55 protein-coding genes and 2 tRNA genes (2 of these 57 running past the window's edge) are annotated in these 57,671 nt (G+C 58.1%); 28 read left to right on the forward strand and 29 right to left on the reverse strand.

Annotated features, from left to right (window positions below; all coding sequences use genetic code 11):
• The 7 genes from HNR62_RS00510 to HNR62_RS00540 all read left to right on the forward strand — a co-directional run.
• Positions 1–843 carry the 3' portion of an ABC transporter ATP-binding protein gene (locus HNR62_RS00510; protein WP_204794139.1) on the forward strand. Its footprint begins 174 nt before the window's first position, so 843 of the gene's 1,017 nt are visible here — the last part of the coding sequence; its start codon lies beyond the left edge, outside the window; its stop codon occupies positions 841–843.
• Positions 843–1,496 (forward strand): HAD family hydrolase, encoded by a 654-nt coding sequence (locus HNR62_RS00515; protein ID WP_204794140.1) that lies wholly within the window; start codon positions 843–845, stop codon positions 1,494–1,496. The genes HNR62_RS00510 and HNR62_RS00515 overlap by 1 nt, the downstream gene beginning before the upstream one ends.
• A gap of 485 nt (positions 1,497–1,981) precedes the next feature.
• Entirely contained in the window at positions 1,982–3,724 is a 1,743-nt protein-coding gene (locus HNR62_RS00520; protein ID WP_204794141.1) for a GGDEF domain-containing protein, read from the forward strand.
• 216 nt (positions 3,725–3,940) lie between these two features.
• A complete protein-coding gene (locus HNR62_RS00525) occupies positions 3,941–4,960 on the forward strand; it encodes an amino acid ABC transporter substrate-binding protein (protein ID WP_239552502.1) in 1,020 nt (339 codons plus the stop codon).
• Between the two features lie 124 nt (positions 4,961–5,084).
• Entirely contained in the window at positions 5,085–6,260 is a 1,176-nt protein-coding gene (locus HNR62_RS00530) for an amino acid ABC transporter permease (protein WP_204794142.1), read from the forward strand.
• Between the two features lies 1 nt (position 6,261).
• Positions 6,262–7,362 carry an amino acid ABC transporter permease gene (locus tag HNR62_RS00535; RefSeq protein ID WP_204794143.1) on the forward strand — a complete coding sequence of 367 codons (1,101 nt, stop codon included), beginning with the start codon at positions 6,262–6,264 and terminating at the stop codon, positions 7,360–7,362.
• A gap of 28 nt (positions 7,363–7,390) precedes the next feature.
• The gene (locus HNR62_RS00540) at positions 7,391–8,143 is read left to right on the forward strand and encodes an amino acid ABC transporter ATP-binding protein (RefSeq protein WP_476703914.1); all 753 of its coding nucleotides are present in this window, start codon (positions 7,391–7,393) and stop codon (positions 8,141–8,143) included.
• 312 nt (positions 8,144–8,455) lie between these two features.
• Here HNR62_RS00540 and HNR62_RS00545 read toward each other — a convergent pair whose 3' ends face one another.
• Both HNR62_RS00545 and HNR62_RS00550 read right to left on the reverse strand, forming a co-directional pair.
• Positions 8,456–8,743, reverse strand: coding sequence for an encapsulin-associated ferritin-like protein (locus tag HNR62_RS00545; protein ID WP_204794144.1), 288 nt, complete (start codon positions 8,741–8,743; stop codon positions 8,456–8,458).
• A 142-nt stretch (positions 8,744–8,885) separates the two neighbouring features.
• Positions 8,886–9,533 (reverse strand): L,D-transpeptidase family protein, encoded by a 648-nt coding sequence (locus HNR62_RS00550; RefSeq protein WP_338044057.1) that lies wholly within the window; start codon positions 9,531–9,533, stop codon positions 8,886–8,888.
• 261 nt (positions 9,534–9,794) lie between these two features.
• Here HNR62_RS00550 and HNR62_RS00555 point away from each other — a divergent pair, with 261 nt between their 5' ends.
• The 5 genes from HNR62_RS00555 to HNR62_RS00575 all read left to right on the forward strand — a co-directional run bounded on the left by HNR62_RS00555 (position 9,795) and on the right by HNR62_RS00575 (position 12,471).
• Positions 9,795–10,340, forward strand: coding sequence for a hypothetical protein (locus HNR62_RS00555; protein WP_204794145.1), 546 nt, complete (start codon positions 9,795–9,797; stop codon positions 10,338–10,340).
• Positions 10,341–10,464: 124 nt separating this feature from the next.
• Complete coding sequence (locus HNR62_RS00560; RefSeq protein WP_204794146.1) at positions 10,465–10,746, forward strand: hypothetical protein; 282 nt, start codon at positions 10,465–10,467, stop codon at positions 10,744–10,746.
• Positions 10,747–10,761: 15 nt separating this feature from the next.
• Positions 10,762–11,121, forward strand: a complete 360-nt coding sequence (locus HNR62_RS00565; protein WP_204794147.1) for a hypothetical protein — start codon at positions 10,762–10,764, stop codon at positions 11,119–11,121.
• 259 nt (positions 11,122–11,380) lie between these two features.
• Complete coding sequence (locus HNR62_RS00570) at positions 11,381–11,785, forward strand: MbcA/ParS/Xre antitoxin family protein (RefSeq protein ID WP_204794148.1); 405 nt, start codon at positions 11,381–11,383, stop codon at positions 11,783–11,785.
• Positions 11,782–12,471, forward strand: a complete 690-nt coding sequence (locus HNR62_RS00575; protein ID WP_204794149.1) for an RES family NAD+ phosphorylase — start codon at positions 11,782–11,784, stop codon at positions 12,469–12,471. Before HNR62_RS00570 ends, HNR62_RS00575 begins: the two co-directional genes overlap by 4 nt.
• Before the next feature lie 106 nt (positions 12,472–12,577).
• Here HNR62_RS00575 and HNR62_RS00580 read toward each other — a convergent pair whose 3' ends face one another.
• The 15 genes from HNR62_RS00580 to HNR62_RS00650 all read right to left on the reverse strand — a co-directional run bounded on the left by HNR62_RS00580 (position 12,578) and on the right by HNR62_RS00650 (position 29,101).
• Complete coding sequence (locus tag HNR62_RS00580) at positions 12,578–13,018, reverse strand: type II toxin-antitoxin system HicB family antitoxin (RefSeq protein WP_204794150.1); 441 nt, start codon at positions 13,016–13,018, stop codon at positions 12,578–12,580.
• A gap of 43 nt (positions 13,019–13,061) precedes the next feature.
• Positions 13,062–13,244 carry a type II toxin-antitoxin system HicA family toxin gene (locus HNR62_RS00585; RefSeq protein ID WP_204794151.1) on the reverse strand — a complete coding sequence of 61 codons (183 nt, stop codon included), beginning with the start codon at positions 13,242–13,244 and terminating at the stop codon, positions 13,062–13,064.
• A 461-nt stretch (positions 13,245–13,705) separates the two neighbouring features.
• Positions 13,706–13,792, reverse strand: a tRNA-Leu gene (locus HNR62_RS00590).
• Between the two features lie 24 nt (positions 13,793–13,816).
• Positions 13,817–13,890, reverse strand: a tRNA-Cys gene (locus tag HNR62_RS00595).
• 178 nt (positions 13,891–14,068) lie between these two features.
• Entirely contained in the window at positions 14,069–14,617 is a 549-nt protein-coding gene (pgsA, locus tag HNR62_RS00600) for a CDP-diacylglycerol--glycerol-3-phosphate 3-phosphatidyltransferase (protein WP_204794152.1), read from the reverse strand.
• A 47-nt stretch (positions 14,618–14,664) separates the two neighbouring features.
• A complete protein-coding gene (gene uvrC / locus HNR62_RS00605) occupies positions 14,665–16,494 on the reverse strand; it encodes an excinuclease ABC subunit UvrC (RefSeq protein ID WP_204794153.1) in 1,830 nt (609 codons plus the stop codon).
• A gap of 6 nt (positions 16,495–16,500) precedes the next feature.
• On the reverse strand, positions 16,501–17,142 hold the full coding sequence (gene uvrY, locus HNR62_RS00610) for a UvrY/SirA/GacA family response regulator transcription factor (protein WP_204794154.1): 642 nt from the start codon (positions 17,140–17,142) through the stop codon (positions 16,501–16,503).
• 275 nt (positions 17,143–17,417) lie between these two features.
• Positions 17,418–19,313 (reverse strand): SurA N-terminal domain-containing protein, encoded by a 1,896-nt coding sequence (locus tag HNR62_RS00615; RefSeq protein WP_204794155.1) that lies wholly within the window; start codon positions 19,311–19,313, stop codon positions 17,418–17,420.
• 119 nt (positions 19,314–19,432) lie between these two features.
• A complete protein-coding gene (gene hupB, locus HNR62_RS00620) occupies positions 19,433–19,759 on the reverse strand; it encodes a nucleoid-associated protein HU-beta (protein ID WP_338044058.1) in 327 nt (108 codons plus the stop codon).
• A gap of 174 nt (positions 19,760–19,933) precedes the next feature.
• Entirely contained in the window at positions 19,934–22,285 is a 2,352-nt protein-coding gene (gene lon, locus HNR62_RS00625) for an endopeptidase La (RefSeq protein WP_204794157.1), read from the reverse strand.
• A gap of 137 nt (positions 22,286–22,422) precedes the next feature.
• Complete coding sequence (gene clpX, locus HNR62_RS00630; protein WP_204794158.1) at positions 22,423–23,703, reverse strand: ATP-dependent protease ATP-binding subunit ClpX; 1,281 nt, start codon at positions 23,701–23,703, stop codon at positions 22,423–22,425.
• Between the two features lie 83 nt (positions 23,704–23,786).
• Positions 23,787–24,410: an ATP-dependent Clp endopeptidase proteolytic subunit ClpP gene (clpP, locus tag HNR62_RS00635; RefSeq protein WP_204794159.1), complete on the reverse strand. Its 624-nt coding sequence runs from the start codon at positions 24,408–24,410 to the stop codon at positions 23,787–23,789.
• An 88-nt stretch (positions 24,411–24,498) separates the two neighbouring features.
• Positions 24,499–25,809 carry a trigger factor gene (gene tig, locus HNR62_RS00640; RefSeq protein ID WP_204794160.1) on the reverse strand — a complete coding sequence of 437 codons (1,311 nt, stop codon included), beginning with the start codon at positions 25,807–25,809 and terminating at the stop codon, positions 24,499–24,501.
• Positions 25,810–26,184: 375 nt separating this feature from the next.
• The gene (locus HNR62_RS00645; RefSeq protein WP_204794254.1) at positions 26,185–27,882 is read right to left on the reverse strand and encodes an NAD-dependent malic enzyme; all 1,698 of its coding nucleotides are present in this window, start codon (positions 27,880–27,882) and stop codon (positions 26,185–26,187) included.
• 133 nt (positions 27,883–28,015) lie between these two features.
• Entirely contained in the window at positions 28,016–29,101 is a 1,086-nt protein-coding gene (locus HNR62_RS00650) for a GGDEF domain-containing protein (RefSeq protein ID WP_204794161.1), read from the reverse strand.
• Positions 29,102–29,370: 269 nt separating this feature from the next.
• On the opposite strand from HNR62_RS00650, the gene HNR62_RS00655 reads away from it, so the two are divergent.
• The 4 genes from HNR62_RS00655 to HNR62_RS00670 are packed head-to-tail and all read left to right on the forward strand — an operon-like array spanning position 29,371 to position 31,816.
• Positions 29,371–29,721, forward strand: a complete 351-nt coding sequence (locus HNR62_RS00655; protein WP_204794162.1) for an ArsC family reductase — start codon at positions 29,371–29,373, stop codon at positions 29,719–29,721.
• A 56-nt stretch (positions 29,722–29,777) separates the two neighbouring features.
• The gene (gene dapE / locus HNR62_RS00660; protein ID WP_204794163.1) at positions 29,778–30,911 is read left to right on the forward strand and encodes a succinyl-diaminopimelate desuccinylase; all 1,134 of its coding nucleotides are present in this window, start codon (positions 29,778–29,780) and stop codon (positions 30,909–30,911) included.
• Positions 30,908–31,582 carry a M15 family metallopeptidase gene (locus HNR62_RS00665; RefSeq protein ID WP_204794164.1) on the forward strand — a complete coding sequence of 225 codons (675 nt, stop codon included), beginning with the start codon at positions 30,908–30,910 and terminating at the stop codon, positions 31,580–31,582. Before dapE ends, HNR62_RS00665 begins: the two co-directional genes overlap by 4 nt.
• Before the next feature lie 3 nt (positions 31,583–31,585).
• Positions 31,586–31,816, forward strand: coding sequence for a hypothetical protein (locus tag HNR62_RS00670; RefSeq protein ID WP_204794165.1), 231 nt, complete (start codon positions 31,586–31,588; stop codon positions 31,814–31,816).
• Positions 31,817–32,086: 270 nt separating this feature from the next.
• On the opposite strand, the gene HNR62_RS00675 is transcribed toward HNR62_RS00670, so the two are convergent.
• The 3 genes from HNR62_RS00675 to HNR62_RS16415 all read right to left on the reverse strand — a co-directional run bounded on the left by HNR62_RS00675 (position 32,087) and on the right by HNR62_RS16415 (position 35,709).
• Positions 32,087–34,462 (reverse strand): DNA polymerase II, encoded by a 2,376-nt coding sequence (locus tag HNR62_RS00675; protein ID WP_204794166.1) that lies wholly within the window; start codon positions 34,460–34,462, stop codon positions 32,087–32,089.
• Between the two features lie 67 nt (positions 34,463–34,529).
• On the reverse strand, positions 34,530–35,525 hold the full coding sequence (bamC, locus tag HNR62_RS00680) for an outer membrane protein assembly factor BamC (protein WP_239552503.1): 996 nt from the start codon (positions 35,523–35,525) through the stop codon (positions 34,530–34,532).
• A 4-nt stretch (positions 35,526–35,529) separates the two neighbouring features.
• Positions 35,530–35,709 (reverse strand): dihydrodipicolinate synthase family protein, encoded by a 180-nt coding sequence (locus HNR62_RS16415; protein WP_420827131.1) that lies wholly within the window; start codon positions 35,707–35,709, stop codon positions 35,530–35,532.
• A gap of 261 nt (positions 35,710–35,970) precedes the next feature.
• Here HNR62_RS16415 and HNR62_RS00690 point away from each other — a divergent pair, with 261 nt between their 5' ends.
• Together HNR62_RS00690 and bcp are read left to right on the forward strand one after the other, a co-directional pair.
• Positions 35,971–36,498, forward strand: a complete 528-nt coding sequence (locus HNR62_RS00690) for a glycine cleavage system transcriptional repressor (RefSeq protein WP_204794168.1) — start codon at positions 35,971–35,973, stop codon at positions 36,496–36,498.
• A gap of 17 nt (positions 36,499–36,515) precedes the next feature.
• Positions 36,516–36,980, forward strand: a complete 465-nt coding sequence (gene bcp / locus HNR62_RS00695; RefSeq protein ID WP_204794169.1) for a thioredoxin-dependent thiol peroxidase — start codon at positions 36,516–36,518, stop codon at positions 36,978–36,980.
• 364 nt (positions 36,981–37,344) lie between these two features.
• On the opposite strand, the gene HNR62_RS00700 is transcribed toward bcp, so the two are convergent.
• Together HNR62_RS00700 and HNR62_RS00705 are read right to left on the reverse strand one after the other, a co-directional pair.
• Positions 37,345–37,779, reverse strand: coding sequence for a DUF6691 family protein (locus tag HNR62_RS00700; protein ID WP_204794170.1), 435 nt, complete (start codon positions 37,777–37,779; stop codon positions 37,345–37,347).
• A 2-nt stretch (positions 37,780–37,781) separates the two neighbouring features.
• On the reverse strand, positions 37,782–38,198 hold the full coding sequence (locus HNR62_RS00705; protein ID WP_204794171.1) for a YeeE/YedE family protein: 417 nt from the start codon (positions 38,196–38,198) through the stop codon (positions 37,782–37,784).
• A 169-nt stretch (positions 38,199–38,367) separates the two neighbouring features.
• Between HNR62_RS00705 and HNR62_RS00710 the strand changes: the two genes are divergently transcribed.
• Positions 38,368–41,322: a sensor domain-containing phosphodiesterase gene (locus HNR62_RS00710; RefSeq protein WP_204794172.1), complete on the forward strand. Its 2,955-nt coding sequence runs from the start codon at positions 38,368–38,370 to the stop codon at positions 41,320–41,322.
• A gap of 73 nt (positions 41,323–41,395) precedes the next feature.
• On the opposite strand, the gene HNR62_RS00715 is transcribed toward HNR62_RS00710, so the two are convergent.
• Complete coding sequence (locus tag HNR62_RS00715; RefSeq protein WP_204794173.1) at positions 41,396–41,866, reverse strand: GlcG/HbpS family heme-binding protein; 471 nt, start codon at positions 41,864–41,866, stop codon at positions 41,396–41,398.
• Positions 41,867–42,174: 308 nt separating this feature from the next.
• On the opposite strand from HNR62_RS00715, the gene HNR62_RS00720 reads away from it, so the two are divergent.
• Positions 42,175–42,645: a BamJ family beta-barrel-assembly machinery protein gene (locus HNR62_RS00720; protein WP_204794174.1), complete on the forward strand. Its 471-nt coding sequence runs from the start codon at positions 42,175–42,177 to the stop codon at positions 42,643–42,645.
• A 272-nt stretch (positions 42,646–42,917) separates the two neighbouring features.
• On the opposite strand, the gene HNR62_RS00725 is transcribed toward HNR62_RS00720, so the two are convergent.
• Positions 42,918–43,451, reverse strand: a complete 534-nt coding sequence (locus HNR62_RS00725) for a hypothetical protein (protein ID WP_204794175.1) — start codon at positions 43,449–43,451, stop codon at positions 42,918–42,920.
• A 650-nt stretch (positions 43,452–44,101) separates the two neighbouring features.
• A complete protein-coding gene (gene tkt / locus HNR62_RS00730; protein WP_204794176.1) occupies positions 44,102–46,099 on the reverse strand; it encodes a transketolase in 1,998 nt (665 codons plus the stop codon).
• Between the two features lie 235 nt (positions 46,100–46,334).
• Here tkt and metK point away from each other — a divergent pair, with 235 nt between their 5' ends.
• The 8 genes from metK (at position 46,335) to ruvX (ending at position 52,217) form a co-directional block, all read left to right on the forward strand.
• Positions 46,335–47,495 carry a methionine adenosyltransferase gene (metK, locus tag HNR62_RS00735; RefSeq protein WP_204794177.1) on the forward strand — a complete coding sequence of 387 codons (1,161 nt, stop codon included), beginning with the start codon at positions 46,335–46,337 and terminating at the stop codon, positions 47,493–47,495.
• A gap of 177 nt (positions 47,496–47,672) precedes the next feature.
• Positions 47,673–48,188, forward strand: a complete 516-nt coding sequence (locus HNR62_RS00740; RefSeq protein ID WP_204794178.1) for a SprT family zinc-dependent metalloprotease — start codon at positions 47,673–47,675, stop codon at positions 48,186–48,188.
• Positions 48,185–48,655: a peroxiredoxin gene (locus HNR62_RS00745; RefSeq protein ID WP_204794179.1), complete on the forward strand. Its 471-nt coding sequence runs from the start codon at positions 48,185–48,187 to the stop codon at positions 48,653–48,655. The genes HNR62_RS00740 and HNR62_RS00745 overlap by 4 nt, the downstream gene beginning before the upstream one ends.
• A 158-nt stretch (positions 48,656–48,813) precedes the next feature.
• Positions 48,814–49,518, forward strand: coding sequence for an endonuclease (locus HNR62_RS00750; protein WP_204794180.1), 705 nt, complete (start codon positions 48,814–48,816; stop codon positions 49,516–49,518).
• Positions 49,496–50,227, forward strand: a complete 732-nt coding sequence (rsmE, locus tag HNR62_RS00755) for a 16S rRNA (uracil(1498)-N(3))-methyltransferase (RefSeq protein WP_204794181.1) — start codon at positions 49,496–49,498, stop codon at positions 50,225–50,227. The genes HNR62_RS00750 and rsmE overlap by 23 nt, the downstream gene beginning before the upstream one ends.
• The gene (gene gshB, locus HNR62_RS00760) at positions 50,224–51,171 is read left to right on the forward strand and encodes a glutathione synthase (protein ID WP_204794182.1); all 948 of its coding nucleotides are present in this window, start codon (positions 50,224–50,226) and stop codon (positions 51,169–51,171) included. The genes rsmE and gshB overlap by 4 nt, the downstream gene beginning before the upstream one ends.
• Positions 51,172–51,243: 72 nt before the next feature.
• Complete coding sequence (locus HNR62_RS00765) at positions 51,244–51,798, forward strand: YqgE/AlgH family protein (protein ID WP_204794183.1); 555 nt, start codon at positions 51,244–51,246, stop codon at positions 51,796–51,798.
• Positions 51,795–52,217 carry a Holliday junction resolvase RuvX gene (ruvX, locus tag HNR62_RS00770; RefSeq protein ID WP_204794184.1) on the forward strand — a complete coding sequence of 141 codons (423 nt, stop codon included), beginning with the start codon at positions 51,795–51,797 and terminating at the stop codon, positions 52,215–52,217. Before HNR62_RS00765 ends, ruvX begins: the two co-directional genes overlap by 4 nt.
• Before the next feature lie 106 nt (positions 52,218–52,323).
• On the opposite strand, the gene HNR62_RS00775 is transcribed toward ruvX, so the two are convergent.
• From HNR62_RS00775 to dapB, 4 genes are all read right to left on the reverse strand, one after another.
• Complete coding sequence (locus HNR62_RS00775) at positions 52,324–52,527, reverse strand: cold-shock protein (protein WP_071473096.1); 204 nt, start codon at positions 52,525–52,527, stop codon at positions 52,324–52,326.
• A 284-nt stretch (positions 52,528–52,811) separates the two neighbouring features.
• Complete coding sequence (gene carB, locus HNR62_RS00780; RefSeq protein ID WP_204794185.1) at positions 52,812–56,039, reverse strand: carbamoyl-phosphate synthase large subunit; 3,228 nt, start codon at positions 56,037–56,039, stop codon at positions 52,812–52,814.
• 16 nt (positions 56,040–56,055) lie between these two features.
• On the reverse strand, positions 56,056–57,192 hold the full coding sequence (gene carA, locus HNR62_RS00785; protein ID WP_204794186.1) for a glutamine-hydrolyzing carbamoyl-phosphate synthase small subunit: 1,137 nt from the start codon (positions 57,190–57,192) through the stop codon (positions 56,056–56,058).
• 415 nt (positions 57,193–57,607) lie between these two features.
• Positions 57,608–57,671, reverse strand: the final stretch of a protein-coding gene (dapB, locus tag HNR62_RS00790; protein WP_204794187.1) for a 4-hydroxy-tetrahydrodipicolinate reductase. It continues 749 nt past the right edge of the window; only the last 64 of its 813 coding nucleotides appear in the window; the start codon falls outside the window, past its right edge — the gene reads right to left on this strand; it ends in the stop codon at positions 57,608–57,610.

Below are 57,671 nucleotides of genomic sequence, written 5' to 3' on the forward strand. Positions count from 1 at the left end.
CAGATACGGGTGGCCGGGGAAGACATCACCTGGCTCAAGCCACAACAGCGGGGCATCGGCATGGTGTTTCAGAGCTATGCGCTGTTTCCCAACCTGACGGTGGCCGGCAACATCGCCTTCGGCCTCAAGATGCAACGGCTCGATCGGGGCGACATCCGCCGCCGGGTGGCCGAGGCGATGGCGCTGGTCGGCCTGGAAGGGCGCGAAGGCTATTACCCCGCCAGCCTGTCCGGCGGTCAGCGCCAGCGGGTCGCCCTGGCCCGGGCGCTGGTGGTACGGCCGCGCATCCTGCTGCTGGACGAGCCGCTGTCGGCACTGGATGCGCCCATCCGCAAGCATCTGCGCGAGCAAATTCGTGCCATACAACAGCAGTTGAAGCTAACCACCGTGTTCGTGACCCACGATCAGGAAGAAGCGCTGACCCTGTCGGATCGGGTGTTCGTGATGAACAAAGGGCAGATAGTGCAGGCCGGTACCGCCGAGGCGGTCTATACCCGCCCGGCCAACGACTTTGCCGCCGGCTTTATGGGCAACTACAATCTGCTCACGCCCGAGCAGGCAAAACAGCTGCTCGGGCTCGACATCCAGGGCCGGCTGGCGGTTCGCCCCGAGTCCATTTATATTCGCGAGCCCGGCCGGGACTACGGCCCCGCCATGAGTGCCCCGCTCAAGGCCATCGTCGCCAGTCACCAATTGCTGGGCAATGTGATCCGCTACCGCATTCAGGCCGCCGACTGCCTGCTGACGGTGGATCGGCTGAACCGGGGCGCCGACGCCCTGTTGCCGGCCGGCAGCCCGCTGGAACTGGTATTCAACCGCACCGAACTGAAGGAAGTCGCCTGATGCAACTGGCTATTTTTGATCTGGATGAAACCCTGATCGCCGGCGATTCCGCCAGCCTGTGGCTGGCGTTTATGGTGCAACGCAAGCTGGCCCCGGCCGACATACTGGAGCAGGAGCGCCAGCTGATGGCCGCCTATTATCAGGGCCGGATGGACATGGACGCCTACATGGCGCTGACCCTGGCGCCCATCCGGCACTGGCAAGCTCGGGATCTGGCCCCCCTGGTTGACGAGTTTATCGAGCAGGAGATACTGCCGCTGGTGTATCCCGAGGCCCGGGCGCGGCTGGCCTGGCATCGGTCCCAGAACCACGAAATCGTGATTATTTCCGCCACCGGCGAGCACCTGGTCAAGCCCATAGCACGGGCCCTGGGGGTCAATCATGCCATCGGCATCATGCTGGAGCACGACGACGGCGTCTATACCGGCCGCCCCCGTGGCGTATACAGCTACCGGCAAGGCAAGCTGATCCGGCTGCAGGAATGGCTGGAGCAGCAATCATTGAGCCCAACCCATAGCTATGGCTACAGCGACTCGCCGAACGATCTGCCGCTGCTGGAGTTTGTCGATACCCCCTTCGCCATCAATCCGGGCGAGCATCTGGCCCGTATTGCCCGGGAGCGCCACTGGTGCTGCCTGGATTGGGAGCTGTAAGGCTTAGTCACAAGTCTGTCAGCCCGTAAAATAGGCTCAGAGGCAACTGAGTAGCCTCTTCCGACACGCTAAACCGCATCCCTGCGGCGCTCAGCACATGACGTCCGACCGCCAAGGATGGCGGGAGTGTCAGCATTGCAGGAGCCTTTGTTGACCTGTCATGTGATGGTCGGCTGAGGCTATCCCAGCCGCCTCTTTTTAGGCACCAAGTCGTCGGTGACCACCACTGACAGACCACTCCGCTGCCAACGGGAGGACAAAGGGGGGAGCTCAGCCGACCATCCGCGCCACGGATGGCGCGGCTGAGCCCCCATGGATGGGTTTACGGCGTGTCGGAGGAGTTGCGCCCTTTGTCCGATTTTCTGCTGCAACCTGTCAGCGGAAGTCAATAAAAACTTGTGACTAAGAGACAGGCTGTAAGGCTGTCACAATATCTTCATGGGGTGGGCATAGACTCAAAGCTGTCTTGATGAAAGTGGTGACTTATGACGGCCTTTGCCTACCTGACCGACTCGCTCGCGTCCTTGATTGTCCAGGGACGGCTGCGCCCGCTGTTCCAGCCCATTGTCGACACACGCCAGGGCAAGGTGATCGGTCATGAGGCACTGATCCGCGGCCCCGCCGGCCACCCGCTGGAGTTTCCCGCCGATCTGTTCGCCGAGGCCAAGCGCGTCGGCATGCTGTCGGAGCTGGATCTGGCCTGCCGCGAAGCCGCCATGCGCGCCTACCGCCAGATGGAAATGGACGGTTACCTGTTTCTCAATGTCAACCCCAATGTGCTGCTGGACCGGCAGCATCCCCGGGGTTGCACCCTGCGCCTGGCCGAGAAGCTGGATATTTCCCCCCGAAATATCGTGATCGAGCTGTCCGAGCAGTATCCGATACACAATCCGGCAGACCTGCAACAGGCGGTGCAGCGCTATCGGGAAGGCGGCTTCCTGATCGCCATCGACGATCTCGGGGCCGGCTATTCCGGGCTCAAGCTGTGGTCGGAAGTGCGGCCCGACTTCGTGAAGATAGACCGTTATTTTATCGACAAGCTTGATCAGGACCCCATCAAACGGGAGTTCGTGCAGAGCATTATCACCCTGGCGCGGGGCATGCAGTCCCGGCTGATTGCCGAGGGCATCGAAACCGGTGAAGAAATGAACCAGCTGCAGAGCATGGGTATTCACAACTGCCAGGGCTATTACCTGGGGCGACCACAGGCTACTCCGCTCACCGAAACGACCCCTTTGCCCGACCGCACGCCCCGGTTGCTCCGCCACAAGGACACCATCGCCACCCTGGCCCGCCCCGGTCACACCGTCGATGTCCATACGTCGGTGCACCGGGTATTTGAAATGCTGCGTGCCAACGACAAGCTGCATTCCCTGCCGGTACTCAAGCACGGGCAGCCGGTAGGCATGGTGCGCCGCGAGCGGATCATGGAGCTGTATTCAGGCTCCTATGGCCGGGCCCTGTATGCCAACAAGGCCGTCAGGCAGGCCATGGATACCCACCCTTTGGTAGTCGACTGGCAGACCGCCCTGGAGCGGGCCAGCAACCTGCTCACCGATGATGACGACATGTCGGGGCAGCAGCACTTTATTATCACCCGCCAGGGCCGTTATCACGGCATGGCGTCGGTGCGCAGCCTGCTGCGTGCCGTGACCGAGCTGCGCCTGTTGCACGCCCGCTATGCCAATCCGCTGACCCTGCTGCCGGGTAATGTGCCCATCTACCGGGAGATCGACGAGGCACTGCAACAAGAGCGGGACTTTTATGTGGCCTATTTCGATCTCAACAACTTCAAACCCTATAACGATGTCTACGGCTATGCCCAGGGCGACAAGGTCATACAGTGGGTGGCCCGGCTGTTGCAGGAGGTGCTGGTCGATGCCGGCCAGTTTATCGGCCATGTGGGCGGCGATGATTTTGTTGCCGTGCTGGACGCCCGCATTGACTGGCAGGCCCAGTGCGAGACCATTATCCGGCGTTTCGATGCGGGTATCCTCGACTTTTACTCGGATGAAGACCGGCAGAGACAAGGTATCGAGACCGGATCCCGCCAGGGCGAGCAGACCTTTTATCCCCTGCTGGGGCTGGCTATCGGGGTAGTGGCACCGGATCATCGACGCTGCCAGTCCCATCATGATGTGGCGGCGCTGGCCAGCGATGCCAAGCATCAGGCCAAACAGCACCCACACAGCCATTGCCTGCTGAGCGCCCGCCGCTCGATGGTTTAAGCCCCGCAACTCGACTCCCACTATCATCCGCATCAACAGGTTGCTTTATATACAAAGCAACCTGTTTCATCGTATCAAACCAGCCTCATCAATATATTTCACATTTTATCAACAAAACATTTTCTTCTTTGTGCTAATACTCTAAGGAGGCATGGGTGTTTTATGCCTTTAGCGAATAACGCTATCAGCCCGACAAGACACAAGAGGAAGTGACATATGACAGGCAAAGGAAAAACGGCGCTTATGGTGGCGGCGGCGCTGGCTGCAGGACTGACCCAGGCCCAGGCGGCGACTCTGGATTCGGTCAAGGAGCGGGGCGTCCTGAAATGCGGAGTCAATAGCGGCCTGGCCGGTTTCTCAATCCCCGATGACAAGGGCGTATGGAAGGGCCTGGATGTAGACCTGTGCCGAGGACTTTCTGCCGCCATTTTCAACGACCCGAACAAGGTGCAATATATCCCGCTCAACGCCAAGGAACGACTCACCGCCCTGCAGTCGGGCGAAATCGATGTGCTGCCCCGCAACACCACCTGGACCTCGAGCCGGGACACCGATTTGGGCGTCAATTTCACCGCGGTCAACTACTACGACGGCCAGGGCTTCCTGATCAACAAGAACCTGGGGGTCACCAGCGCCAAAGAGCTGGATGGCGCGGCGCTCTGCATCCAGGCGGGTACCACCACCGAGCTGAACGCGGCCGATTATTTCCGCAAGAATGGCATCAGTTATACCGCCGTGGTATTCGACACCTCGGATCAGACCATACAGGGGTTGGAAGCCGGCCGTTGTGATGTGCTGACTTCGGACTTGTCGCAGCTGTATGCCCTGCGTATCAAGCTGTCCAACCCCGCTGACGCCGTGGCCCTGCCGGAAGTGATCTCCAAGGAGCCACTGGCTCCCGCGGTTCGTCAGGGCGACGATCAGTGGTTCAACGTGGTCAAGTGGACCCACTTTGCCATGGTCAACGCCGAAGAGCTGGGTGTCACCAAGGCCAACGTGGACAGCATGAAAGGCAGCGAAAACCCGGATATCCGTCGTCTGCTCGGTGAAGATGCCGACTTCGGCAAGGGCATGGGCCTGCCGAAAGACTGGGCCTATCGCATCATCAAGCACGTGGGCAACTACGGTGAAATATTCGAGACCAACGTGGGCCAGGGCTCGCCACTGAAAGTCGACCGTGGCCTGAACAAGCTATGGACCGAAGGCGGCCTGCAGTACGCACCTCCAATACGCTAGCCAGGCCCCATCGCCGGCAGGCACACCTTGCCGGCGATGGTTTTCTTGCTTATGCACCTTGTTGGAAAATGGGGGCGGCGCCAGGGCGTCGCCCACCTTGCTCACCTATTCGAGGATTGGGCTTATGTCCTCACCGGCGAATCATGATGTTAAATTCTGGCGGGATCCGGCCAAACGCGCCCTGCTGTTCCAGATTATATTGCTCGCCATTGTGGCCGGCTTTCTCTGGTTTATAGTCAACAATACCCTTTCCAACCTCAGTACTCGCGGCATTACCACCGGCTTCGGTTTTCTCGATGATCCGGCCGGTTTCGCCATCGCCCAGTCGCTCATTCCCTACAGCGAAGTCGATACCTACGGTCGTACCTTCGTGGTGGGTCTGCTCAACACCCTGCTGGTGTCCTTTCTCGGTATTATCGGCGCCACCCTGCTGGGCTTTATTATCGGGGTGGCCCGGCTGTCACCCAACTGGTTGATCTCCCGGCTGGCTTCCACCTATGTCGAGCTGTTTCGCAACATACCGCTGCTGCTGCAGATGTTTTTCTGGTACTTCGCGGTGCTGCGCACCCTGCCCAGCCCGCGCGACAGCCTCAATATCGGCGACAGCGTCTTTCTTAACGTCCGTGGCCTTTATCTGCCCGAGCCGCTACCGAGCAACGGTTTTCACTGGGTCTGGGTCGCACTATTGCTGGCCATCGCCCTGGCCACCTGGCTTGTGCGTTTCAACCATCGCCGTCAGGAAGCCACCGGTCTTCGCTTTCCCGCCGGCTGGATTTCATTGGGGCTGATTATCGGCCTGCCCCTGCTGACCTTCGTGCTGCTCGGCGCGCCGCTGGACTGGGGCTACCCGGAACTGCGCGGCTTCAACTTTCGTGGTGGCATGACCATTATTCCCGAGTTTCTGGCACTGTGGCTGTCGCTGACCGTTTATACCGCCGCCTTTATCGCCGAAATAGTCCGCTCCGGCATTCAGGCCGTCTCCCATGGCCAGACCGAAGCCGCCCACGCCCTCGGCATCAAGGACACGCTGACACTGCGCCTGGTGGTCATTCCCCAGGCGATGCGGGTGATTATTCCGCCGCTGACCAGCCAGTACCTCAACCTGACCAAGAACTCGTCGCTGGCCACCGCCATCGGTTATCCGGATCTGGTTTCGGTGTTTGCCGGTACCACGCTGAATCAGACCGGTCAGGCCATCGAGGTCATCGCCATCACCATGCTGGTCTACCTGACCATCAGCCTGACGGTGTCCTTCTTCATGAACTGGTTCAACAGCCGCATGGCACTGGTGGAGAGATAACATGTTCAAAGATACCCTCACCCCGCAACGTGCGGCGCCATTGGCCAGCAGCGGCCTGGTCGGTTGGCTGCGCACCAACCTGTTTTCCGGCCCGCTCAACAGCATTGCCACCCTGGTTGGACTCTATGTGTTGTATCTGCTGCTGGTGCCCACCCTCGACTGGGCCCTGCTCAAGGCCGACTGGATAGGCTCCAGCCGCGAGGCCTGTGTCAGCGGCGGCGCCTGCTGGGTGTTCATCGGCAACCGCTTGCAGCAGTTCACCTACGGTTTTTATCCTGCGGATGAAATCTGGCGCATCAACCTGACCTTCGTGCTGTTCGTGCTGCAGTTGCTGTGGTTGGCACTGCCCAGAATGCCCGCCAAGATGTGGCTGGCACCCTTCCTGGTACTGGTATTCCCCTTTATTGCCTACCTGCTGCTTTACGGCGGCTGGTTCGGGCTGACCCTGGTGCCCACTCATCAGTGGGGCGGCCTGACCCTGACCTTGATCATCGCCATCGTCGGCATTATCGCTGCCCTGCCCATCGGCACCCTGCTGGCGCTGGGGCGCCGCTCGCAGATGCCGATAGTACGCAGCCTGTCGGTGGTATTCATCGAGTTCTGGCGCGGGGTGCCGCTGATCACGGTGCTGTTCATGTCGTCGGTGATGCTGCCGCTGTTCGTGCCCGAAGAGCTGTCGCTGGACAAGCTGATCCGGGCCATGATCGGCATCATCTTCTTTCAGTCGGCCTACATGGCGGAAGTGGTGCGCGGTGGCCTGCAGGCCATTCCCAAGGGGCAGAGCGAGGCGGCCTCGGCGCTGGGGCTGAACTACGGCAAGACCATGCTGCTGATCGTGCTGCCCCAGGCGCTGAAGATGATGATTCCCGGCATCGTCAACACCTTTATCGCCCTGTTCAAGGACACCAGCCTGGTGCTGATCATCGGCCTGTTCGACCTGCTGGCCATAGTGCAGGCCGGTCTGGCCGATCCCAACTGGCTGGGTTACGCCACCGAAGGGTATGTTTTTGCCGCCCTGGTGTTCTGGGTATTCTGCTATGGCATGTCCAAGTACAGCCAGTATCTGGAGCGCAAGCTGCACACCGGCCACAAGAAACGCTAGCCATACAACCGGCATTTGGAGCTGAAGAATGGAAACACAAAACAAGGAAGCCATGGTCACCCTGCGCGGCGTCAACAAGTGGTACGGCGACTTTCATGTACTGCGCGATATCGACCTGACCGTGACCAAGGGGGAACGCATCGTGATTTGCGGCCCCTCGGGCTCGGGTAAATCGACCCTGATCCGCTGCATCAACCGGCTGGAAGAGCATCAGCAGGGCGACATCATAGTGCGGGACACCCCGCTCACCAACGACGTCAAGAATATCGAAACCATCCGCCGGGAAGTGGGCATGGTGTTCCAGCACTTCAACCTGTTTCCGCACCTGACGGTGCTGGAAAACTGCACCCTGGCGCAGATATGGGTACGCAAGACGCCGCGCAGGGAAGCGGAAGAGGTCGCCATGAAACTGCTGACCCGGGTCAAGATTCAGGACCAGGCCAAGAAGTATCCGGGGCAACTGTCCGGCGGCCAGCAGCAACGGGTCGCCATCGCCCGCAGCCTGTGCATGAATCCGGAAATCATGCTGTTTGACGAACCCACCTCGGCGCTGGACCCGGAGATGATCAAGGAAGTACTGGACGTGATGATCGAACTGGCGGAAGAAGGCATGACCATGATGTGCGTGACCCACGAAATGGGCTTTGCCCGCACCGTGGCGGATCGGGTGATTTTTATGGATGAAGGACAAATCATCGAAGAAAACGATCCCGAGACCTTCTTCCACCATCCGGAGTCGGAACGGACCAAGCTGTTTTTAAGCCAGATACTGGGGCATTGAAATATTGAGGCGTGAGGCTACATTGTAGGCGCCGCTTCAGCCGGCGCGAAGCTGAAAACAACGCCATATCTGCGGCATCGGCACCGTCTGATCCGGCAGCTGAAGCGCCGGCTACAAAAACACCCCGATGTTTGGATTGGGCTGTAGGTTGTGAATGAGCGCAGCGAATTCCAACATGAGCCCGGAACGGAAGTGGCATCTACAAAACAGCGCCAGCTCGGCCGGTAACACTGTTCTCCTCCCCCCTCCTCACACCTTCCCCCTCACACCTTCCCCCTCACCCCTTACCCCTTACCCCTCACAGTATTAACCTCAGTGATCGCAGATGCCGCCTTTGGTGAACAGATATTCCTTCAGCTCCTTGTCCAGCACCCGATCCCGGCGGCGTATCCACTCCAGCACCATGGCCGCATGCTCTTTCTCTTCATCCCGGTTGTGGGCCAGAATCGCCTTCAGCTGGGGATCCTTGCAGGCATCGACCCGCTGATTGTACCAGTCGACCGCTTCCAGCTCTTCCATCAGCGAGGTAATGGCCCTGTGCATGTCTCGGGTTTCATCGCTCAGCTCGTCGATGGGCTCATGGTAGCCTTCGTTTGACATGGTTCGACTCCTTAAGTGGCCAGAAAATATAACAATATTGACTGTTACTCAGTCTGGTAGACGATGGGGATTTTGCAAATCGAAGGGGCAGTTCAATCGGAAAAAGCCCCGCCGACTGGCGGGGCTGACTGGCGGTGGCAGTTCAAATATCGCCTTTCGGATATTTGGCAAACTCGCGAGAAATATTCCCGTACAGCTCCACCGCCCACAGTGGCAGATTGGAGGCAAAGCCGTCCAGTGGCTGACGCCGGGGGTCGTGCGGGGCTATCACCACCGAAGTGCGATGGGTACCGACGGCATTGACCAGCACAAAAAGCTCCTCCACCGCAATATCGCCGATGGCCAGACAGCCGCTGGACTGGGCCTTGCCGTGGATATAGATGTCGCCCCCGGGATTGGTACGCCCTTCTTTGGCGGCCCGCATCAGATCATAGGAATTGGGATAGTCCAGCCGCATCGACAGATGAAACTGGCTGTTGGGGTTAAGGTGAGTAATGCGGTAAATGCCTTCGGGTACCTGCTTGTCCCCTTCACGCAGCTTGGGGCCCGGGCCACCGCTGGCCTTTCTGATGGGATAGCTGCGAATAAAGGTAAAATCACCCTCATTACGCGCCCACAGTTCCAGCGCCTTTTCTTCTTTAGTAGCCAGCAACACTATGTCTTTGGGTGGGTACGTCATCTCGGCACGCATGAAGTAAGGCTTCATGCGTATTTCTGCCAAAGGCCCATAGGTGGCCAGCACATTTTCTATGGTGCCATGTTCATTGGCGGTAACGGGGGTTGAATTCACTAAAGTTGCCAAAATAAGGGCTGGAACAGTAAATCCACGTAAAAGACGCATAAATGATAATAAACCCGAACTGGAATAATACTTTAATGATAGCCCGAGTCGGGGGGGCTTGTAATCCGCTACATCGAAATAAGCCGCTCCCAAGGCTGTGCAGTGGGGGCTAACAAGGCTGCGCAATGGTGGCTAAAAAGTTGTATTGCGCCGGGCCAGATCCCACACTATGAAGTGGTTCAACAAGACGGAAGCCATCGGAGGTTTAGGATGAACCCTTATTTCAGTACCCTGTCAGCCCTGTCGGCCCTGCTGATGACGGGCTGCACCAGCATGGAATCCCTTTATTCCTACCTCGGTCAGGATGAACGGGTATCCGCCCGGACACCCGGCGTGGCCGTCACCCGGACGCTGCCCTCCCGACTGGAGAGCCTGTCGTTCTTCTCCTCGACCCGCTTTGCCGCCAGCCAGGCCGAACCCTGCGCCAGAAAGCTGATACAGACACCCGCACAAGAGCCCGGGCATATTCGCTATGTGGGAACAGACGTGCTGAACGCTCAGGGGATCATAGAAGCCGAAAAGAAAGAGCTGGGCATACTGCCCAGTCAGTATCGGATACGTTTTCAGCTGGCCGAGCTGGGCCAACAGAACGGCACCACCTACGGCTTTAGCCAGATCCGGGTGGCCAGAAAAGATGCGCTGGGTCTCAACAACCATGACTTTACCCCGATAGCACCCACCGGCCAGACTACCCAGCAGGTATACCGGGAACTGCAGCAGTTATATCAACAACTCGATGCCTGCATGGCGGGGTAGTCTGGTGCCGCAATAATGCCCAATAGGCAAGAATACGGATTGATAAGAACGGATCAAAGATATACGCTGTATATACAAGGTCGCCAGCAACAGAGCCATGCTGGCTTACTAAGGGATCTGCGCAGTGCTAAAAATATCGAGAAACATTGCTGAAAAGCTCAGAGATAAACACCAAGTAGAAAAACGCGAAATTTTAGAGTCATTTGCGAACCGTGACGGGGCCTTTCTGGAAGATAATCGGGAAGAGCATAAGTCAGATCCCCCTACTCAATGGTTCATTGCTGAAACTGACTACGGCCGAAAACTCAAGGTAGTGTTCATAGCGAAGGGCGGAGACATCATCATCCGCACCGCTTATGCACCTAACACCACAGAGCTGGCCATCTACAAGAAGTACGCCTACTAAGGCAGGAGATAGAACATGAGCACTCAACCTAAGGCAAACAAGGTACCGGCTTCCGACCAGGCGTGGGAAAGCGGGGAACTCGGTCGGGATGAGGCATCGGTAAAGGTATCCTCACAGTCCACCGAACAGAGCATCAACGATGCTCTGGAACTACAGATGATATCAATCAGGCTACAGAAAGGCCTTATCGAAGACCTGAAGATGATTGCGGAACTGAACGGCCTGGGTTACCAGCCGCTGATACGGCAAATTCTGACCCGTTTTGCAGACGCAGAGAAAAAGCGCCTGCTACGTAGTACCCTAGAACAGGTTCGGGAAGGACATGAAGTGGATCTGGGCGAAATGACCGACGAGCTTTCTCTGAAACAGGCCTAAGCCCTCGGCTATTCCATCGTTATTAAAGGTGCTGATTGCGCCTTTTTATTTTTCCGGTCACGATGAATTCAGCGAAACAGCATAAAAAAGAGAATTTCAATCTGCTTCATCCCCTAAAGGACCGTGACCGGTCACCCGGAACAAAACTGTTCATTTATGTACAAATAAACTAAAGTAAACCTTAAAGTAAACCTAAGTTGACTAACACTCCAGCGCCCAAGGCTATCGCTTCGGGCGTTACGCATTGCAGGAGGGTGGCATGATGTCACAAGTGTTACCGGCCCAATCAAAGCAAGGCCCAGACCTGAGCAAGGCGCTTCCGGTCGTCTTCAAAATTTTAGACAAATGGCACTGTTCCACCCAGGAGCAGCTGGCTCTACTGGGTATTCACTCCCGTTCAACATTGAACAAATACAAGGCAATGCATGGGGGTATTCGTCTAAGCCCGGACACACTGGAGCGTATGAGCTATATCCTCAACATCCATAAGAGTCTGCGCCTCCTGTTCACTGCCGAAGACAGTGTTTACGGGTGGGTACGCAAGCCCAACCAGCACCCCTTCTTTGCAGGCAAGAGCGCGATGGACGTGATGACTCATGGCCGGGTGGCCGACCTGTATGAAGTGTCCAAAAGACTGAATGCCTGGCGTGGAGGCATGGCTTGAGCGAAGAACTTCAGGTTGCACAGCTTCAAGGACAGGAATGCTACCGGCTGATACCCAGCAAGTACCCGCCGATAGGCCTCTATGAAGACGTGGCGACCGTTGACGAGCTGGAAGCCGTGTATGCGGTAGAAGCCATGACGAATCCGCGGCTACAAGAAGAAGCCGGCGATCTTAATCTGGTGCCCAAAGGAGATTGGCTGGTTGGGATAGCTCATGCCAGTTACGCCATGGCCGCGTTCACCCATATCAATCCGGAAGGCGCTCGCTTTACCACGGGCGACTTTGGTGGCTACTACTGTGCCCCCTCGCTCGATACGGCGATTAAAGAGACCTTGTATCACCAAGAGCGGTTGTATGGCTATACCAATGAGCCGGCTCAACGCATTCAAATGCGCTCTCTTTTCGCTCGGTTTAGTGCCGGCCTGGTAGACATTACCGATACGCAGCATTTGTCTTCCAACCTCTACCACCCAACCGATTACAGCCACAGCCAGGCGTTCGCGAACGAGCATCGTAGTAATGGTGCTGATGGATTAAAATACCGCTCGGTCAGGCATGCCGGGAATGACTGTTTTGTGCTTTTCAAGCCAAGACTTATCACCGAACTCTGCCAAGCCAAGCATTTTGAATACTGCTGGAATGGCAGTTCTATCACCAGCGTACTGGAGATGCGGCTCTATAGCTAAGTGATAACTATCCCGAGCGTTTGGCGCTGTGACCGGTCACACTTGGCACTCTTAAAAAACTGAGCCCCTGCCTGTTGAGAACCGGCAAGGGCTTGGTGTTTATGTGTCAGAGGCTTCGCTCTTCCAGTTCGTGACGGCTGGCCACCGCCAGAAAGTGACTGCGATCTTTATATTCCCCATGTGACGCTTTCACTCGGGAATCAATCAGTTGAATAAGACCATCGGGCAAGCTGACGTTGATGCGTTTCGGCTTACCCATAAACTCGGTTAAATCCACGTCCAGCAGTAACCAGCCATCGCAGTGATCGTAGTCTGCTAACTGTCGATAATGACGCGGCCCCAAATCTTTGATGCTATCGACGCTGATACCGTTACTCACCATTTCTTCCACCACTATGGCAATGGCTTCGGTGGCCATCACCTTTACTTGTTCTTCGCTGTCGGCAGCACTAAAACAGGCATAGTCATCATTGCATAGCGCAGGCACTACCAGGCCGAGCGCCTCCCCATCATGTGACGGATATTCAACACCGACTGAAAACAACATAAGTACCTCCGCTAAAACTATGTCAGGCAAGGAGCAGGGGGGATTAAATCCCCGCCGCTTTCTTAATGGATTTGAGAGTTCCCACAGGTAACGACTTTTTAGGATGCGGGACGACGAATTTTTTTCCCGTAATCGGCGAGTACCATACCTGGTGGCTCCCCTTCCCTTGCCGTTCAAGTTCGCAGCCTGCAGACTTCAATTCCTTGATCAGGTCACCTGACGTCATTTAACCTCCTAATCAAGTGTGATAACTATACACACGCGCACACACAAAACGCAACTAGTACACACCATTACACACAAAAAAGAGAGCGAACATATTAGGGCCTGTTGACGATTGTCAGTAGGTTATTGATATAAAAGAGAAAAATAGTATTACTCAAGTTCTCACACCCTAATAACACGAGTTTGCGATGCCATGAATGGCATTTCCGATCCCCCATGGGGCAGCTTGCTGCCGCATATCTTTGTTGGGTAATGGGCTGAATATCCAGTGAATATTCGCAGCCGTTACCCAGCAAAGATGGCTAGCTCAGTGGCGTGTCGAGGGAGGTGACTCTGTTGCCTCTCGTGCCCAGCTTTAAAATAGATCATATTTTTATTTAGATTGGTATGAGTGTCGGCAGAAAACAGGAACGTCGGGCACAAAAAAGCCGTTCGCTGTTGGAACGGCTTTTTTGTTGAATATGGTGCCCGGAGCCGGACTTGAACCGGCACGCCCTTACGAGCGAGGGATTTTAAATCCCTTGTGTCTACCGATTTCACCATCCGGGCAGTAGATGCTTCTTGAAGAAGAAGTGGAGGCGCGTTCCGGAGTCGAACCGGACTGAACGGATTTGCAATCCGCTGCATAACCGCTTTGCTAACGCGCCATAAAAGAGGTCTTTCAGATGACGTTGCATTCTAATGATGGCCGTCGCGCAGTCAACTGTAATCTGTCTTTATTGTGCCGTTCGCACATTTTTTATGCGTAAATGCCTGTTTTACTGCAGTTTCTGGCTGCTTATCCCTCTGCCCTGCTTCATTGGTGCTCGGGCAGATAATACCGGGTCAGGCAGGGCGGGTCAGGTCGCCCCAGGCGGCTTTAAGATAATCGTAAGCCGAATACAGGGTCAGGCCGGTGGCCACATACAAGAGCCCGTAGCTGCCCCAGATCATGTAAAGGCTCTGCTGCCAGATCAGGCCGATCAGTGCCAGCATCTGAATGGTGGTTTTCCACTTGCCAATCCAGCTCACCGCCACCTGGGAGCGCTGGCCGATTTCGGCCATCCACTCGCGCAGGGCCGAAATGATAATTTCGCGCCCTATCATGATCATGGCGGGAATGGTCACCAGCGGGCTGCTGTAATCCTCGACGATAATCACCAGGGCCGCCGCCACCATCACCTTGTCGGCAACCGGGTCGAGAAAGGCACCAAAGGGGGTGCTCTGCTCCAGCTTGCGAGCGAGAAAACCATCAAGCCAGTCGGTTATGGCGGCAAAGGTAAATACCGCCGCCGCCCAAAGGTAAGCCCCCTCCACCGGCAGATAAAACAGCACTATGAATACCGGGATCAGCAGAAGTCGGAAAAACGTCAGAGAATTAGGAATATTTATCATTATTTTCAGGCCAGTGGATCATGCCGCTACATGGTGCATGATGCGGCTCAGTGATGCAACGCATCGTGAATTTTTTCTGCCAGCGCCAGGCTTATTCCCGGCACCTTGGCCAGCTCATCCACGCTGGCCCGTTTTACTTCCTGAATACCCCCCAGATACTTCAGCAGCGCCTGTCGTCGCTTGACCCCCACGCCGGGAATGGTCTCCAGGGTACTGGTGGTGCGCGCCTTGCCCCGCTGGGCGCGATGGCCGCTAATGGCAAAACGGTGTGATTCATCACGAATATGCTGAATAAGGTGCAATGCCGGCATGTCTGCCGGCAGGTGCCGTTCGTCGTGGCTGCCACCCATGATCAGCGTCTCCAGCCCCGCCTTGCGGGTCACGCCCTTGGCCACCCCTATCAATAGCGGCTGACGCGGACTGTCGGCCAGCTCACGGGCAATGACCTCTTCGGCCCTGGTCAGTTGCCCCAGGCCGCCATCGATAAACAGGATATCGGGCAGTTTATCGATATCCGCCTGATGAAAGCGCCGGCTCAGGGCCTGCTCCATGGCGGCGTAGTCGTCGCCGGGGGTAATACCGCTGATGTTGAAACGGCGATACTCGCTCTTCTGCGGCCCTTCCTGATTGAATACCACGCAGGATGCGACGGTTTTCTCGCCCATGGTGTGGGAAATATCGAAACATTCCATGCGGGTCACTGGCGGACAGGCCAGCACCTCTTCCAGCTGCAGCAGCCGTTGGCGCTGGGTGCTCTTGTGGGCCAGTCGGCTGGCCAGCGCGGTCTCGGCATTGGTTCGGGCCAGCCTGATAAAACGCGCCCGTTCCGAGCGGGTACGGCTGCGCACTTTTATGCGGCGGCCATAATGCTGGCTCAGGGTCTCGCCCAGTATCTCTTCATCGGGCAGGCTGTGGTCGAGCAGAATTTCGGCGGGGGCTTCCCGGCCGCCGATGCCGGCCAGATAAAACTGCAGTATAAAGCTTTGCAGTATTTCTTCTCCGTCGGTATCCGGCGGCATTTTGGGGAAATAACTGCGGCTGCCCAGCACCTTGCCCTGGCGAATAAACAGCACCTGCACACACGCCTGGCTGCGGGAGACCGCCAGGCCGATCACATCGAGATCGTCCAGCACATTGCCGCTCACAAACTGCTGTTCCTGCACCCGGCGCAGGGCCTGCAACTGATCCCGAAACCGGGCTGCCTCTTCAAAGCGCAGCGCCTGGCTTGCCTGCTCCATGCTGTCGGCCAGATTGGTCAGCACCTGCTGGTTCTTGCCCTGCAGAAACAGCCGCGCCAGTTGCAGCTGGTGGGCATATTCCTCGTCGCTGACCAGGCCGCTGACACAGGGGCCGGCACAACGCTTGAGCTGATACATGAGGCAGGGGCGAGAGCGGTTGGCATAGACACTGTCTTCACACTGGCGCACCGGAAACAGCTTCTGCATCAGGTGCAGGCTTTCGCGCACCGCCGCGCCGTTGGGATAGGGGCCGAAGTATTCGCCCTTTTTCTTGCGCGCCCCCCGGTGCAAACCGATACGCGGGTGGCGATGGTCCGTGATGATGATGTAGGGGTAGGATTTGTCGTCACGCAACAATACGTTATAGCGTGGCAGATGCTGCTTGATCAGGTTGTGCTCAAGAATAAGCGCTTCGGTTTCGGTGTGGGTGACCGTTACCTGTACATCATGGATCTGGCGCACCAGGGCGCGGGTTTTCTCGCCGCTGACATGGGTGCGGAAATAGGAAGACAGCCGTTTTTTCAGGTTTTTGGCTTTACCGACGTAAATAATGGCCCCGGCTTCATCAAACATCAGATAAACGCCGGGATGTTCCGTGACTACCTTGAGAAAGGCTTTGCTATCAAAGGACTGACTCATCAGCCGTTAAATCTTTTCTGCGTCCAGCATGCCGTAACGAATAGCCAGATGGGTCAGCTCCACGTCACCATTAATATCCAGCTTGCTGAACAATCGATACCGGTAACTGTTTACGGTTTTCGGGCTCAGATTAAGCTGCTCGGATATATCGGTGACCCTTTGACCCTTGGTAATCATCAACATGATCTGCAGTTCTCGTTCGGATAACTGCTTGAACGGGTTTTCTTCGTTGGAAAACTGGCTCAGCGCCATGCGCTGGGCTATTTCCGGCGAAATATAACGTTGGCCGCTGTGCACCAGACGTATGGCGTTAATCATTTCTTCCGGCCCGGCTCCCTTGGTCAGGTAACCGGAGGCTCCCGCCTGCATTACCTTGGTGGGAAAGGGATTTTCGGTATGAATGGTCAGGACGATGATTTTTACATCCGGATTAAAACGCAATATTTTGCGGGTGGCTTCCAGGCCACCGATGCCCGGCATGTTCATGTCCATTAATACGACGTCCGGATGCTGTTCCCGACACCATTGCACGGCGTCTTCGCCGCTTTTGGCCTCGCCCAGCACCTTCATTCCCTTGACGTCTTCTAATATGCGTCGGATCCCTGTGCGCACTAACTCATGGTCATCAACCAGGAATACGTTAATCAAAAGATGATCTCCGACTGCGTTAACATGCTTATCATATAACACTTTACCCAAGCTTGGCATCATAGCGAAGATGCTGATGAAAAGGAAACCTGCCGGTACACAAACAGGTCCGACGCCCCACATTGAACCTTTTGATAGTCTATAAAGCCAATTTCGTCAATTCGACAACTCTTTATTATCAAATCACATGGATATTGGCAATAAGGTTCTTCCGGACAGAGGCGGCAAGCATGAAAGAAAAAAGGCGCCGAAGCGCCTTGTATTATTAAGTGTTATCAGAAGTCGTCGTTCTGGGCTGTCGACTGACGATACTCGATATCGGCCGATGCCTTGAGCGCACCGATCAGGCTCAAATATTCGCGCTGCCCCTGCAGGCCGCTCTGCCCCTGGCGGATTTGTGCCAGCAACTCGGAGGGCGATTCCGGGGTGCTGACCGCGTTCAGCTTGAGCACCATCTGATCGCCACCGGCCAGCGCCACACCGTGCAGGCTGGGCTCCTCCTGCGGCGCCGGCATGGCAAAGAGGGCATCCAGCACCGCCGGATCCTGCTCGCTTTCGCGCGTCACGCCCTTCAGCTCTGTCACCGCCAGCCCATGCCGTTCCAACCAGGCTTGCTGCTCGCCGGCCGCCCAGGCCTGCTGCAATTCAACCGCCGCCTGTTCCGTCAGTTCGCGGGCCCTGGCGGCCAGCGTCAGTTCCCGCGCCTGTGCACGCACTTCATCAAAGTCGCGTACCGCCGCCGGACGATAGTCGGTCACGTGAATCACCAGCGCCTTGTTGCTGCCCAGCTCAATCAGTTCCGAGTTCATGCCCTGCTCACGCAGATCGATGGAGAATGCCTGAGTCAGCACACGCGGATCCTGAAGCGCAGCCGGTGCATCCTCAACGGAGAAGTAATCGGTCGAGGTCACGGTCAGACCCAGTTCCTGTGCCGCCATGTCCAGCGAGTCGGGAAACTCGAAGGCCAGCTCGGCCAGGCGCTGTTCCTGCTCGTAAAAGGCGTTGGCCGCCTGTTCCTGCGCCAGACGCTGGGCAATGGTATCGCGCACGTCTGCCAGCGGTTTGGTCTTGCTCTCGCGCTTGTCCAGCAGGGTGATCAGGTGCAGACCGAATTCGCTCTCGACCACGGGAGAAACCTCACCGACCTTGGTCAGGGCAAAGGCCGCCTGGTCAAAGGCCGGATCCAGGGTCCCCTGTTCCATCCACTCCAGTTCACCGCCTTGAGCACCGGAGAAGATATCATCCGACTCCGCCTGAGCCAGCGCTGCAAACGACTCGCCGGCGGCCAGACGCTCGCCGATGGCCTTGATGGTCTGCTCGGCATCGTCCCCCTTGTTGATCATGATGTGGGCGACCTTGCGCTGCTCGGGCTGACTATAGCTGGCCAGGTTGGCCTGGTATTCGGCCTCGATGGCCTGCTCGTCGATATCCTCGGCCGACACCGCATCGGCATCCAGCAGCAGGTAATCCACTTTCACCTGCTCGGGGCGCTGAAACTGCTGTGGCTGTTGCTGATAGTAGGTTTTCACCTGATCTTCGGTCAGCTCTATCCTGGCGCTGAAGTCGGCCAGTGGCAGGCGCACCAGTTCGGCATCCCGCTGCTGACGGCTCAGTCGATCCAGCCAGCCGGCTTCGGCTTCCAGGCTGAAGCCCGAGCCGATCAGCGCATTCAGCAACAGCTGGCGGCTCAAGTCCTGGCGCACGCTGTCGCGCAGCTGTTCGGCACTCATGCCGCTGCGAGCCAGCAGTTGCAGGTAGCGTTCGTTGTTGAAGCGGCCGTCCTGCTGAAACTCCGGCAAGGCGCGGATGGCATTGCGTACCTGCTCATCGCTGGCATAGAGACCCAGCTCCTGCACCTTCTGGTCGATCAATCGCTGTTCAACCATTTGCTCCAGTACCGAACGACGGATCTGCGCCACATACTGGGGGTCGCCCAGCAGCTGGCTGAACTGGGGCCCGAGCTGATTTTCCAGCCGGGCTCGCTCGTTGCGATAGGCGTTTTCCAGCGCCTGAGCATTGATGTCGTCACCGTTCACCACGGCGGCCACTTCCACCGTCGGCCGAGTGACATAGCTGCCTACGCCGGCCAGAGCAAAAGATAAGATAATCAATATCAGAATGACTTTGGAGACGGTGCCCTGGGCACCCGCTCTTAATTTGTCAAAAAACATAAGGTGTCGTTACTCCCGATAGAGGGTAATGCCGCCTGCCCCGAAAAAAAAAAGCGCACCTTGTGATGCGCCTTTCGAGTCATGAGCTGCCGGACCCAAAAGCCCAATAAAAGCGTCGCTTAATTAACCGCGTCTTTCAGTGCTTTACCGGCCTTGAAGGCGGGCGTCTTGGCGGCAGCAATCTCGATGGCCGCACCGGTTTGCGGATTACGGCCGGTACGGGCAGCACGTTCACGCACGGCAAAGGTACCAAACCCAACCAGAGACACCTGATCACCTTCCTGCAGTGACTCGGTCACCGCCTCAACAAAGGCGTCGAGCGCACGGCCGGCAGAAGCCTTGGTGATGTCGGCGCCGTCGGCAATCTTGTCAATCAGTTGAGATTTATTCACAGTCATTCCCCTTGTCGTTTTTACGTTGGCCGGCTGACATTGAGCAGCCGACACAAGCTTAACTTCGATATTGTTATTGATGGATGACAGCGCCCATCGGCTTATCAAGCGCCGCTCTGCCGACCCCCGGCATCGTCCATGTCGGGGGTCGGCCACATAATTTCACCCAAGGCTACTGCGAGTCAGGGCTGCTGACAAGCCTGAAACCACGGGTTACGGCGAAAAAGCTCAGGCCGTGGCCACGGAAAAGGCTTCCGGGGGCTGTTCCAGCGCCAATTCCAGTACTTCCTCTATCCAGCGTACCGGATGAATCTCCAGATCCTGTTTGACGTTGGCCGGAATGTCTTCCAGATCCCGCTCGTTTTCTTTCGGGATCAGTACCCGCTTGATACCACCACGCCGCGCCGCCAGCAGCTTTTCCTTGAGGCCACCGATGGGCAGCACTTCGCCGCGCAGGGTGATCTCGCCGGTCATGGCCACATCGGCGCGCACCGGGTTGCCGGTCAGGCTGGACACCAGCGCGGTACACATGGCCACACCCGCACTCGGGCCGTCTTTCGGGGTCGCCCCTTCCGGCACGTGCACATGAATATCCCGCTTTTCGTGGAAGTCGCTGTTAATGCGCCACTTGTCGGCGCGGGAACGCACCACCGTCATCGCCGCCTGCACCGATTCTTTCATGACGTCGCCCAGGGAGCCGGTATAGGCCAGCTTGCCCTTGCCGGGCACGTTGGCCACCTCTATGGTGAGCAGTTCGCCCCCCACTTCGGTCCAGGCCAGGCCGGTCACCTGGCCTATCTGGTTATGTTCTTCGGCCTTGCCGTAATCGAAGCGCTGCACACCCAGGTAATCTTTCAGATTATCCTGGTTGATCACCACCTGCTTGATGTCTTTATTGAGCAGTATTTCCTTCACCGCCTTGCGACACAGCTTGGAGATTTCCCGCTCCAGATTACGCACCCCGGCCTCACGGCTGTAATAACGAATGATGCCGATAATCGCCGAATCTTCCACCACTATTTCGCTTTCTTTCAGGCCGTTACGGCTGATCTGCTTGGACAGCAGGTGGTTCTTGGCAATGTTCAGTTTTTCGTCTTCGGTATAACCCGACAGCCGGATCACTTCCATCCGATCCAGCAGCGGACCCGGAATATGCATGGAGTTGGAGGTGGCCACGAACATCACGTCCGACAGGTCATAATCCACTTCCAGATAGTGATCGTTGAAACTGTGGTTCTGCTCCGGATCCAGTACTTCCAGCAAGGCCGACGCCGGGTCGCCACGCATGTCGGACGCCATCTTGTCGATTTCATCGAGCAGGAACAGCGGATTGCGTACGCCCACCTTGGCCATTTTCTGAATAAGCTTGCCGGGCATGGAACCGATGTAGGTACGGCGATGACCACGAATTTCCGCCTCGTCCCGCACACCGCCCAGCGCCATGCGCACGTATTTACGACCGGTAGCCTTGGCGATGGACTGGCCGAGCGAGGTCTTGCCGACGCCGGGCGGCCCGACCAGGCACAGTATGGGCCCTTTCAGCTTGCTGGTCCGGCTCTGTACCGCCAGGTACTCGATGATGCGTTCCTTGACCTTTTCCAGGCCATAGTGATCGGCGTTCAGAGTTTCTTCCGCCTTGGCCAGATCCTTTTTCACCTTGGATTTTTTCTTCCAGGGCACCGCAACCATCCAGTCGATGTAGCCGCGAACCACGGTGGCTTCCGCCGACATCGGCGACATCATCTTCAGTTTGGCCAGCTCGGCGTCGGTTTTCTGCCGGGCCTCTTCGGTCATGCCGGCGTCTTCGACTTTCTGCTGCAGCGCCTCGAACTCATCGGGCACCTCGTCCATATCGCCCAGCTCTTTCTGAATCGCCTTCATCTGCTCATTCAGATAGTACTCGCGCTGGCTCTTTTCCATCTGTTTCTTGACGCGGGCGCGAATGCGGCGTTCTACCTGCAGCACGTCGATTTCCGACTCCATCATCGCCATCAGGTATTCGAGTCGCTCGCCAACCTCGGCAATTTCCAGCACCTTCTGCTTGTCTTCCAGCTTGAGCGGCATGTGCGCGGCCATGGTATCGGCCAGCCGCGCCGCATCTTCGATGGCAGACAGCGACGTCAGCACCTCGGGCGGAATTTTCTTGTTGAGTTTGATGTAACTTTCGAACTGGGTAATAGCCGAGCGGACCAGCACTTCCTGTTCGCGCTCCTCCAGGGCGGCGGTCTCCAGGTACTGAGCCTCGGCCACAAAGTAACCGTCCTGTTCGCGCAAGTCCTCCATGCGGGCACGCTGGCCGCCTTCGACCAGCACCTTGACGGTACCGTCGGGCAGTTTGAGCAGTTGCAGTATATTGGCGATGGTACCGACCTGATAGAGGTCATCGGCCTGTGGATCGTCGGTAGCCGCCTCTTTCTGTGCGATCAGCAGTACCTTCTTGTCCTGCTCCATGGCTGCCTCGAGACAGCGGATGGATTTATCCCGTCCCACAAACAGCGGGATCACCATATGAGGGTATACCACCACGTCACGGAGAGGCAGAACAGGGGTTTCGATGCGTTCGGAACGCTCTAGGGTCATAGTGTCCTCTCGGCTTGAATGCAATATGTTAGCGCTTGGGCAGTATATGGGGGCGAGATCATCAGATTCAATCACCAGGCACGCAAAAACAGAAAAAGGGGCATAAAGCCCCTTTTAATCGGTCAAAAATAACGCACTCAGTCGCCAGAGGCCGCCTGAGTCTCCCCTTTCTGATAAATCAGAAGAGGAGCGGATTCACCCTTGATCACGGTTTCATCCACCACCACCTTGGCGACCTCGTTCTGTGTCGGCAGATCGTACATGGTATCGAGCAACACGGCTTCCACGATGGAGCGCAGACCACGAGCACCGGTTTTGCGTTCCATCGCCTTGTGGGCAATGGCGCGCAGCGCATCGTCACGGAACTCCAGCTCTACGTCTTCCAACGCAAACAGGGCGCCATATTGCTTGGTGAGCGCGTTCTTGGGCTCGGACAGTATCTGTACCAGCGCATCTTCATCCAGCTCGGTCAGGGTGGCGACCACCGGCAGACGACCGATAAACTCGGGGATCAGGCCGTACTTGACCAGATCCTCGGGCTCGACCCGGGTAAAGATTTCGCTCAGGGAAGAACGATCGTCCTTGGCTTTCACCTCGGCACCGAAACCGATGCCGGTGCCCTTGTCCATGCGCTGCTCAATCACCTTGTCCAGACCGGCAAAGGCACCGCCACAGATAAACAGGATCTTGGAGGTATCAACCTGCAGAAATTCCTGCTGCGGGTGCTTGCGTCCGCCCTGGGGCGGTACCGATGCCACCGTGCCTTCAATCAGCTTGAGCAGCGCCTGCTGCACCCCTTCGCCCGACACGTCACGGGTGATGGAGGGATTGTCGGACTTGCGGGAAATCTTGTCGATTTCATCGATATAGACGATGCCGCGCTGGGCTTTTTCCACATCGTAGTCGCATTTCTGCAGCAGCTTCTGGATGATGTTCTCGACGTCTTCCCCCACGTAACCGGCTTCGGTCAGGGTGGTGGCATCCGCCATGGTGAAAGGTACATCCAGCAAGCGAGCCATGGTTTCGGCCAGCAGGGTTTTGCCGCAACCGGTCGGGCCGATCAGCAGAATGTTGGACTTGCCCAGCTCGACGCCATCGGTCGCGCCCACGTTGTGCAGCCGCTTGTAGTGGTTGTAGACCGCCACTGCCAGTACTTTTTTGGCATGATCCTGACCGATGACGTAGTCATCCAGGTTGGCGCGGATTTCGTGCGGCGTCGGCAAGGCATTGCCTTCCCGCTTCGGCGAAATATCCTTGATCTCTTCCCGAATGATGTCTTCGCACAGCTCGACACATTCGTCACAAATGTAGACGGAAGGGCCGGCAATGAGCTTGCGTACTTCGTGTTGGCTTTTACCGCAAAAAGAACAGTACAGCAACTTGCCGCCATCCCCTTCGCCCTTGCGTTTATCAGTCATTCACTCACCTCGTATGCGTACAGGCTGAGGAGTGCCTACTTACCTCTTGTTCAAAGAGTGTACAGCACCCCACCCCGCTTTGCTCAATCGCGCTTGAACAGCACCTCGTCGACCAGACCGTATTCTTTGGCCTGTTCGGCGGACATGAAGTTGTCACGGTCGGTATCGCGCTCGATAATCGACAGATCCTGACCGGTATGCTCGGCCAGCAGACGATTGAGCTTTTCTTTGATATACAGAATTTCCTTGGCGTGGATCTGAATGTCCGACGCCTGGCCCTGAAAACCACCCAGCGGCTGATGGATCATCACCCGGCTGTTGGGCAGCACAAAGCGCTTGCCGGCAGCACCGCCGGCCAGCAGGAAAGCCCCCATGGAGCAGGCCTGGCCCATGCACACCGTGCTGACGTTCGGTTTGATGAACTGCATGGTGTCGTAAATCGACATGCCGGCCGTGACCGAGCCGCCCGGAGAATTGATATACAGATAGATATCCTTCTCCGGATTTTCCGACTCCAGAAACAGCAGCTGGGCGCAGATCAGGTTGGCCATGTGGTCTTCGACCTGACCGGTCAGGAAGATCACCCGCTCTTTCAGCAGGCGAGAATAGATATCGTAGGAACGTTCACCCTTGGCGGTTTGCTCCACCACCATGGGGATCAGGGCAGCCAGGGGCCCGCTCGTCATCGAATCATGGATATTTGACATAAGATATTGTCCCCAAAACAAAATGGCCCAAGTGCACTCACACTGGGGCCATTATACGCAAGAGCTTGATGCCTAAGTCAAATGGTTCTTAAGCGCCAGTGCCCGGCTTGTTCATCACGTCGTCGAAGTTGACCTGCTTGTCAGACACCTTGGCCTGGCTCAGTACGAGCTCGATAGCCTGATCTTCGATGGCCAGGTTACGCACGTTTTCCAGCAGCTCCGGATTGTCGTTGTAGTAGGCAACCACTTCGGACGGATCTTCGTAGGCAGCGGACATTGAGGCGATGATTTCCTGCACCTTGGCGTCGTCGGCCTTGATCTCGTTGGCCTTGATCACTTCGCCCAGCAGCAGACCGACGCGTACGCGACGCTCGGCCTGTTCCTGGAACAGCTCGGCCGGCAGTTGCGGTGCATTCTTCGGATCCATACCACCGAAGCGCTGCAGCGCCTGCTTGCGCAGGGTTTCGATTTCGTTGTCGATCAATGACTTGGGTACGTCAACCGGGTTCTGCTCCAGCAGACCGTCGAGCACCTGCTCTTTCACGGAGGCTTTCAGGGCCTGAGCCAGCTCGCGCTCCATGTTCTTGCGTACTTCGGCCTTCAGGCCGTCGACGGCGCCATCGGCAATGCCGAAACGCTGGACGAATTCTTCGGTCAGCTCGGGCAGCTGCTGCGCTTCAACCTTGGTTACGGCAATGGCGAACTGAGCCGGCTTGCCTTTCAGGTTTTCGGCGTGATATTCCTCGGGAAAGGTCACTTCCAGGGTGAAGTCGTCACCGACTTTCTTGCCCATCAGGCCTTCTTCGAAGCCCGGGATCATGCGGCCGGAGCCCAGTACCAGCACGAAGTCTTCGGCGGCGCCGCCTTCGAACTCTTCGCCGTCAACGGAGCCCACGAAGTTCATGGTCACCCGGTCGTCGGTGGCGGCTTCGCGCTCAACGGCAACCCAGTCGGCGTGCTGCTTGCGCAGGGTGTCGATCATCTTGTCCAGATCGGCATCGGTCACTTCAGCCTGGGGCTTCTCGACGCTGATGGCGTCCAGACCCTGTACCGCGACTTCCGGATACACTTCGAAGGTAGCGGTAAAGGTGAAGTCTTCACCGGCTTTCAGGGCGGAAGGCTCCATGCTCGGCATGCCGGCCGGGTTCAGTTTCTCGCTGATCACCGCTTCGAAGAAGTTGCGCTGCATCAGTTCGCCGGCCACGTCGGCTTCAACGGAGGCACCGAACATTTTCTTGATCACGGTCAACGGTGCCTTGCCGGGACGGAAACCGTCGATACGGCGGGTCTTGGCCAGTTGACGCAGGCGGCTGTTCACTTCGCCTTCTACCTTGTCGGCAGGTACGGTAATGGTCAGGCGGCGCTCCAGGCCTTGAGTCGTTTCTACTGAAACTTGCATTCTTCTACCTCAATTTTCTTCAGCACCGTGGTGCTGACCCTGTGATTGATTTAAAACAGCCTGGGCTGCTTGCTTGAATCCTGGTGAAGACACTGGTCTTCGCGACCGCAGTGTTGTTGCAACAAGTGTTTGTGTAACCCCTGTATTCGCAACTTCTGTGCTTTCGCGACAAACAGCGCCTTCGCGGTAAATTAGACGCGGCATTATAACGGGGCAACCCAGCAGCGTCGAGGGTCGCTACGACTCAGGTTAAGCAATATGGGGACGAACTCGTGCTTTTCAATAAAAACCCCGTCACAAAATGGCGTTGTCTTCCACCCCAGGAGCAAACAAGGCATGCCGCGGCATGCCTTGATGTCGTCTTCGGCGTTCGTCTTAGAAAGTGACGCGACGGTACTTGCGGTATTCCGGCTGCCAGAAGTTGGCTTCAATCGCCTCATCCAGCGCGGCGTCGGAAATCTGCAACGCCTGCCCCTGTAACTGGGCGGTTTTGGCGACCATCTTGGCTATTTGACGGCTCACATTCTGGATTTCTTCCAGCGGTGGCAGCAGGGCGCCCTCTCCGTTCAGCGCCAGCGGCGAACAGGCGGCCAGGGCCCGGCTGGAGGACATCAACATGGCATCGGTCACCCGTTTGGCGCCGCAGGCCAGTACGCCCAGGCCGATGCCGGGGAAGATGTAGGAGTTGTTGCACTGGGCAATTTCATACAGCTTGCCCTTGTGCTCCACCGGGGCGAAGGGGCTGCCGGTAGCGACCAGTGCCTGGCCGTCGGTCCAGTTGATGATGTCTTCCGGCGTCGCCTCTACCCGAGAGGTGGGGTTGGACAGCGGGAACACGATGGGTCGCTCGCAGTGGGCATGCATGGTCTGGATCACTTCTTTGGTGAACAGACCCGGCTGGCCGGACACCCCGATCAGGATATCGGGCTTGCCGTTCTGCATGACCTCCAGCAGCGAAATGTTCTCGCCGGCGGTCTCCCAGTCACCGATGTGATCGAGCGACTGGGCCAGCGGGCGCTGAAAGTCCACCAGGTTGGGCATGTTGTCGGTGATAAGACCGAAACGGTCGACCATGAATACCCGCTGGCGGGCCTTTTCATCGCTCAGGCCTTCGGCCTTCATCTGTGCCACTATCTGCTCGGCGATGCCACAACCGGCGGAGCCGGAGCCGAGGAAGGCCACTTTTTTCTCGGACAACTTGCTGCCGCTGGCCTGACAGGCGGCAATCAGGGAGCCAAGGGTCACGGCGGCGGTGCCCTGAATGTCATCGTTGAAGCAGCACAGCTCGTCCTTGTAACGGTTGAGCAACGGCATGGCGTTTTTCTGCGCGAAGTCTTCGAACTGCAGCAGCACATTGGGCCAGCGACGCTTGACCGCCTGAATAAAGGCATCCACGAACTGTTCGTACTCTTCACCGGTGACCCGCGGGTTGCGCCAGCCCATGTACATGGGATCTTTCAGCAACTGCGGGTTGTTGGTGCCCGCATCCAGTACCACCGGCAGGGTATAGGCCGGAGAAATGCCGCCACAGGCTGTGTACAGGGACAGCTTGCCGATGGGAATACCCATACCACCGATACCCTGGTCGCCCAGACCCAGAATACGTTCACCGTCGGTCACGACGATGACCTTGACGTTGCGCTTGGTGGCGTTCTGCAGTATGTCGTCGATACGATCCCGGTCCGGGTAGGAAATGAACAGGCCCCGGGCACGGCGATAGATGTTGGAAAACTCTTCACAGGCCTGCCCCACGGTCGGGGTATAGATGATGGGCATCATCTTGCTCAGATGGTTCTGCACCAGACGGTAAAACAGCGTCTCGTTGGTATCCTGAATGTTGCGCAGGTAAATATGCTTGTCGAGATCGTTCTGAAAGGAGGTGTATTGCTTATATGCCCGGGACGCCTGTTCTTCGATGGTCTCGATATTGTGGGGCAGCAGGCCTTCCAGATTAAACGAAATACGCTCTTCCCTGGAGAAGGCTCCCCCCTTGTTCAGCAGCGGGGTTTCCAGCAGGGTCGGTCCTGCATAGGGTACATAGAGGGCACGTTTTTCATGATGCTCTTGGGGCATAGACATCTCGCTCAAGTTATAGTCCCGGAGGGAAGAATATGATTCAAATAAGGGAGTTGGGGGGCTCGCCGGCCAGTATAAGCCAAGCCCCGCTCTCAAACCACCATCGGCGGGTGCTTATACGGCCGCTGGACTACGGATGTGCCACCACACAATTGCGACCCCGGCTTTTGGCTCGATATAACGCCTCGTCGGCGAGACGCAACACCTCGCTGGTGGCGCTGTCGTGGTGGCCTTCGACCACGCCGGCACTGAGGGTCACCATGACTTCACTTTCATCCAGCGGGCTTTCCACCGGCTGTGATTCCACGGCCAGGCGCAGGGTTTCGGCCTGCCGCACGCCCTGATCCAGCCGGGTCTCGGGCAGCAGCACCATGAACTCTTCACCGCCATAACGGGCAGCGATAGCCTGCTGACCGAAGATATCCATGATGGTGGTGGCCACGCTGACCAGTACTTCATCGCCCATCAGGTGCCCATGGTCGTCGTTGAGGCGCTTGAATTTATCGAGGTCGAGCAGGATCAGGGTGTAGGGCTGACCCGCACCGCTATCGTGACGCACCGCTTCCAGCTGACGTAAAAACAGCCGACGATTCATCAGGCGGGTCAGGGGATCCCGGGTCGACTCCCGATACAGGTCCAGCAGCATGCGCAGCTGCCCGGCCTGTACCCAGATCATCGTCAGGCTGAAACACAACAACAGCCAGATGCGGTCGATCAGCTCGCCGTTGTCCAGGGTACGGTCGTCGAGCCAGTAGTCGGTGCCCAGCACCGCCAGTATCACCACCACCGCCACCCGCAGGCCGAAACGAATCGGTAACGGCAGCGCCGCCAGCAAGGCCAGCAGAAAATAGGGGAAGGCCAGGTACCCCACCGGAATGGGGACCCCGTCCCGGAAACTCCACAGACTGACAAAATTGAACAGCAGCAGAATTCCGAGCAGGGTGTATAACGACATCACCATCCAGCGACGGTCAAGCTTGCACAGATAACTGAGCGGCAACAGGGGGGTCAGCATGACGCCGGTGATCAACCGGGCCTTCCACAGCAGCTTGAATTGCGCCGGATCCAGTACCCACCAGTCGACGGCAATCCAGCCGGCGATACCGATGATAAGCAAGGCCACCAGCCAGCGAAAGCGAACGGCCACGACACCGATGCGGATGAGCTTAAAATCCCGGGAGTGATCGCTATCGCTCCAGTATTCCTTGAGTTCCAACCCCTTCCCCTTTTCTTTGATGGTTAAGCGGCAAACTGACTAAAGCGTGCCGGTCAAGCCAGTGCCGAAACAGCCTCGGGCCGCGACAGAAATCTCAAAAAACGATCACCTTACCCAAAGCCTGCACCGGGCGCCAGTGTATATTGCCGACGGGTAAGAATCATGGCGCCGGCCCAGGTTTGATGTTTCCCGCTGGCCTGTTGCAGGGGCCGGGGTTAAGTGACAGAATTCCGCCTATGCATCAGACCACGCACTGACAGGACCCCATCTTGACCATCAAACTCTACGGCATCAAAAACTGCGACACCGTCAAGAAAGCCCGCAAGTGGCTGGATCAGCAGGGTATCGACTACCGCTTCGTCGACCACAGGGCCGACGGCCTGGACTCGACCGAACTGCAACACTGGCTGGAACGACTCGGCTGGGAGCAACTGCTCAACAAGCGAGGCACCACCTATCGTGCCCTGCCCGAGGCCGACAAGGCAAGCCTGGGCCCTGACACCGCCGCGGCCCTGCTGCAGGCGCATCCGGCCATGATCAAACGGCCCTTGCTGGCACTGGACGACGAGCTGCATCTGGGCTTCAAGCCCGAACTGTATGCCCGCCTATTTAATAAGTAGCCAATAAGTAATCAATTAATAATCAATAAATAATCAATAAATAATCAAGGATTAGAATGACTGACTCTGCCGTGCTGGCCCTGACCCGGGACCTGATCAACCGTCCCTCCGTGACCCCCGAAGACGAAGGCTGCCAGGAGCTGATGGGCGCGCGCCTCAAGGCCCTCGGTTTTGAACTGGAAACCATGGTGTTTGATGACACCACCAATTTGTGGGCCCGTCGGGGCAGCGAAGGTCCGCTGTTCTGCTTTGCCGGCCATACCGACGTGGTGCCCCCCGGCCCGCTCGACCAGTGGCACACCCCGCCCTTCGAGGCTACCGACATCGACGGCTACCTGCATGGCCGGGGCGCAGCCGACATGAAGGGCTCGCTGGCGGCCATGGTCGTCGCCACCGAGCGCTTCATTGCCGAGCACCCGGATCACCAGGGCTCCATCGCCTTTCTGATCACCAGCGATGAAGAAGGCCCCTTTATCAACGGCACTACCCGGGTTATCGACACCCTGGAAGCCCGCAACGAAAAAATTACCTGGTGTCTGGTGGGCGAGCCCTCCTCCACCCATGAAGTCGGTGACGTGGTCAAGAACGGCCGTCGTGGCTCCCTGACCGGTGATCTGACCGTCAAGGGCATTCAGGGTCATGTGGCCTACCCGCATCTGGCCGACAACCCGGTGCACAAGGCGGCCCCGGCGCTGACCGAACTGGCCAATACGGTATGGGACAAGGGCAACGACTTCTTTCCGCCGACCAGCTTCCAGATTGCCAACGTACAGGCCGGCACCGGCGCCTCCAACGTGATCCCGGGCGAGTTCAAGGTGCAGTTCAACTTCCGCTTCAGCACCGAGCTGAACGAAGACACCATCAAGGCCCGGGTACACAGCATGCTCGACGCCCACGGCCTGGACTACCACATCGACTGGCTGCTCAACGGCAAGCCCTTCCTGACCGACAAAGGCAATCTGGTCGAAGCGACCGTGGAGGCCATCAAGGCGGTCAAACATCAGGAACCGGCCCTGCTGACCACGGGAGGCACCTCGGACGGCCGCTTCATCGCCCAGACCGGCGCTCAGGTTATCGAACTCGGTCCGGTCAATGCCACCATTCACAAGCTCAACGAATGCGTGAAAATTGCCGATCTGGAGCTGCTTACCGACATGTATGAAGGCATTCTGGAGCGTCTGCTGGCATGAAGCCGCTCTGCCTGCTTGGCCTGAGCGAGGCGCACCTGGTGGCCCTGAACGAGCCGGGACACCGGCTGCAGGCCGAGGCCAGAGACGCCTTCATGGCCATGCAGGCGGCGGCCGCCGAGGCCGGCTTTCAACTGATGCCGGCCTCCAGCTTTCGCAGTTTCGAGCGGCAGCTGGCCATCTGGAACGGCAAGTTCGAGGGCAGCCGACCCCTGCTGGATGCCGACAGCCGGCCACTGGATGCCCTGGCCCTGAGCGCACCCGAACGGGTGCACGCCATATTGCACTGGAGCGCCCTGCCCGGCACCAGTCGCCACCACTGGGGCACGGATCTGGATATTTACGACCCGACCCTGCTGCCCCCGGGGAAAAAGCTGCAGCTCGAACCCTGGGAATACGAGCCGGGCGGTTATTTTTATCCGCTCAGCCAGTGGCTGGCCGCCAACAGGGCCCGCTTCGGCTTTTATCTGCCCTATCAGCGAGACCTTGGCGGTGTGGCCATAGAGCCCTGGCACCTGAGCTACCGGCCGCAGGCCGCCGACTGTGCCGGCCTGCTGACTCCCTCATTGGTGGCCGACACCCTGCGACGGCAGCCAGTGGCGGGAAAAGCGCATATCCTTAAACAACTGGACGAGATTTTTGCCCGTTATATCACCACTACACCCGAGGATTAAGCCATGAGCACCTGGCTCTGGATTGCCCTGCCGTTATTGTTTGTCGTCGGCCTCTTTGTCGGCGCACTCAAAGACACCAAGCAGGTTGAAAGGTCGGTCAAGAAAGACCGCGACAAGATGAAGCTGAAAGACTGGGACACGGAAGAACGCAAGGAAAAGGAAGACGACTGGGGCGTGCCTCCCGGCAGCTATCATGCCGACGACAAGAAAGAAAACGACAAGAGCAAGGATTGAGACTTCCGCCTTCCCTGAACTACAGATCTCGATTGCACCCTCCCCTTGGCCTCGGCATCACCTGAATAACAGCGGGGTGCAACGCAAGGGGAGGGCTGGGGAGGGGTTACTCCGCTCAACCGTGACGACACCCCCTCCCAACCTCCCCCTGGCGCAAACCCGCTGTCATGCCTGCATTTCCGCTGCCAAGGGGGAGGAGCAAGTTCAGCGTCGATGCTAACGAAGAAGACGAAGGGATCTGCTCAGCAGACGTACAGCCAAGAAAACCCATCAAAACAACCCGAGTTGCTGTCCGATTAATGCATCAAAGCTCAGGCCCGCGAAGGGCAGTATGGCATCGGCCACCGGCTTGAGCTGGCGGTCGACGTAATGCTGATAATCGATGGCCGAGTGCCGGTATTCCAGTGGCTCGGGTCCGTTCACCGTGATCAGGTAACGGATCACCCCCTTCTGCTGATAACGCAAGGGCACGCCTCGCCGGGCATTGTGCTCGTCCGCCAGGCGCGCCGCCCGCACCTGGGGTGGTTGCGACTTTACATACTGGGCCAGCGGCCGACGCAGGCGCTTGCGATACACCAGATCCGCATCCCGCTCCCCGGCCAGGGTCTGCGCCAGGGTCTGGCGAATAAAATCGCTCGGGTCCCGGTCAGCGAACACCAGCCGGTACAGCTCGGTCTGAAACTGCTGCGCCAGCGGCGTCCAGTCGGAGCGCACCGTCTCCAGCCCCTTGAACACCAGCTCGCCGACGCCCTTGCTGATGCTCAGGCCCGCATAACGCTTCTTGGAACCCTGCTCCCGACCGCGAATGGTGGGCATCAGAAAACGGGCGTAATAGCGTTCGAACTGCAATTCCAGGCAACTGTCCAGTTGCAGCTCCGTCGCCAACCGCCGTTGCCATTGTTCGGTCATCAGCGCGGCCAGCCGCTCTCCCTCCCGGCTGGCCGTGGCTTCGTCGTGATGGCCGGTCAGCAGCACAAACACCGAATCGGTGTCGCCGTAGATCACCTCGTGGCCTTCGGCTTCGATCCAGCGGGCGGTCTGCTGCATGATTTCGTGACCGCGCAGGGTAATGGAGGACGCCAGCCGGGTATCGTAGAAGCGGCAGCCGCCGGAGCCGAGCACGCCGTAGAAGGAGTTCATCAGTATCTTGATCGCCTGGGAACGCGGCGCGTCACCCTCGCGCTTGGCCTGATCCCGCTCCTGCCACAAACGCGCTATGATGGCCGGCAGAAAATGCCGGTGGCGAGAAAACCGGGCCCCACGAAAACCGGGAATCGCATCCTCTTCCTGCAAGCCCAGCACCAGCCCCAGCGGATCTATCCGGAACGTGCGGATAATGGCGGGATACAGACTCTTGAAATCCAGCACCAGCACATGGCGATAGAGTCCGGGACGCGAGTCCATCACGTAACCGCCGGGACTGGCCAGGCCACCACCTGCGGGCAGGTTGGGCGCCACAAAACCGGCCCGGTGCAGGTGCGGCAGATACACCTGGGTAAAGGCGGCCACCGAGCCGCCAACCCGGTCCAGCTCCAGGCCGGTCAGCTGACTGCGCAGACGCAGAAAGTCGAGCAGCCGGGTCTGCTCGAAAATATCCCACACCAGGCGGCAGTCTTCCAGATTGTAGGCGGCGAGTTTCGGCTTGTTGTGGCGAAAGTCCCGGCTGATGGCCGCCAGCCGATGCTCCACGTCTTCGGTCTGCTTGCCCCGCCCCAGCAACTGGCGAGACACCGACTCCAGACTGAAGCTGTCGAACTGGTAACAGGCGGTCTTGAGCGCTTCTATGCCGTCTATCGCCACCCGTCCGGGCAGGGTCAGAAACACCTGGCCGGTGTGGGCCGACTCCCGCAGAAAGGCCGCCTCGCCGCCCCGCCCCAGCCGCAAGCGCAGGCCGTGCAATGCCGCCCGCTGCAGCAACAACCGAATGTCGAAGCCGACCAGGTTCCAGCCGATGATGATATCGGGATCCTGGCCGTTCAGCTCCTGCTCCAAGGCTTGCAACAGCGCCAGCTCGTCCGCCACCCAGCGAATGTCGGTGTCAGCCGGCTCCGGCTTGCCTATCATCAGCACCCGCGCCAGCGCATCACTCTCACCACTATAGAGGCCGATGGAATAGAGTTCGCCCCGGGCCGAGCATTCGATGTCGAGAGACAGCACCCGAAAGCGCGGGCTCCAGTCACCGGGCTTGAGCCGTACCCGGCTGAACTGTCGATAACCGGCGGCCGGTTGAGGTTGAGGTTGAGGTTGAAGTTGCCCGATAAAGTCCACCGAGCCCCGGATAAAACGACTGAGCAAAAAGCGTTCGTGCAGCCGCAAGTCATCTTCGAACACGCCGATGCCGTCGCGACGCAAGCACTCGGCGGCGGCCCGGTGATCGGCGATGGTCGTAAAATAGAGTACCGCCACCGGTTGATGCTCCAGGGTCTGCAAACCGGGCTCGGCCCATTGATGACCGATGCCGGCCTGTACCAGGCTCTGCACCACCGCTTCCCGCCGTTCGGTGGGCACCATCAGCAGCGGCCGCTCGCCGGACAGCAGCAAGCGCACCGGGCCCTGTGGAGTACAGAGCCAGTAGATGATTTCGGTGCTGCCGGCCCGGTCACGGCTATGACGGGTCAGGATAAAGCCCGGTTCGATGTCGGTCATGGCGGCATTATACTAAAAAGCCCCGTCACTGCGGGGCCTGTCATCCTGGGTAAAAGCCGGTCGGGGCTTAGCGGATCAGATCGGTGCGCTGAAAGGCATCGTTCAGGGTGCGCGCCAGCTGGCTCAGAATGTCGGCAGACACCGGCACCTTGTTCTTGTCGCTCAGGGTAATGCTGCTCTGCTCGCCCAGATCGCCGAGCTGAATACGATATTCCTGCTCGGGAATATTCAGCGCCGGCAGTCCCAGATCGCGCCACTTGCCTTTACTCAGACCATCGAATTCCACATCCACATAGCCCAATGCCTGCTGGCGGTTGGTCAGCTCGAAGCCGAGCTGCGGCAACAGGGCGACCAGTCGTTTCCAGCTTCTGTCGTAGCCTTCATCGGTCAGTAAACGACCTTCAACCTGATCCAGGGTCAGCGTGATGGGACTGCGGTCAAGCAGGTTCTGCTGCTTGGTCAGCTCACGCTGATAAGACAACGAGAAGGCATTCAGCATAGCCGCTTCCGCCCGCTGTCGGTCCTGCGCCCGCTGGGTGTCACCGCCCTCGATACGGATCTGCACGGCCACCGCCCGGCGAACCTCATCCGGCACCAGCTGCCAGCTGAAGTGCTGTTGTTCGCTGCCGATGGCCCGGCCATCGCTGCGCCAGCCCTGCGCAGTCCGACTGAACTCGGCCTTTTGTCCCTTGAAGAAGGCGTCCAGCGCCTGACTCAGCTCCTGCTCCAGCGGCTGTTCCAGCCGTTGCTGATAGAACCAGAGGCCGCTGCCGCCGTCCATGACTTCGGTGCCGCGCACCAGCGGCAGTACCTGGGTGGGAGGACGAACATCCACCGCCTTGCCGGTCACACCGCCAATGGCCCCGTCGGTGGGGGCCGGGATCACGTATTCGCGGTTGAAGTCCGGCGCTTCCAGCCCGGCCGGGATCAGCAAGGGGGTGGTTCTCAGCCTGGCGTCTTCGTAATCAAAGCCCCGATTAGCCTGCGCACGGGTCTCGGGATTACTGCAGCCTGCCAGCACACTCATGGCCAGCAGGCCCATTATCATTGTTTTTGAATTCAAAGGTTTATCCACGCGCTGTTAACTCCGCTTTAAATAACGCTTCCCTTACCTGGTCCTGCCCCGAAGCGTCCAGGGGGATCAAGGGCAAACGCGGCATTGAGGTGTCGATGAGCCCGAGTTCGGCACAGGCCCACGTCACCGGTATGGGATTGGTATCACAAAACACATGCCGATGCAGTGGCAACAGGCGCCGACAACCGGAATACGAGCGTCCGCCTACCCGAGCTGTCGCTTCAGGCTGCCGGTATCGACCTCGCCTATCGTCGTCATCACCGTCATCGGCGTGATCGGGGCTACTATGCTACCGCTGAACAGAGTCAATTTCGTTAAGGTTCAAGTCCGGCTATGGTAGTGGCGGCCCCATCGGAATACAAGAGAGGCGCTGGAGCCCCTTGCAATTTGTGCTACCATGACGACCCTCTTCCCAGACCTTTCGGATAGCCAGATGACGCATCATCTTGTGGTCACCGCCATCGGTGAAAACAGAGCCGGCATCGTGAACAAAGTGGCACGCCAGATCACCGATAGCGGCTGCAATATCGTCGACAGCCGCCTCGGCATCTTCGGCAATGAATTCACCTTTATCCTGTTGCTGTCCGGTAGCTGGAACCAGATCACCCGGCTCGAAACCACACTGCCGTTGTTCGGCCAGAGTCAGGCGCTGATCACCATGATGAAGCGCACCCAGGTACTGAGCCAGCCGAGCTATGCCCTGAGCGCCGATATCGAACTGGTGGTGGCCGACCGGCCCGGCATCGTCAATCGCTGCACCCAGTTTTTCAGCGACGGCGGCTGGGATCTTCAGGCCATGCAGAGCCAGACCCTGGCCGGCATCGAGTCCGGCAAGTTCCAGGCGCATTTTCAGCTTAATCTGCCCGAGCAGTTGACCGACGGTGAAGTAGAAAACGCGGTCGACCGCTTATGTCGCGAGCTGGAATGCGAGCGACACCGCCTTCGTCTCAAACGAAAATAATCTCAAGGAGTCCGTCGATGACCTATTTACCCGCAGGAAGTCCAGCCCCCGCTTTTACCCTGCACGATCAGAACGGCAAGCCGGTCAGCCTGGCCGACTTCAGCGACAAGAAAGTGCTGGTGTATTTTTATCCCAAGGCGATGACACCGGGCTGCAAGGTACAGGCCTGCGGCCTGCGCGACAGCCGGGCCGAGCTTGAGCAGCAGAATGTGGTGGTGCTGGGCATCAGCCCGGATCCGGTGGCCCGGCTGAAGAAATTTGAAGAAAAAGACCAGCTGAACTTTACCCTGTTGTCCGACGAAGACCACGCCGTGGCCGACGCCTTCGGGGTCTGGGGTCTGAAAAAGTTCATGGGCAAGGAATACGACGGCATTCACCGCATCAGCTTTCTGATTGACGAGTCCGGCACCGTGGCCAAGGTGTTCGACAAGTTCAAAACCAAGGATCACCATCAGGTGGTGATGGATTACCTGAACGGGTAATCACCATGTCTAATCCAGACTACAGACCAGATCTTCTGGTGTTAATGTTCACAGAAGGCCAAAGGGCCAGCTCCGCCGACTCGCCGTAAACCCCTCCCTGGGGGCTCAGCCGCGCCATCCATGGCGCGGATGGTCGGCTGAGCAGATCCCTTTGTCCTCCTTGGTGCATCGGCGTCGCCTGTTGGCGCTGTCTGCGGGCAACTCGGAGCTCAAGAAGAGGTAACGGAGGCGACCTCCCACGACCGTGAAATGCCAGGGATGGCATTTCCGAGCCCTCAGGGATGAGTTTATGGCGTGTCGTGGGAGGCGGCTGTGTTACCTCTGAACTCGGTTTAAATTTAAAGCACAGGCCAAACAGTCTATTTCAAGACTGCTTATTGAAGCGCCCCACCAGCCAGAAACCGGCCAGCATGGCGGCGATGAAGAGCCCGGCCTGCCATTGCAGACTGGCGCCCAGCCCCAATGCCGGCCCCGGACAGATGCCCGCCAGCCCCCAGCCGATACCGAACAGCGCCGACCCCGTTAACAATCGTTTGTCGATACGTGGCGCCGGCACCGTCGGCAGCGCGCTACCCAGCACGCAATGGCTGCGCCCTTGCCGGCGCCACAGCCAGTAACCGGGGGCAAACACCGCCAGGCCACCGCCCATCACCAGCGCCAGGCTGGGATCCCAGTCACCGAACAGGTTGAGAAACCCCTGAACCTTGGCCGGATCTATCATGCCGGAAATCACCAGCCCCAATCCGAACAGGGCACCCGATAGCAACGCAATCAATATCAATGCAATCCATTTCAACATGCTTATGCAACTCCCAGCAGGGTCACGGTCGCGATGCCGGCCGCCATGAAGATCAGGGTCGCCACCAGGGACCGCCACGACAAGCGACCCATGCCGCAGATGCCGTGGCCGCTGGTGCAGCCGTTACCAAGCCGGGCGCCGATACCGACCAGCAAGCCGGCCAATAGCAGCCTGATCGCGGAAAAGCGTTCCAGTGACGGAGCCGTCACCCAGTCAGCGCCGAACAGAATAAAGGGCATCAGTATCAGCCCGGCCACGAAGGCGATGCGCCAGGCCTTGTCAGGCTGGGTGCCGATGCCTGCCACTATGCCGCTGATGCCGGCAATGCGGCCGCCGGCCAGCAGCAACAGCAGGGCGCCGGTACCTATCAGCATTCCCCCGAACAAGGCCGTCCAAGGGGTAAAGTTCACTATGGTCATCACAGACTCCATTTAGATTAGAAAATGCTAATAATAGTGAAGAACTTTAAATTAGCAACATCTTATGTAGCTATAGCCTTGAATCTGCCCCCCTTTATTTACAATGCGCTTCACAGCCGTCAAGATGGGCGCCATCCGGCAAGTGCGTACTAACAAGGAAGAAAGCACCATGCAACTGCCCGCAGTAAAGCGCCCACAGCATCATCTGTGTTTTTTCAGCCTGGATCCTCGGTTTTGTCTCGCTCCGTTGACGGCTCTCCCCGTCGACGATATTCGCCTGCCCGATGCGGATCGCTCTCTGCTCTGTCAGCTTGATGATAACGACCGTCGCCAGCTGGAACGGCAGTGTGCAACAGGACATGCTTTCCGTATCGGTCTGACCATAGAAGGCCGCCGCTGGCAATGCCATCTGGCCCCAGCCGAAAACAGCCACTGGCTGCTCAGTGCCGAGATGGGGCAGACGCGGCATGACGACAGCCTGGGGCTGCTGGAGTGGCAGCTACAGCAGCACTGGGAGCAAGAGCCCTTGTCACTGGCGGCCCGAATACCGATGCTGATGGACACCCTCGTCGGTCAGCAGGAGGCCGATCGGGTGATATTGTGGCGTCACTATCCGGCAGAAGAGCTACTGCGACCCTTATACAGTCAGGGGCTGCCCTTTTCGCTGCAGCCGGTCAAGGCCGAACGCCGCTACCTGCGCACCCTGCAACAAAGAGGGGGCTTGAGTTACAGCCACTGTAGCCAGCAACCCTTGCTCGGCGCCTTCTCTTACCTGACCGAAGACGGCATCCAGCACCGGCTCGATGTCCCCCTGCTGGTCGATAACACCATAGTGGGGCTGCTCAGCCTGGAATGCCGCCGGCAACGGTCGCCGGTCACGCCGTCGGACATGCAGTTCGTCTCCATGATTGCCGACCGCCTGGCAGAAGTCATTGCCGCGCCTTCTGCACCAGAACCCGTATCCGATCTCGATATCGATATCGACCGCCTGACCCCGGTGTTGTCGCGCCACACCGGACAAGACTTTTTCAACCAGCTGATGCAACAGCTGGCCACCCTGTGCGGGGCCGATATCGCCCTGGTGGGGCTGCAACATTATCGGCAGGACAAGGTACGGGTGCTGTCCTGTTATATGGACGAGCAGTTGCAGCCACCCTTCAGCTATCAGCTGACCGGAAGCCCCTGTCATTTCAGTGTCGAGCCGAGCCGAAGAGCCTGCGTTTTTCACAATCGGGTCGCCGAGCAGTTTCCTGACGACCAGATGCTGCAGGACAAAGGCATACGGGCCTATATCGGTTTGTCGATAAAGGGACCGGATAAGCATCCCATAGGCATACTGGCCTTGCTGTTCAAACAACCGCAGACTCGGGCCGCCGCCGTGCAGAGCCTGCTGGAGCAACTTGAAAGCAGGGTAAGAGACGAGTTGTTGCGCCGTCGGGATCAGGAAGCCTTGATGGTGGCGGCGGCGGCCTTTGACGCTCAGGAAGGACTGGTTATCGCCGACAGTCGAATGCAGATCCAGTGCGCCAACCGGGCCTTTTCCCACCTCAGTGGCTATGAGCGCGAGCAGTTGACCAACCGTTCGTTCCTGAGCCTGAGAGCCGAGGACCCTGATAACCCCACGGTAGAAGTCATATTTAATGCCATGGAGCAGCAGCATCGATGGCAGGGAGAACAACGTCTGCTGCGCGCCGATGGCCGGGAACTGCCGGTCAGCATACGTATCAGCCAGGTTCGGGATGGATTGGGCATCACGCATCATGTGTGCTGCGTCGAAGATATCTCCGGACAGAAAGCCGACAAGCAGCGCATCGAGCAGATGGCCTATTTCGATGAACTCACCGGGCTGCACAATCGCCGCTTCATGGTGGCCCATATCGCCGACACTGTCATCCAGGCAGAGCTGAATGCCAGCCGGGGGGCCCTGTTGCTGCTCGATCTGGATGACTTCAAGAATATCAACGACTCGCTCGGCTATGCCACCGGCGACGACCTGCTGGTGCAGGTTGCCGAGCGGCTGAATACCTTTGCCGGGCAGGTGGAAGGTGCCAGCCTGGCCCGCATTTCCAGCGACGAGTTCGTGCTGCTGTGTCCCGACCTGAGTCACGGTTACACCGGCACCAAAACCCGGGCCGAACAACTGGCCCAGAGCCTGCGTGAACTGTTTATATTACCCTTCCAGCTCGGCAAGCTGCGCCTGCATCTCAGCGCCAGCATCGGCATCAGCCTGTTTCCGGTGGCCAATCTCGAGCTGGAAGAATATATGCGCCAGGCCGATACCGCCAACCACATTGCCAAACGTGTCGCTCCCGGCAGCCATGTGTTCTTCAGCCAGGAAATGGCCGACGAGGTGAAAGAACGACTGCGTATTTCCAATGCCCTGCAACAGGCGCTGGCCAACAATGAACTGGCGCTGTATTTTCAGCCCCAGCAACAGGTAAAGGACAACCGGCAGCTGGGCATAGAAGTACTGCTGCGCTGGCTGCCGCCGGGCAAGCAACCGATTTCGCCCGCCCACTTTATTCCGATAGCGGAAGAAACCTCGCTGATCTGCGATCTCGGTGACTGGGTACTGCAGCAGGCCTGCAGCCGTATTCAGGCCTGGCAGGCCGGGGGACTTCAGCCGGGCCGGGTATCGGTCAATATCAGTGCCCGCCACTTTCACAACGCCAGCTTTGTCTCCCGACTCTCGATACTGCTGCTGCAGTACCCGGCCTGTCGCAACACGCTGACGCTGGAGGTGACCGAAGGGGTGATACTGGAAAACCTGCAGGAAAGCCGCACGCGCATGACACAGATAAAGGCGCTGGGCGTGAACCTGTCCATCGACGACTTCGGCACCGGCTACTCTTCCTTCGCCTATCTGCGGGAGCTGCCGGTGGATGAACTGAAGCTGGACCGCTCCTTTATTCAACATATCGACAAGCGACCGCAAGACAGGGCCATCATCGCCTGTCTGCTGGAGCTGGCCCGTACACTGCAGCTGAGCGTGGTGGCGGAAGGGGTGGAAACCGAGTCGCAACTGGCGACCCTGGCCGAACTGCACTGCCCGGCCTATCAGGGGTATCTGCGGGCCAGACCCATGCCCGAAGCCGACTTGCTGCGCTGGCTGGCAAACCAGTAACGACAAGCCCTTATCGGGCCTGCCGTTATTGGTTATCGTCATCTTGTTCCGGCCACGCTGACTCTGACGAGAGTTACTTCAATACCGCCTTGATGGCCGCCTCGGCACAGGCCTGATCCAGATGGCCCCCCGGGGCACCGCCCACACCAATGCCGCCCACCAGCTGATCACCCATACGCACCGGCAGTCCACCCCCCAGCATCAGAATATCCGGGTGCATGTCCCGCAACCCGGCCAGGCCCGGTTTTTCGGCAATCAGGTTCGCCAGCTCGGCGGTGGGTTCGCCCAGAGAAGCCGAGGTATAGGCTTTCTTGCGGGAACTTTCTACCGTGTGCGGACCGGCCAGCTCATGCCGGGCCAGCGCCTTGAGCACACCGGACGGATCCACCACCGCCACCGTCACCCGATAACCGTCTTTGGCACAGTGCCTGAGACCTTCGGTCACCATCTGCTGGGCGGTATCGGTATTGAGCATGGGCGTGCTCAGGGTCTGCGCCTGAGCACCGAGACTGGCCAGCGCCAGACATAGCAGATATTTTTTCATCCATTGTTTCTCCGGGCTACACCTCGTGCCCACTATAGCTATTTCCACTTGTATCCGCATAGCGGCTTCATTACCGCACAGAAAGCAGGCTGCACGGCCTCGGCCTGGCGCACCATGGCGGTCATACCGGTTCGTATAAAGATCTGATCGTTTTTGAACCCGAGCACAGAGGAAACACAGCCGCCTCTGCAGACAAGGCGACGTTCAAGAATAAACGCCTATATGATCAGATGCTTAACGGGGTTGGTGTTACCTCGGCAAGCATCGAGTGATAGAATGCAGACATCTCAACATCAACAGGATAAACAATGAAATTTGTCATTTTGGCGGTCGTCATTCTGGTCGTGGGCTTTTATATCATCAGAAATTCAAACCACAAGAAGGCGGCGGTTGAAAACATCGCGGCAGGCATCGAGTTTTTAGCCACCAACAAAGCCAATGACGATGTGCAGGAAACCGCTTCCGGCCTGCAGTATCAAATATTGACCAAAGGCGACGGCACGGCTCACCCCGCCGCCAGTTCCACGGTAACGGTGCATTACCATGGCACCTTGCTGGACGGCACCGTATTCGACAGCTCCGTGGATCGTGGCGAACCCATCAGCTTCCCGTTAAATCGGGTCATAAGAGGCTGGACCGAGGGCGTACAATTGATGGTAGTGGGTGACAAGTTCAAGTTTTTCATCCCCTCCAAACTGGCCTACGGCAACAGCCCCGCCGGCACCATAAAACCGGGATCTCTGCTGATATTTGAAGTAGAACTGCTGGGAATCGAATAACTTCAATAGCGTGCGGATGACAATCTGATAAAAGGGCTTGGCTGATCAACCGGCATCATCCGCTTGGCCAGCCAGCGTCCTCATCGATTCAGTTATGTTAGCTTAACCAAGTTCGGAGACTGAACAGACCGAGCTATCTGTATAACGCCGAGTTCAGCGGCAGTTTTTAAGTTGTGGTTTTTATGGAAAACTTTTGCGAAGAAAAACCATAAAACCGCGACTTAAAAACTGTCCAGCATACGAAGTGTGCGAGCTGCAACGACTTGTTAGCTTTATGAATTGAGAAAACCAATTTCTGCTTTAATAAAGGAGTATAAACTTGTTCCAGGAATATACTTTTTTAAGTCAATAATTTTGCCACTACTATTTTCTTTTGCCCGCTTCAGCGCTTTTTTGCCGTCACAAGTTATAACAAATGAGTGCAATGACCTTGCCGCAAGAGATACGTCTGCTTCATTCTTCAATAAACCTGTGGGCCTTTTACTTGGGCCAATAGTTTCGCCTTGAATTAGCCGTGCCTCTTCTGGATCTATGAACCTACCAACATCGAAACCTCCGTTTCTCTGCTCGTTTGGAGGTAATGATTCATCGTAAAACCCAAAGAATGAATCTGTTTTTATTGTTTTTTGACTGATATATCTTTCTACGTATTCTCTTTTTTCTTTGGGCATTTGAAGGATTTCGAACTCAGCCTCCCGTGTAATCTTCAAATTAAATTCCTCAGGAGGAAGCTCAACTGAAAGATCAAGGTTTTGATCTACGAATATGTCCCAAGCATTATTGTCGATAAAAATATTTGTTTTCATTTTCACTCCTGTGAAGCTAACATTTTTAATACTGAGCATGCGCATATACGCTCATGCTCATATTGATCCTTGGTTATGCTCGATATCAACGGACACACCAGCGATAACGCGTTGTTCATTATCACCTTTGAATACATCACCGAGCACATGTAAGCACGAGGCTGTAGCAATGCAGGCAGTCTGCCCAAGCCATAAAAATATCCGCTATAAAGCATCAAGTCTTCAGGCTGCTACTTCCTGCACATTCATTCACATGATGCATTAATTTCATATGAGACCATTCTGGACGGGGTGACTGTGAAGTGCAATTAAAAAACCACGGAAATACTGCCGTAAGCGGCGGACTCTGCCAACAGGCTATTCCGGAGCATTGGGGAGGACAAAGGGATCTGCTCCGCCGACCTTCTGTTTCAGGGATGAAACAGAGAGCGTACACGGATGTATTTATAGCGAGTCGGCGGAGCGGGCCCTTTGTCCGACGTTTACGCCGAGATGAAAGAGATCATTTGTTTAGTCCAGAGCTTAGGTTCTGCTGCGCAGAACCGGCCGGCCGAAGCGGCCGCTACAAAAGACTGCTCCGCTCTACGCTTACTACAGACACAAAAAAACCGGCCGCAGCCGGTTTTTTCATTCAGGACTAACGCGCGGCTTTAGGCCAGCAGGGCGTTCGCCTTTTCTACCACGTTGTCGACGGTGAAGCCGAACAGCTTGAACAGATCACCGGCCGGGGCCGATTCACCGAAGGTGGTCATGCCGATGATGTCGCCACCGAAGCCGACATACTTGTACCAGTAGTCCGCAATGCCGGCTTCCACTGCCAGACGCTTGGTCACGGCGGCGGGCAGCACGCTTTCCTTATAGTCGGCAGACTGGGCATCGAACACGTCGGTACAGGGCAGAGACACCACTCGTACCTGCTTGCCGTCGGCACTCAGCTGCTCATAAGCAGCCACGGCCAGCTCGATCTCGGAGCCGGTGGCGATGATGATCAGCTCGGGCGTGCCGGCACAGTCTTTCAGCACATAGCCACCCCTGGCCACGTCGGCCAGCTGGGCCTCGGTGCGCTCGATCTGACCCAGGTTCTGACGAGAGAAAATCAGCGAGGTCGGGCCGTCCTTGCGCTCGATGGCCGCCTTCCAGGCCACGGCAGACTCCACCTGATCACAGGGGCGCCAGGTGCTCATGTTCGGGGTCAGGCGCAGCGCAGCAATCTGCTCTACCGGCTGGTGAGTCGGGCCGTCTTCACCCAGACCTATGCTGTCGTGGGTATAAACGAAGAGGGAGCGTTGCTTCATCAGTGCCGCCATGCGCAGGGCGTTGCGGGCATATTCCGTAAACATCAGGAAGGTGCCGCCGTAAGGCACAAAGCCGCCGTGCAGGGCGATGCCGTTCATGATGGCGCTCATGCCGAACTCGCGTACACCGTAGTGCAGGTAGTTACCGCTGGCATCTTCGGCGCTGATCGGCTGGGAGCCCTTGTGCATGGTCAGGTTGCTGGGGGCCAGATCGGCACTGCCGCCGAGCAGCTCGGGCAGAATGGCACCAAAGGCGTCCAGCGCATTCTGTGACGCCTTGCGGGTGGCAATCTTGGCCGGGTTGGCCTGCAGCGTCTTGATGAAATCGGCGCTCTGGGCGGCCCAGTCGGCCGGCAGCTCACCGTTGACGCGACGCTTCAGCTCGGCAGCCAGTTCCGGATGCGCGGCGGCGTAGGCGGCAAACTGCTCATTCCAGGCGGCTTCGGCGGCGGCGCCCTTTTCTTTGGCATTCCAGTCGGCATAGATGTCGGCGGGAATCTCGAACGGCGCATGGGTCCAGCCCAGCTGTTCGCGGGTGGCGGCAATTTCCGCCTCGCCCAGGGGGGCGCCGTGACAGTCGTGGCTGCCGCCCTTGTTGGGCGAACCGAAACCGATCACGGTTTTGCAGCAGATCAGGGTCGGACGGGCGGTATCGGCACGGGCGGCGTCGATGGCGGCGGTCAGGGCCGCGCTGTCGTGGCCGTCTACACCGGCGATCACCTGCCAGCCGTAGGCTTCGAAACGCTTGGGGGTATCGTCACTGAACCAGCCGTCTACTTCGCCGTCGATGGAGATGCCGTTGTCATCCCAGAAGGCAATCAGCTTGCCCAGGCCCAGCGTACCCGCCAGGGAGCAGGCTTCGTGGGAGATACCTTCCATCAGGCAGCCGTCACCCAGGAAGGTATAGGTGTGGTGGTCTACCACCTCATGACCGGGACGGTTGAACTGGGCGGCCAGGGATTTTTCGGCGATGGCCATGCCCACGGCATTGGTGATGCCCTGACCCAGGGGACCTGTGGTGGTTTCGATACCCGGCGCATAACCGTACTCCGGGTGGCCCGGGGTCTTGGAGTGCAGTTGACGGAACTGCTTGAGATCGTCGATGGACAGCTCGTAACCGGTCAGGTGCAGCAAAGAGTACAGCAGCATGGAGCCATGGCCGTTGGACAGAATGAAGCGGTCGCGGTCGGCCCAGTTGGGGTTGGCGGGGTTGTGCTTGAGGTAATGGCGCCACAACACCTCGGCGATATCCGCCATGCCCATGGGGGCGCCGGGGTGACCGGAATTGGCTTTCTGTACCGCATCCATACTGAGTGCGCGCACGGCATTGGCCAGCACTTGACGAGAAGGCATCGACATCTCCTGAGAACATTAACTTGAAAGGGGTGAAGAAAACGGCGGTATTGTCCCAAAGACGGCCTGAGGGCGCAAATCTAATCTCCCATAGATGAACCTGGACAAAGGAGGCGGCCAGGCGACTTTTTACTGGCAATCGGTGCGACGGCTCTCTAGAATAGCCATCCAGATGTTAATACCGCCATCAAGGCGCGTCATTACACCCCAGATTAATTCAAGTTAGGAACGTATCATGGCCAGACTGTTTACCTCCGAGTCCGTATCCGAAGGTCATCCGGACAAAATTGCCGATCAGATCTCCGATGCGGTGCTGGACGCCATCATCGAGCAGGATCCCAAGGCGCGCGTGGCCTGCGAAAGCTTCGTAAAGACCGGCATGGTGATCGTGGGCGGTGAAATTTCCACCAGCGCCTGGGTCGACATCGAAGAACTGGTACGCCGCACCGTGCGCAACATCGGCTACACCAGCTCCGAGATGGGCTTCGACGGCGAAAGCTGCGCCGTGCTCAACGCCATCGGTAAACAGTCTCCGGATATCGCCATGGGCGTGGATCGGGAAGATGAAGACCCCTACGCCCAGGGTGCCGGCGATCAGGGCCTGATGTTCGGTTATGCCTCCAACGAAACCGACGTGCTGATGCCCGCCCCCGTTACCTACGCCCATCGTCTGGTCAAGCGCCAGGCCCATGTGCGCAAGGCTCAGGAGCTGCCCTGGCTGCGCCCGGACGCCAAGTCCCAGGTGACCTTCGTCTACGACGACGCCGGCAAGCCGGTGGGCATCGACACCGTGGTGCTGTCTACCCAGCACGGTCCGGACATCGATCAAGCCACCCTGCGTGAAGCCGTGATGGAAATGATCATCAAGCCGGTGCTGCCCGCCGAATGGCTGAGCAAAGACACCAAGTACCTCATCAACCCCACCGGCCAGTTCATTATCGGCGGCCCCATGGGTGACTGTGGTCTGACCGGTCGCAAGATCATCGTCGACACCTACGGCGGCATGGCCCGCCACGGCGGCGGTGCCTTCTCGGGCAAGGATCCGTCCAAGGTGGATCGTTCCGCCGCCTATGCCGCCCGCTACGTGGCCAAGAACATCGTCGCCGCCGGCCTGGCCGACCGCTGCGAAATTCAGGTTTCCTACGCCATCGGCGTGGCCGAGCCCACCTCCATCAGCGTGGAAACCTTCGGCACCGGCAAGGTGGCAGAAGAACTGCTCGACGCCCTGGTGCGCGAGCACTTCGATCTGCGCCCCTACGGCCTGATCCAGATGCTGGACCTGAACCGGCCCATCTACCAGGCCACCGCCGCCTACGGTCACTTCGGTCGGGACGAATTCCCCTGGGAAGCCACCGACAAGGCCGAACTGCTGCGCGACGCCGCCGGCCTGAAGTAAGTGAGAAAGGGGAAGCAACTGCTTCCCCTTTTTGATCGTGCACATTTTACAGCCGCTGGCACACATGTTGGGATTCGCTTCGCTCATCGCCAACCTACGCCCAAAAGCATCGGTGTGTTGTAGGATCGGGTTTAGCCGGCCATGAATGTTAAAGTGCCTGAAAACGACGTTGCTGCCATGAAACCTGACGAAGCCCTTTGCCAGCGCGTACTCAACCGGGTCACCGAGTGCATGGCACTGGCCGCTCGCCACACCGGCCGGGACTTTGACCCGCCCACGGTGCGCTTCAACCAGCGTGGTCGCATCGCCGGCTCGGCCTGGCTGGAACGCTGGGAGTTACGCTTCAATCCGGTATTGCTGGCCGACAACGAGGCCGACTTCATGGCCGACATCATTCCCCATGAAGTGACTCACCTGGTTGCCTTTGCCTGTTTCGGCAAGGTCAAGCCGCACGGTCGGGAATGGCAGCACATCATGCGGTCGGTGTTCGGGCTAGAGCCGCGCACCCGGCACCGGCTGAACACCGCCAGGGTCGCTCCCACCTTTGCATACGACTGCGGCTGTCGCCGGCATCAACTGAGTTTGCGCCGCCATAACAAGGTTCAACGCGGCAAACAGCGCTATCAATGCCTGCATTGTAATACACTGTTGTCGCTATCCGTGACCGACACCACCAGAAGGAAAGTCCCATGATCAAGATTGGCGATAAGCTGCCCGAACAGACCTTTACCTTTATCACCGACGCCGGTAAAAACAGTGCCGACAGCGCCGCGCTCTTTGGCGGCAAGAAAGTGGTTATCTTTGCCGTACCCGGCGCCTTTACCCCCACCTGCTCCAACGCCCATTTACCCGGTTTTGTGGCGCTGGCCGACCGGTTCAAGGCCAGGGGCGTGGAGCTATTCTGCCTGTCGGTCAACGATGCCTTCGTAATGCGCGCCTGGCAGCAGGTCCAGCATGCCGATGCCATCACCATGCTGGCCGATGGCGCCGGTACCTTCACCCAGGCATTGGGCCTGGCGAAAGACACCGGTGACTTCGGCGGCCTGCGGGCCCGGCGCTTTGCGCTGGTGGCAGAAAATGGCGTGGTCACCGCCCTGCAACTGGAAGCGCCGGGCAAGTTTGAAGTCTCTTCCGCCGAGGCCATGCTGGCTCTGGTGTAATACCAGTGCGGGGACGGGAGATCGAAACCACTCCCGTCCCTAATCCCCGTCCTTTTCCTCCTCACTTTCACCCCCTGCACTCCCGCCATGCGCCCTTTCCCCGCCCCCGCCGCGGGTGGTAAACTCGCCTTATTACAAGACCATAAAAATAACGAGTCGTGCGCTATTTCATTTTATGTTTGGGCTTTTGCTCCTGGCTGGCCTATGGCGAAGCCTTGTCCTTTCGTCAGGCCAAAAAAGTGGCCCCCGGTATTTATACCGACTATCCGGTGAGCTTTTACTGCGGTTGCCCCATCGGTGCCCAGGGCAAGAAACTGGTACCTGATCTGGAGCGCTGTGGCTATCAGGTGCGCAAACAGCAGAAGCGGGCCGGCCGCATCGAATGGGAACATGTCGTTCCGGCCTGGGAATTCGGCCATCAGCGCCAGTGCTGGCAGCAGGGTGGCCGCAAGAACTGTACCCGCAGCGATGCCCTGTTCAAACAGATGGAAGGCGATTTGCACAATCTGGTGCCGGCGGTGGGCGAGGTCAACGGCGACCGCTCCAATTACCGTTTTTCCGAGTGGAACGGCAGGCCAAACCAGTATGGCCGCTGCCAGATGCTGGTCGACTTCAAGGGCCGAAAAGTACAGCCTCCCGAGGCCAGCCGGGGCGCCATTGCCCGTACCTATCTGTACATGCAGCAGCAATACCGGCTGAACATCGCCTCCCAGCAGCTGAAACTGTTTGCAGCCTGGAACCGGCAATATCCGGCCAGCCAATGGGAATGCGAGCGGGACAAACGCATCGGCCGCGTTCAAGGCAACCACAACCCCTTTGTTCAGGAGCAGTGCAAACATTATGCGTATACCTCGAATCCATGAGCCAAGCCCGCTTGCCACCGGCCAGGAGCTGAACCTGTCAGAAGACTGCGCCAACCACGTGGGCCGGGTGCTGCGCATGCAGGCCGGCCAGACCCTGGCGCTGTTTAACGGCGAGGGCGGCCAGTACGCCGCCGAGATAGTGGAAGCCGGCAAGAAAAGCGTGCGGGTAAGAGTGGGCCAGTTCAGCGCCGATGAGCTGGAGTCTCCCCTGCACTTTCACCTGGGCCAGGTGGTCAGCCGGGGCGACAAGATGGAGTTCACCATTCAGAAGTCGGTCGAACTGGGCGTGAATGTGATCACCCCGCTGTTTTCCAGTCGCTGCGGCGTCAAGCTGAGCGGCGAACGGCTGGAAAAAAAGCTGCAACAGTGGCAGAACATCGCCATTGCCGCCTGCGAACAATGCGGCCGCAACCGGGTGCCCGTCATTCGCCCGGCCATGTCTCTGGAGCAGTGGCTGGCGGAAGACACGGCCGAGCTCAAGCTCAACCTGCACCCCCGCGCCGACCATAGCGTGAATACCTTGCCGCCCCCCGAGGCCGGCGTGCGCCTGCTGATCGGCCCCGAAGGCGGGCTGTCGGACGAGGAAATTGTCACCGCCCGTGAGCGCGGCTTTATTGATATACTGCTCGGTCCCCGGGTACTGAGAACCGAAACCGCGGCCCTGACCGCCATCACCGCCCTGCAATGCCGATTTGGAGATCTTGCATGACCATTAAACTGGGAATCGTGATGGACCCCATCCAGTCCATCAACATCAAGAAAGACACCAGCTTCGCCATGCTGCTGGAAGCCCAGCACCGTGGCTACGAGCTGTGGTATATGGAGATGAGCGACCTGAGCCTGCGCGACGGGGAAGCCTTCGGCCACATGGCCCGGCTGACCGTAAAGGAAGACGCCAGCCAGTGGTTCACCCTGGAAGAGGCCGTGCGCCAGCCGTTGAGTTCGCTCGACGTGATCCTGATGCGCAAGGACCCGCCGTTCGACACCGAATTCATTTACGCCACCTACCTGCTGGAGCGGGCCGAGGGCGAAGGCACTCTCATCGTCAACAAGCCCCAGAGCCTGCGTGACGCCAACGAAAAACTGTATACCGCCTGGTTTTCCGAGTTCACTCCCCCCACCCTGGTCAGCCGCAAGGCCAGTGATATCCGTGCCTTTCATCAGGAGCACAAGGACATCATCATCAAGCCGCTCGACGGCATGGGTGGCGCCTCGATTTTTCGGGTGAAACAGGACGACCCCAACCTGGGCGTGATCATCGAAACCCTCACCGAGCACGGCAGCCGCTATTGCATGGTGCAGGCGTATATTCCCGCCATTACCGAAGGCGACAAGCGGGTGCTGGTGGTGGATGGCGAGCCGGTACCCTACTGCCTGGCCCGTATACCCCAGGGGGGAGAAACCCGCGGTAACCTGGCCGCCGGCGGCCGGGGCGAGGCTCGCCCCCTCAGCGACAGCGACCGCCGCATCGCCGAGGCTCTGGGCCCGGTGCTCAAGGAAAAGGGGCTGATCTTCGTGGGGCTGGATATTATCGGTGATAAACTGACCGAGGTGAATGTCACCAGCCCGACCTGTGTGCGGGAAATCGAGGCTGCCTTTCCGGTCAACATCGCCGGCATGCTGATGGACGCCATCGAAAAACGTCTATCCTGACAGTAAGGCTCCGACCCGTACCCCCGTCTGCCTTGTGCCGGCGGGGCCATTATCGACCCAAGACGAGATGACATGGACTCATTGCAACATCATTTTCTTATTGCCATGCCCAGCCTCAAAGACCCCTTCTTCGCCGGCTCAGTGACCTATATTTGCGAGCACAACGACGAAGGCGCCATGGGGCTGGTGATCAACATTCCCATCGATATGCCGCTGCATGAGCTGTTGCATCAGCTGAAGATGGCACCCGATGACGAGTCTGAACTGGACAAGCCGGTGCTGCAGGGTGGCCCTGTGGCCGCCGATCGGGGCTTTGTATTACACAGTCCGGTGGAAGGATTCAGTTCGAGCCAGTTGCTGACCGATAACCTGATGATTACCACTTCTCCCGACGTGCTGGAAACCCTGGGCACAGAACAGGCGCCCGAGCACTATCTGGTTGCCCTGGGCTATGCCGGCTGGACCCCGGGGCAGCTGGAACAGGAATTGACCGAAAACAGCTGGCTGACCATTCCCGCCGACACGACGCTTATCTTCGATACTCCCCTCGCCCAGCGCTGGCATCAGGCCATCGCCCGGTTAGGGATAGACGCCCGTCACCTCTCGTCTCAGGTAGGTCACGCATGAGCCTGACCTTGCTGGGCTTCGACTACGGCACCAAGAGCATCGGTGTGGCGATAGGGCAGCAGATCACCGCCTCGGCTCGCCCCCTGCTGGCGCTGAAGGCCAACGAAGGCGTGCCCAACTGGGATCAGATAGCGGCCTTGCTGAAAGAATGGCAACCGGCGCTGCTGGTGGTCGGCCTGCCACTCAACATGGACGGTACCGAGCAGGACATCAGCCGCCGCGCCCGCAAGTTCGCCAACCGGCTGCACGGTCGCTTCGGCATCAGGGTCGAGCTGCAGGACGAGCGCCTCACCACTACCGACGCCCGCGCCCGCCTGTTCGAGGCCGGTGGCTACAAGGCCCTGGGCAAGGGCGCGGTCGATGCGGTGTCGGCCCAGTTGATCCTGGAGTCCTGGATGGAGAGTCACGGCGAGGGGTGAGGCGTGAAAACTCCCCTCACCCCTCACGCTTTACTCCTCACAGACTACAAAAAACAAAAAACCCGCCGAAGCGGGTTTTTTTAGGTCTTGAATTACCGAAGGGTAATTACAGAACCTGAATCTGTGAAGCCTGCGGACCCTTGGCACCTTCGGTAGCGGTGTAGGATACGGCCTGGCCTTCTGCCAGGGTTTTGAAGCCACTGCCGACGATTTCGGAGAAGTGGGCGAACAGGTCTTTGCTGCCGTCAGCCGGAGTGATGAAACCAAAACCTTTTGCTTCGTTGAACCATTTTACGGTACCGTTAGCCATTTTATCTTACCTTTATATTAGTGACGAGCTTATGCTCGGAAAATGCAACAAATATCAAATAAGGGAAGCTTGGTGACTGTAGTGCCATAAGGAACGAACAATGTACAACGGCCGCGCTAACTTGAATCTTTTGCTGAGGTGCACTCTACGGGAGTCGTGGGGTGGCGTCAAACACTATCGTGAATATTTTTGTGTGTTATTTGACCAATAAAAAAGGCGCCTCTCGGCGCCTTTTTTCTCATTACACTATTTTTTGCATTGGACTATTTCGATCGCCAGGTCGCTTATTCGCCCTCGGTGATACGGGCATGCATTTCCTGCACCGAAATCACCGATGCGGTCGCATCGTGCGCCATTGCCATCACGGTAGCAAAGGCACCGTTCAGGGTAGTGGTGTAGGCCAGTTTCTGGGCCAGGGCACCACGACGCAGCTGACGCGAGTCTTCGATGGCCTGACGACCCTCGGCGGTGTTGACGATGTAGCTGTACTCGTTGTTCTTGATACGGTCAAGAATATGAGGACGGCCTTCATGCACCTTGTTCACCAGACGCGGGTTGATGTTGGCTTCGCCCAGCACCACGGCGGTACCGTGAGTCGCATCCAGCTGATAGCCCGCCGCCAGCAGGCTGGCGGCCAGGTCAACCACCCGCTTCTTGTCGCTGTGACGCACCGACAGCAGGGCGCGGCCCTCTTTCGGCACGGCCTTGCCTGCACCCAGATGGGCCTTGCCGAAGGCTTCGGCGAAGGTCTCACCCACGCCCATCACCTCACCGGTGCTGCGCATTTCCGGGCCCAGCAGCGGATCCACACCGGGGAACTTGTTGAACGGCAGCACCACTTCCTTGACGGAGTAGTAAGGCGGGATGATTTCCCTGGTGACACCCAGCTCGACCAGCGACTTGCCGGCCATGACCCGGGCGGCCACCTTGGCCAGCGGGATACCGGTAGCCTTGGACACGAACGGCACGGTACGGGCGGCACGCGGATTGACTTCGATAAGATAGATATCGCTGCCCTTGACCGCGAACTGGATGTTCATCAGACCGACCACACCCAGCTCCAGGGCCAGCTTGCGCACCTGCTCGCGCATCTCGTCCTGAATGGCCTTGCTCAGGGTATAAGGAGGCAGAGAACAACCGGAGTCACCGGAGTGAACGCCGGCCTGCTCGATGTGCTCCATGATACCGCCGATGACCACGTCTTTACCGTCGCAGATGGCGTCCACGTCCACTTCGACGGCGTCGTCGAGGAAACGATCCAGCAGGACCGGCGATTCGTTGGAGACGGTCACCGCTTCGTTGAAGTAACGGCGCAGGTCCTGTTCGTCATAGACGATTTCCATCGCCCGGCCACCCAGTACATAGGAAGGACGCACCACCAGCGGGTAACCGATTTTCTCGGCCAGAGACACCGCCTGCTCCATGGCCGTCACGGTCGCGTTCTGGGGCTGTTTGAGCCCCAGGCGCTCTACCGCCTGCTGGAAGCGCTCGCGGTCTTCGGCCCGATCGATGGCATCCGGGCTGGTACCGATAATGGGCACGCCGGCCGCTTCCAGGGCGCGCGCCAGTTTCAGCGGCGTCTGACCACCGTACTGCACTATCACCCCCTTGGGCTTTTCGATGCGCACGATTTCCAGCACGTCTTCCAGCGTCACCGGCTCGAAATAGAGACGGTCGGAGGTATCGTAGTCGGTAGACACGGTTTCCGGGTTACAGTTGACCATGATGGTCTCGAAACCGTCTTCCCGCAGGGCGAGCGAGGCATGCACACAGCAGTAGTCGAACTCGATGCCCTGACCGATACGGTTGGGGCCACCACCCAGTATCATGATCTTGTCTTTATCGGACGGCTTCGCTTCACACTCGTCATCATAGGATGAGTACATGTAGGCGGTGTCGGTCGAAAATTCGGCGGCACAGGTATCCACCCGCTTGTAGACCGGGAAAATATCAAAGCGATGACGCAGCTTGCGCACTTCATCTTCGGACAGACCCAGCAGCTTGCCCAAACGGATGTCGGCAAAGCCCTTGCGCTTCAGGTTGCGCAGCAGCTCGGGGGTCAGGTCGGTGGTGGACAGATCTTTGACCTGCTCTTCCAGCTTGATCAGCTCTTCAATCTGCACCAGGAACCAGCGGTCCACGTTGGTCAGCTTGAAGACGCCGTCAACACTCATGCCGGCACGGAAGGCATCGGCGATATACCAGATACGCTCGGGGCCCGGCTCCTGCAGCTCGTGGCGAATGCGCGACAGGCTGTCTGCATCGTTGAGATCCACCACGGGATCGAAACCGTGCTGGCCGGTTTCCAGGCTGCGCAATGCCTTTTGCATCGACTCCTGGAAGTTGCGACCGATGGACATGACTTCACCCACCGACTTCATCTGAGTGGTCAGACGATCGTTGGCACCGGCAAATTTCTCGAAGTTGAAACGCGGAATCTTGGTCACGACATAGTCGATGGCCGGTTCGAACGACGCCGGGGTCAGGCCGCCGGTAATGTCGTTCTGCAGCTCGTCCAGGGTGTAACCGATGGCCAGCTTGGCCGCCACCTTGGCGATGGGGAAACCGGTGGCCTTGGACGCCAGGGCAGAAGAACGAGACACCCGGGGGTTCATCTCGATGATGACCATGCGGCCGGTCTTGGGATCGATACCGAACTGTACGTTGGAACCGCCGGTTTCCACGCCGATTTCGCGCAGTACCGCCAGCGAGGCGTTACGCATCAGCTGGTATTCTTTGTCGGTCAGGGTCTGGGCCGGTGCCACGGTAATGGAGTCACCGGTGTGTACGCCCATGGCATCGAAGTTTTCGATGGCACAGACGATGATGCAGTTATCGTTACGATCCCGCACCACTTCCATCTCGTACTCTTTCCAGCCGATCAGGGATTCGTCGATCAGCAGCTCGTTGGTCGGCGACAGATCCAGACCACGGGTACAGATTTCTTCAAACTCTTCCCGGTTGTAGGCGATGCCGCCGCCGGTGCCGCCCATGGTGAACGAAGGACGGATGATGCAGGGGAAACCCACCTCTTCCTGTACCTTGTACGCTTCTTCCATGGTGCGGGCGATACCGGCACGCGGACAGGCCAGGCCGATGCTCTTCATCGCCTGGTCGAAACGGCTGCGATCTTCGGCCTTGTCGATGGCATCGGCGGTGGCGCCGATCATCTCGACCCCGAATTCGGCCAGTACACCGTGCTTTTCCAGCTCCAGGGCACAGTTCAGTGCGGTCTGGCCACCCATGGTGGGCAGAATGGCATCGGGGCGTTCTTTCTCGATAATTCTGCGTACCACCTGCCAGTCGATCGGCTCGATATAGGTGGCATCGGCCATCTCCGGATCCGTCATGATGGTGGCCGGGTTGGAGTTCACCAGTATGACCCGGTAACCTTCTTCACGCAGGGCCTTGCAGGCCTGAGCGCCGGAGTAGTCGAATTCACAGGCCTGACCGATCACAATCGGGCCGGCGCCCAGGATCAGAATGCTCTGTATGTCTGTACGTTTTGGCATGACTCTTCCCTACTCCTTACGCGCGGTACTGCTTAATCAAATCGATAAAGTGGTCGAACAGGTCGGCCGCTTCATGCGGGCCCGGGCTCGCCTCGGGGTGACCCTGGAAGCTGAACGCCGGCTTGTCGGTGCGATGAATACCCTGCAGGGTGCCATCGAACAGCGACACATGGGTGGCGCGCACGTTGTCGGGTAACGAGCTTTCGTCCACCGCAAAGCCGTGGTTCTGGCTGGTGATCATCACCACATTCTTGTCCAGATCTTTCACCGGATGGTTGGCACCGTGATGACCGTGGCCCATTTTCATGGTTTTGGCGCCGCTGGCCAGGCCCAGTAACTGGTGACCCAGGCAGATGCCGAATACCGGAATATCGGTTTCCAGGAAGCTTTTTATGGCACTGATGGCGTAGTCGCAGGGCTCGGGGTCACCGGGGCCGTTGGACAGGAAGATACCGTCCGGGTTCATGGCCAGCACCTCGGCAGCCGAAGTCTGGGCCGGCACCACGGTCAGGCGACAGCCGCGGTCTACCAGCATGCGCAGTATGTTGCGCTTGACGCCGTAGTCATAGGCCACCACATGATAAGGCAGCTCGCTCTCGGCCGGTTGGCTGTGGCCTTCGCCCAGCGTCCAGCTGCCTTCATGCCAGGCATAGGCTTCACCTGTGGTGACTTCCTTCGCCAGATCCATGCCTTTCAGGCCAGGGAACGCCTTGGCTTCTGCCAGGGCCGCCGCCTCGTCCAGATTGGCACCGGCGATGATACAGCCGGCCTGAGCGCCTTTTTCGCGCAGAATGCGGGTCAGCTTGCGAGTATCGATATCGGCAATACCCACTATGTTATGGGCTTTCAGGTAGTCAGACAGGGAGCGCTGATTGCGGAAGTTAGAGGCGAATATGGGCAGATCACGAATGATCAGGCCCTGGGCATGCACCCGATCGGACTCTTCATCTTCAGCATTAGTGCCGGTATTGCCTATATGAGGATAAGTAAGCGTAACGATTTGACGGGAATAAGACGGGTCGGTGAGGATTTCCTGGTATCCCGTCATCGACGTATTGAATACCACTTCACCGACGGAACAACCGTCGGCACCGATGGCTGTACCGCGAAAGACTGAACCGTCTTCCAATACGAGCAGCGCTGAGTGAGTCAAGACAACCTCCAAGTTAATTCTTATAAATCAACAATTTACCTGGCTGTCCCGGAATACAGACAAAAAAAATATTACTGCATCCCGGCTAATACTGGGCAAATTCTGCGTATCTTATATAAAAGCGGCGTTTTCGACAAACTTTTTCGTTAAAAACCTTTCATGTCGCCGGATAACAGAGAAAATCGAAATAAAAACCGACAAAAAATGCATAAAGAACAAAATGAAAGAGATTTAGCTGTATAAATTCACGATTGGAATAAAATATGAAAGAAAGGTATGTAAAACAAAAAACAATCAAATAAACGCTTAAAAATCAGATTGTTACAATTTCAATTAAAGCGACGAAACCGGCTTCAACTCATGTTTTACTGGGGGTAAAACATGCAGGAAGAGCCGGATTCATCGCATAAACACATTACTTCAGGTTCAACACGTGCTGCATGTCGTACAGACCCGGTTGCTGGTTGGCAATCCAGGCG

Source organism: Oceanisphaera litoralis (assembly GCF_016907015.1).
Lineage (GTDB): Bacteria > Pseudomonadota > Gammaproteobacteria > Enterobacterales > Aeromonadaceae > Oceanimonas > Oceanimonas litoralis.

Bases quoted from the DNA above. Each gene is read 5' to 3' on its own strand.
- HNR62_RS00515 (WP_204794140.1), top strand. From the start codon at position 843: ATGCAACTGGCTATTTTTGATCTGGATGAAACCCTGATCGCCGGCGAT.
- HNR62_RS00520 (WP_204794141.1), top strand. From the start codon at position 1,982: ATGACGGCCTTTGCCTACCTGACCGACTCGCTCGCGTCCTTGATTGTC.
- HNR62_RS00525 (WP_239552502.1), top strand. From the start codon at position 3,941: ATGACAGGCAAAGGAAAAACGGCGCTTATGGTGGCGGCGGCGCTGGCT.
- HNR62_RS00530 (WP_204794142.1), top strand. From the start codon at position 5,085: ATGTCCTCACCGGCGAATCATGATGTTAAATTCTGGCGGGATCCGGCC.
- HNR62_RS00535 (WP_204794143.1), top strand. From the start codon at position 6,262: ATGTTCAAAGATACCCTCACCCCGCAACGTGCGGCGCCATTGGCCAGC.
- HNR62_RS00540 (WP_476703914.1), top strand. From the start codon at position 7,391: ATGGAAACACAAAACAAGGAAGCCATGGTCACCCTGCGCGGCGTCAAC.
- HNR62_RS00545 (WP_204794144.1), bottom strand. From the start codon at position 8,743: ATGTCAAACGAAGGCTACCATGAGCCCATCGACGAGCTGAGCGATGAA.
- HNR62_RS00555 (WP_204794145.1), top strand. From the start codon at position 9,795: ATGAACCCTTATTTCAGTACCCTGTCAGCCCTGTCGGCCCTGCTGATG.
- HNR62_RS00565 (WP_204794147.1), top strand. From the start codon at position 10,762: ATGAGCACTCAACCTAAGGCAAACAAGGTACCGGCTTCCGACCAGGCG.
- HNR62_RS00570 (WP_204794148.1), top strand. From the start codon at position 11,381: ATGATGTCACAAGTGTTACCGGCCCAATCAAAGCAAGGCCCAGACCTG.
- HNR62_RS00580 (WP_204794150.1), bottom strand. From the start codon at position 13,018: ATGTTGTTTTCAGTCGGTGTTGAATATCCGTCACATGATGGGGAGGCG.
- HNR62_RS00585 (WP_204794151.1), bottom strand. From the start codon at position 13,244: ATGACGTCAGGTGACCTGATCAAGGAATTGAAGTCTGCAGGCTGCGAA.
- pgsA (WP_204794152.1), bottom strand. From the start codon at position 14,617: ATGATAAATATTCCTAATTCTCTGACGTTTTTCCGACTTCTGCTGATC.
- uvrC (WP_204794153.1), bottom strand. From the start codon at position 16,494: ATGAGTCAGTCCTTTGATAGCAAAGCCTTTCTCAAGGTAGTCACGGAA.
- HNR62_RS00615 (WP_204794155.1), bottom strand. From the start codon at position 19,313: ATGTTTTTTGACAAATTAAGAGCGGGTGCCCAGGGCACCGTCTCCAAA.
- lon (WP_204794157.1), bottom strand. From the start codon at position 22,285: ATGACCCTAGAGCGTTCCGAACGCATCGAAACCCCTGTTCTGCCTCTC.
- clpX (WP_204794158.1), bottom strand. From the start codon at position 23,703: ATGACTGATAAACGCAAGGGCGAAGGGGATGGCGGCAAGTTGCTGTAC.
- clpP (WP_204794159.1), bottom strand. From the start codon at position 24,410: ATGTCAAATATCCATGATTCGATGACGAGCGGGCCCCTGGCTGCCCTG.
- tig (WP_204794160.1), bottom strand. From the start codon at position 25,809: ATGCAAGTTTCAGTAGAAACGACTCAAGGCCTGGAGCGCCGCCTGACC.
- HNR62_RS00645 (WP_204794254.1), bottom strand. From the start codon at position 27,882: ATGCCCCAAGAGCATCATGAAAAACGTGCCCTCTATGTACCCTATGCA.
- dapE (WP_204794163.1), top strand. From the start codon at position 29,778: ATGACTGACTCTGCCGTGCTGGCCCTGACCCGGGACCTGATCAACCGT.
- HNR62_RS00665 (WP_204794164.1), top strand. From the start codon at position 30,908: ATGAAGCCGCTCTGCCTGCTTGGCCTGAGCGAGGCGCACCTGGTGGCC.
- HNR62_RS00670 (WP_204794165.1), top strand. From the start codon at position 31,586: ATGAGCACCTGGCTCTGGATTGCCCTGCCGTTATTGTTTGTCGTCGGC.
- HNR62_RS00675 (WP_204794166.1), bottom strand. From the start codon at position 34,462: ATGACCGACATCGAACCGGGCTTTATCCTGACCCGTCATAGCCGTGAC.
- HNR62_RS00690 (WP_204794168.1), top strand. From the start codon at position 35,971: ATGACGCATCATCTTGTGGTCACCGCCATCGGTGAAAACAGAGCCGGC.
- bcp (WP_204794169.1), top strand. From the start codon at position 36,516: ATGACCTATTTACCCGCAGGAAGTCCAGCCCCCGCTTTTACCCTGCAC.
- HNR62_RS00700 (WP_204794170.1), bottom strand. From the start codon at position 37,779: ATGTTGAAATGGATTGCATTGATATTGATTGCGTTGCTATCGGGTGCC.
- HNR62_RS00705 (WP_204794171.1), bottom strand. From the start codon at position 38,198: ATGACCATAGTGAACTTTACCCCTTGGACGGCCTTGTTCGGGGGAATG.
- HNR62_RS00710 (WP_204794172.1), top strand. From the start codon at position 38,368: ATGCAACTGCCCGCAGTAAAGCGCCCACAGCATCATCTGTGTTTTTTC.
- HNR62_RS00715 (WP_204794173.1), bottom strand. From the start codon at position 41,866: ATGAAAAAATATCTGCTATGTCTGGCGCTGGCCAGTCTCGGTGCTCAG.
- HNR62_RS00720 (WP_204794174.1), top strand. From the start codon at position 42,175: ATGAAATTTGTCATTTTGGCGGTCGTCATTCTGGTCGTGGGCTTTTAT.
- HNR62_RS00725 (WP_204794175.1), bottom strand. From the start codon at position 43,451: ATGAAAACAAATATTTTTATCGACAATAATGCTTGGGACATATTCGTA.
- tkt (WP_204794176.1), bottom strand. From the start codon at position 46,099: ATGCCTTCTCGTCAAGTGCTGGCCAATGCCGTGCGCGCACTCAGTATG.
- metK (WP_204794177.1), top strand. From the start codon at position 46,335: ATGGCCAGACTGTTTACCTCCGAGTCCGTATCCGAAGGTCATCCGGAC.
- HNR62_RS00740 (WP_204794178.1), top strand. From the start codon at position 47,673: ATGAAACCTGACGAAGCCCTTTGCCAGCGCGTACTCAACCGGGTCACC.
- HNR62_RS00745 (WP_204794179.1), top strand. From the start codon at position 48,185: ATGATCAAGATTGGCGATAAGCTGCCCGAACAGACCTTTACCTTTATC.
- rsmE (WP_204794181.1), top strand. From the start codon at position 49,496: ATGCGTATACCTCGAATCCATGAGCCAAGCCCGCTTGCCACCGGCCAG.
- gshB (WP_204794182.1), top strand. From the start codon at position 50,224: ATGACCATTAAACTGGGAATCGTGATGGACCCCATCCAGTCCATCAAC.
- HNR62_RS00765 (WP_204794183.1), top strand. From the start codon at position 51,244: ATGGACTCATTGCAACATCATTTTCTTATTGCCATGCCCAGCCTCAAA.
- ruvX (WP_204794184.1), top strand. From the start codon at position 51,795: ATGAGCCTGACCTTGCTGGGCTTCGACTACGGCACCAAGAGCATCGGT.
- HNR62_RS00775 (WP_071473096.1), bottom strand. From the start codon at position 52,527: ATGGCTAACGGTACCGTAAAATGGTTCAACGAAGCAAAAGGTTTTGGT.
- carB (WP_204794185.1), bottom strand. From the start codon at position 56,039: ATGCCAAAACGTACAGACATACAGAGCATTCTGATCCTGGGCGCCGGC.